Annotated in this window: 49 protein-coding genes and 1 tRNA gene (1 of these 50 running past the window's edge); 14 read left to right on the forward strand and 36 right to left on the reverse strand. The window is 72.8% G+C overall.

Going from position 1 to position 56,863, the window contains the following annotated elements:
• The 3 genes from ACFWUZ_RS05575 to pth all read left to right on the forward strand — a co-directional run.
• Positions 1–86, forward strand: the 3' end of a protein-coding gene (locus ACFWUZ_RS05575) for a ribose-phosphate diphosphokinase (protein ID WP_031138975.1). 892 nt of this gene lie to the left of the window's left edge; the window shows 86 of its 978 coding nt (coding positions 893–978); its start codon lies off the left edge, out of view; the stop codon is at positions 84–86.
• Positions 87–265: 179 nt separating this feature from the next.
• The gene (locus tag ACFWUZ_RS05580) at positions 266–850 is read left to right on the forward strand and encodes a 50S ribosomal protein L25/general stress protein Ctc (protein WP_384367521.1); all 585 of its coding nucleotides are present in this window, start codon (positions 266–268) and stop codon (positions 848–850) included.
• Between the two features lie 91 nt (positions 851–941).
• The gene (pth, locus tag ACFWUZ_RS05585) at positions 942–1,532 is read left to right on the forward strand and encodes an aminoacyl-tRNA hydrolase (RefSeq protein ID WP_384367524.1); all 591 of its coding nucleotides are present in this window, start codon (positions 942–944) and stop codon (positions 1,530–1,532) included.
• 74 nt (positions 1,533–1,606) lie between these two features.
• Here pth and ppc read toward each other — a convergent pair whose 3' ends face one another.
• Entirely contained in the window at positions 1,607–4,378 is a 2,772-nt protein-coding gene (ppc, locus tag ACFWUZ_RS05590; protein ID WP_384367527.1) for a phosphoenolpyruvate carboxylase, read from the reverse strand.
• A gap of 396 nt (positions 4,379–4,774) precedes the next feature.
• On the opposite strand from ppc, the gene ACFWUZ_RS05595 reads away from it, so the two are divergent.
• On the forward strand, positions 4,775–5,770 hold the full coding sequence (locus ACFWUZ_RS05595; RefSeq protein ID WP_384367530.1) for an acyl-CoA desaturase: 996 nt from the start codon (positions 4,775–4,777) through the stop codon (positions 5,768–5,770).
• On the forward strand, positions 5,767–6,441 hold the full coding sequence (locus ACFWUZ_RS05600; protein WP_384367533.1) for a TetR family transcriptional regulator: 675 nt from the start codon (positions 5,767–5,769) through the stop codon (positions 6,439–6,441). The genes ACFWUZ_RS05595 and ACFWUZ_RS05600 overlap by 4 nt, the downstream gene beginning before the upstream one ends.
• A 96-nt stretch (positions 6,442–6,537) precedes the next feature.
• Here the strand turns inward: ACFWUZ_RS05600 and ACFWUZ_RS05605 are convergent, their stop codons facing one another.
• Positions 6,538–6,915 (reverse strand): VOC family protein, encoded by a 378-nt coding sequence (locus tag ACFWUZ_RS05605; RefSeq protein ID WP_384367536.1) that lies wholly within the window; start codon positions 6,913–6,915, stop codon positions 6,538–6,540.
• Between the two features lie 2 nt (positions 6,916–6,917).
• Positions 6,918–7,784, reverse strand: a complete 867-nt coding sequence (locus tag ACFWUZ_RS05610) for a trans-aconitate 2-methyltransferase (protein WP_384367539.1) — start codon at positions 7,782–7,784, stop codon at positions 6,918–6,920.
• A gap of 160 nt (positions 7,785–7,944) precedes the next feature.
• On the opposite strand from ACFWUZ_RS05610, the gene ACFWUZ_RS05615 reads away from it, so the two are divergent.
• Positions 7,945–8,442 carry a MarR family winged helix-turn-helix transcriptional regulator gene (locus ACFWUZ_RS05615; RefSeq protein ID WP_384367542.1) on the forward strand — a complete coding sequence of 166 codons (498 nt, stop codon included), beginning with the start codon at positions 7,945–7,947 and terminating at the stop codon, positions 8,440–8,442.
• Here the strand turns inward: ACFWUZ_RS05615 and ACFWUZ_RS05620 are convergent.
• The 13 genes from ACFWUZ_RS05620 to rsmI form a co-directional block, all read right to left on the reverse strand.
• Positions 8,401–9,165, reverse strand: coding sequence for a LuxR C-terminal-related transcriptional regulator (locus ACFWUZ_RS05620; protein WP_384367545.1), 765 nt, complete (start codon positions 9,163–9,165; stop codon positions 8,401–8,403). The genes ACFWUZ_RS05615 and ACFWUZ_RS05620 overlap by 42 nt on opposite strands.
• Before the next feature lie 478 nt (positions 9,166–9,643).
• Positions 9,644–10,633 carry a UDP-glucose 4-epimerase GalE gene (galE, locus tag ACFWUZ_RS05625; protein ID WP_384367548.1) on the reverse strand — a complete coding sequence of 330 codons (990 nt, stop codon included), beginning with the start codon at positions 10,631–10,633 and terminating at the stop codon, positions 9,644–9,646.
• 100 nt (positions 10,634–10,733) lie between these two features.
• Positions 10,734–11,426, reverse strand: coding sequence for a response regulator transcription factor (locus ACFWUZ_RS05630; protein ID WP_384367551.1), 693 nt, complete (start codon positions 11,424–11,426; stop codon positions 10,734–10,736).
• A gap of 143 nt (positions 11,427–11,569) precedes the next feature.
• On the reverse strand, positions 11,570–13,210 hold the full coding sequence (locus ACFWUZ_RS05635; protein WP_384367553.1) for a PQQ-binding-like beta-propeller repeat protein: 1,641 nt from the start codon (positions 13,208–13,210) through the stop codon (positions 11,570–11,572).
• Positions 13,211–13,406: 196 nt separating this feature from the next.
• Entirely contained in the window at positions 13,407–15,059 is a 1,653-nt protein-coding gene (locus ACFWUZ_RS05640; RefSeq protein ID WP_384367556.1) for a PQQ-binding-like beta-propeller repeat protein, read from the reverse strand.
• A gap of 155 nt (positions 15,060–15,214) precedes the next feature.
• Complete coding sequence (locus ACFWUZ_RS05645; protein WP_384367559.1) at positions 15,215–17,017, reverse strand: ABC-F family ATP-binding cassette domain-containing protein; 1,803 nt, start codon at positions 17,015–17,017, stop codon at positions 15,215–15,217.
• Between the two features lie 28 nt (positions 17,018–17,045).
• A complete protein-coding gene (locus tag ACFWUZ_RS05650) occupies positions 17,046–18,386 on the reverse strand; it encodes an acyltransferase (RefSeq protein WP_384367561.1) in 1,341 nt (446 codons plus the stop codon).
• Between the two features lie 224 nt (positions 18,387–18,610).
• Positions 18,611–19,507 (reverse strand): 4-(cytidine 5'-diphospho)-2-C-methyl-D-erythritol kinase, encoded by an 897-nt coding sequence (locus ACFWUZ_RS05655; RefSeq protein WP_384367564.1) that lies wholly within the window; start codon positions 19,505–19,507, stop codon positions 18,611–18,613.
• Positions 19,504–20,415, reverse strand: coding sequence for a 16S rRNA (adenine(1518)-N(6)/adenine(1519)-N(6))-dimethyltransferase RsmA (rsmA, locus tag ACFWUZ_RS05660; protein WP_384367566.1), 912 nt, complete (start codon positions 20,413–20,415; stop codon positions 19,504–19,506). Before rsmA ends, ACFWUZ_RS05655 begins: the two co-directional genes overlap by 4 nt.
• A 57-nt stretch (positions 20,416–20,472) precedes the next feature.
• Positions 20,473–22,041 (reverse strand): ubiquitin-like domain-containing protein, encoded by a 1,569-nt coding sequence (locus ACFWUZ_RS05665; RefSeq protein ID WP_384367569.1) that lies wholly within the window; start codon positions 22,039–22,041, stop codon positions 20,473–20,475.
• A 111-nt stretch (positions 22,042–22,152) separates the two neighbouring features.
• Positions 22,153–23,070 (reverse strand): TatD family hydrolase, encoded by a 918-nt coding sequence (locus ACFWUZ_RS05670; protein WP_384367572.1) that lies wholly within the window; start codon positions 23,068–23,070, stop codon positions 22,153–22,155.
• A 10-nt stretch (positions 23,071–23,080) separates the two neighbouring features.
• Complete coding sequence (locus ACFWUZ_RS05675; protein WP_384367575.1) at positions 23,081–23,572, reverse strand: hypothetical protein; 492 nt, start codon at positions 23,570–23,572, stop codon at positions 23,081–23,083.
• A 158-nt stretch (positions 23,573–23,730) separates the two neighbouring features.
• Positions 23,731–24,639, reverse strand: a complete 909-nt coding sequence (rsmI, locus tag ACFWUZ_RS05680) for a 16S rRNA (cytidine(1402)-2'-O)-methyltransferase (protein ID WP_384367578.1) — start codon at positions 24,637–24,639, stop codon at positions 23,731–23,733.
• 154 nt (positions 24,640–24,793) lie between these two features.
• On the opposite strand from rsmI, the gene ACFWUZ_RS05685 reads away from it, so the two are divergent.
• Both ACFWUZ_RS05685 and ACFWUZ_RS05690 read left to right on the forward strand, forming a co-directional pair.
• Positions 24,794–26,572 carry a dolichyl-phosphate-mannose--protein mannosyltransferase gene (locus ACFWUZ_RS05685; protein WP_384367581.1) on the forward strand — a complete coding sequence of 593 codons (1,779 nt, stop codon included), beginning with the start codon at positions 24,794–24,796 and terminating at the stop codon, positions 26,570–26,572.
• Between the two features lie 199 nt (positions 26,573–26,771).
• Positions 26,772–28,415 carry a penicillin-binding transpeptidase domain-containing protein gene (locus ACFWUZ_RS05690; RefSeq protein ID WP_384367584.1) on the forward strand — a complete coding sequence of 548 codons (1,644 nt, stop codon included), beginning with the start codon at positions 26,772–26,774 and terminating at the stop codon, positions 28,413–28,415.
• 296 nt (positions 28,416–28,711) lie between these two features.
• Here ACFWUZ_RS05690 and ACFWUZ_RS05695 read toward each other — a convergent pair whose 3' ends face one another.
• The 4 genes from ACFWUZ_RS05695 to ACFWUZ_RS05710 are packed head-to-tail and all read right to left on the reverse strand — an operon-like array spanning position 28,712 to position 32,522.
• On the reverse strand, positions 28,712–29,896 hold the full coding sequence (locus tag ACFWUZ_RS05695; RefSeq protein WP_384368071.1) for a serine hydrolase domain-containing protein: 1,185 nt from the start codon (positions 29,894–29,896) through the stop codon (positions 28,712–28,714).
• A 22-nt stretch (positions 29,897–29,918) separates the two neighbouring features.
• Complete coding sequence (locus ACFWUZ_RS05700) at positions 29,919–30,707, reverse strand: energy-coupling factor ABC transporter ATP-binding protein (RefSeq protein ID WP_384367587.1); 789 nt, start codon at positions 30,705–30,707, stop codon at positions 29,919–29,921.
• A complete protein-coding gene (cbiQ, locus tag ACFWUZ_RS05705; RefSeq protein ID WP_384367590.1) occupies positions 30,695–31,456 on the reverse strand; it encodes a cobalt ECF transporter T component CbiQ in 762 nt (253 codons plus the stop codon). Before cbiQ ends, ACFWUZ_RS05700 begins: the two co-directional genes overlap by 13 nt.
• 1 nt (position 31,457) lies before the next feature.
• Positions 31,458–32,522 carry an energy-coupling factor ABC transporter permease gene (locus ACFWUZ_RS05710; RefSeq protein WP_384367593.1) on the reverse strand — a complete coding sequence of 355 codons (1,065 nt, stop codon included), beginning with the start codon at positions 32,520–32,522 and terminating at the stop codon, positions 31,458–31,460.
• Positions 32,523–32,689: 167 nt separating this feature from the next.
• On the opposite strand from ACFWUZ_RS05710, the gene ACFWUZ_RS05715 reads away from it, so the two are divergent.
• The gene (locus ACFWUZ_RS05715; RefSeq protein ID WP_384367596.1) at positions 32,690–33,121 is read left to right on the forward strand and encodes an SsgA family sporulation/cell division regulator; all 432 of its coding nucleotides are present in this window, start codon (positions 32,690–32,692) and stop codon (positions 33,119–33,121) included.
• 75 nt (positions 33,122–33,196) lie between these two features.
• Here the strand turns inward: ACFWUZ_RS05715 and ACFWUZ_RS05720 are convergent, their stop codons facing one another.
• Positions 33,197–35,413 carry an MMPL family transporter gene (locus ACFWUZ_RS05720; RefSeq protein ID WP_384367599.1) on the reverse strand — a complete coding sequence of 739 codons (2,217 nt, stop codon included), beginning with the start codon at positions 35,411–35,413 and terminating at the stop codon, positions 33,197–33,199.
• Between the two features lie 117 nt (positions 35,414–35,530).
• Complete coding sequence (locus ACFWUZ_RS05725; RefSeq protein ID WP_384367602.1) at positions 35,531–36,121, reverse strand: TetR/AcrR family transcriptional regulator; 591 nt, start codon at positions 36,119–36,121, stop codon at positions 35,531–35,533.
• 152 nt (positions 36,122–36,273) lie between these two features.
• Between ACFWUZ_RS05725 and ACFWUZ_RS05730 the strand changes: the two genes are divergently transcribed.
• Positions 36,274–39,558 (forward strand): S41 family peptidase, encoded by a 3,285-nt coding sequence (locus tag ACFWUZ_RS05730; protein ID WP_384367605.1) that lies wholly within the window; start codon positions 36,274–36,276, stop codon positions 39,556–39,558.
• 112 nt (positions 39,559–39,670) lie between these two features.
• Here ACFWUZ_RS05730 and ACFWUZ_RS05735 read toward each other — a convergent pair whose 3' ends face one another.
• The 4 genes from ACFWUZ_RS05735 to ACFWUZ_RS05750 all read right to left on the reverse strand — a co-directional run bounded on the left by ACFWUZ_RS05735 (position 39,671) and on the right by ACFWUZ_RS05750 (position 43,358).
• Positions 39,671–39,844, reverse strand: coding sequence for a hypothetical protein (locus tag ACFWUZ_RS05735; protein WP_384367608.1), 174 nt, complete (start codon positions 39,842–39,844; stop codon positions 39,671–39,673).
• 75 nt (positions 39,845–39,919) lie between these two features.
• Positions 39,920–40,804 carry an SDR family oxidoreductase gene (locus ACFWUZ_RS05740; RefSeq protein WP_384367611.1) on the reverse strand — a complete coding sequence of 295 codons (885 nt, stop codon included), beginning with the start codon at positions 40,802–40,804 and terminating at the stop codon, positions 39,920–39,922.
• Complete coding sequence (locus tag ACFWUZ_RS05745) at positions 40,801–41,727, reverse strand: alpha/beta fold hydrolase (RefSeq protein ID WP_384367614.1); 927 nt, start codon at positions 41,725–41,727, stop codon at positions 40,801–40,803. Before ACFWUZ_RS05745 ends, ACFWUZ_RS05740 begins: the two co-directional genes overlap by 4 nt.
• Positions 41,724–43,358: a flavin-containing monooxygenase gene (locus ACFWUZ_RS05750; protein ID WP_384367617.1), complete on the reverse strand. Its 1,635-nt coding sequence runs from the start codon at positions 43,356–43,358 to the stop codon at positions 41,724–41,726. The genes ACFWUZ_RS05745 and ACFWUZ_RS05750 overlap by 4 nt, the downstream gene beginning before the upstream one ends.
• Before the next feature lie 159 nt (positions 43,359–43,517).
• On the opposite strand from ACFWUZ_RS05750, the gene ACFWUZ_RS05755 reads away from it, so the two are divergent.
• Positions 43,518–44,207, forward strand: a complete 690-nt coding sequence (locus ACFWUZ_RS05755; protein ID WP_384367620.1) for a MerR family transcriptional regulator — start codon at positions 43,518–43,520, stop codon at positions 44,205–44,207.
• On the opposite strand, the gene ACFWUZ_RS05760 is transcribed toward ACFWUZ_RS05755, so the two are convergent.
• Positions 44,189–44,998: an exodeoxyribonuclease III gene (locus tag ACFWUZ_RS05760; RefSeq protein WP_384367623.1), complete on the reverse strand. Its 810-nt coding sequence runs from the start codon at positions 44,996–44,998 to the stop codon at positions 44,189–44,191. The two genes, ACFWUZ_RS05755 and ACFWUZ_RS05760, sit on opposite strands and share 19 nt — an antisense overlap.
• Positions 44,999–45,036: 38 nt before the next feature.
• Between ACFWUZ_RS05760 and ACFWUZ_RS05765 the strand changes: the two genes are divergently transcribed.
• Complete coding sequence (locus ACFWUZ_RS05765; RefSeq protein ID WP_384367626.1) at positions 45,037–45,537, forward strand: GNAT family N-acetyltransferase; 501 nt, start codon at positions 45,037–45,039, stop codon at positions 45,535–45,537.
• Positions 45,538–45,595: 58 nt separating this feature from the next.
• Here ACFWUZ_RS05765 and ACFWUZ_RS05770 read toward each other — a convergent pair whose 3' ends face one another.
• Positions 45,596–46,939, reverse strand: a complete 1,344-nt coding sequence (locus tag ACFWUZ_RS05770; protein ID WP_384367629.1) for a CoA transferase — start codon at positions 46,937–46,939, stop codon at positions 45,596–45,598.
• A gap of 162 nt (positions 46,940–47,101) precedes the next feature.
• Here ACFWUZ_RS05770 and ACFWUZ_RS05775 point away from each other — a divergent pair, with 162 nt between their 5' ends.
• Positions 47,102–47,593, forward strand: coding sequence for a hypothetical protein (locus ACFWUZ_RS05775; protein ID WP_384367632.1), 492 nt, complete (start codon positions 47,102–47,104; stop codon positions 47,591–47,593).
• Between the two features lie 184 nt (positions 47,594–47,777).
• Here ACFWUZ_RS05775 and ACFWUZ_RS05780 read toward each other — a convergent pair.
• The 7 genes from ACFWUZ_RS05780 to galU all read right to left on the reverse strand — a co-directional run bounded on the left by ACFWUZ_RS05780 (position 47,778) and on the right by galU (position 53,175).
• Positions 47,778–47,851 (reverse strand) — tRNA-Ala (locus ACFWUZ_RS05780).
• A gap of 78 nt (positions 47,852–47,929) precedes the next feature.
• Positions 47,930–48,967: a hypothetical protein gene (locus ACFWUZ_RS05785; RefSeq protein WP_384367634.1), complete on the reverse strand. Its 1,038-nt coding sequence runs from the start codon at positions 48,965–48,967 to the stop codon at positions 47,930–47,932.
• Between the two features lie 157 nt (positions 48,968–49,124).
• Positions 49,125–49,754 carry a GNAT family N-acetyltransferase gene (locus ACFWUZ_RS05790; protein ID WP_384368073.1) on the reverse strand — a complete coding sequence of 210 codons (630 nt, stop codon included), beginning with the start codon at positions 49,752–49,754 and terminating at the stop codon, positions 49,125–49,127.
• Positions 49,751–50,356 carry a molybdenum cofactor biosynthesis protein B gene (locus ACFWUZ_RS05795; RefSeq protein WP_384367637.1) on the reverse strand — a complete coding sequence of 202 codons (606 nt, stop codon included), beginning with the start codon at positions 50,354–50,356 and terminating at the stop codon, positions 49,751–49,753. Before ACFWUZ_RS05795 ends, ACFWUZ_RS05790 begins: the two co-directional genes overlap by 4 nt.
• Positions 50,353–50,832 carry a cyclic pyranopterin monophosphate synthase MoaC gene (moaC, locus tag ACFWUZ_RS05800; RefSeq protein ID WP_073919241.1) on the reverse strand — a complete coding sequence of 160 codons (480 nt, stop codon included), beginning with the start codon at positions 50,830–50,832 and terminating at the stop codon, positions 50,353–50,355. The genes ACFWUZ_RS05795 and moaC overlap by 4 nt, the downstream gene beginning before the upstream one ends.
• A gap of 74 nt (positions 50,833–50,906) precedes the next feature.
• Positions 50,907–52,268, reverse strand: a complete 1,362-nt coding sequence (glp, locus tag ACFWUZ_RS05805; RefSeq protein WP_384367640.1) for a gephyrin-like molybdotransferase Glp — start codon at positions 52,266–52,268, stop codon at positions 50,907–50,909.
• A 4-nt stretch (positions 52,269–52,272) separates the two neighbouring features.
• Positions 52,273–53,175 (reverse strand): UTP--glucose-1-phosphate uridylyltransferase GalU, encoded by a 903-nt coding sequence (gene galU, locus ACFWUZ_RS05810; protein WP_384367642.1) that lies wholly within the window; start codon positions 53,173–53,175, stop codon positions 52,273–52,275.
• 95 nt (positions 53,176–53,270) lie between these two features.
• Between galU and ACFWUZ_RS05815 the strand changes: the two genes are divergently transcribed.
• Positions 53,271–53,885 carry a 5-formyltetrahydrofolate cyclo-ligase gene (locus ACFWUZ_RS05815; RefSeq protein ID WP_384367645.1) on the forward strand — a complete coding sequence of 205 codons (615 nt, stop codon included), beginning with the start codon at positions 53,271–53,273 and terminating at the stop codon, positions 53,883–53,885.
• On the opposite strand, the gene ACFWUZ_RS05820 is transcribed toward ACFWUZ_RS05815, so the two are convergent.
• Positions 53,880–56,720, reverse strand: coding sequence for a penicillin acylase family protein (locus ACFWUZ_RS05820; protein ID WP_384367648.1), 2,841 nt, complete (start codon positions 56,718–56,720; stop codon positions 53,880–53,882). The two genes, ACFWUZ_RS05815 and ACFWUZ_RS05820, sit on opposite strands and share 6 nt — an antisense overlap.
• Between the last annotated feature and the right edge of the window lie 143 nt (positions 56,721–56,863).

Below are 56,863 nucleotides of genomic sequence, written 5' to 3' on the forward strand. Positions count from 1 at the left end.
TGTCGATCGCTCCGATGATCGCGCGTGCGGTCCGTGAGGTCTTCGAGGACGGTTCGGTCACGAGCCTGTTCGAGGAGCAGCAGTAACCGCTCCGCGGTAGATCCTTTTGGTGCGGCCTCCCCTGCCGGGTACACTCGCTGAGTTGCTCGGCGAGGGAGGCCGTACCTGTTCCGGTACGGACGCTCCGTTATCGACGCGCTCTTCGTAGCAGGCCGTTCCGGCCGGGTGACTTCCGTCTTCTTCCGTCACCCCACGAGGAGTGAGCATGTCCGAGGTCAAGCTTTCCGCCAAGATCCGTGACACCTTCGGCAAGGGCTCTGCCCGTCAGGCCCGTCGTGACGCCCTGACCCCCGCCGTCATCTACGGCCACGGCACCGACCCGAAGCACGTCAACGTCGACGCCCACGCCCTTCAGCTGGCGCTGCGCACCCCGAACGTCCTGCTCTCCCTGGACCTCGGCGACGCCGGCACCGAGCTGGTCATCCCGAAGGCCGTGCAGAAGCACCCGCTGAAGCGCTCGATCTCCCACGTCGACTTCCTGATCGTCAAGAAGGGCGAGAAGGTCACCGTCGACGTCGCGATCGTCACCGAGGGCGAGCTGGCCGCCGGCGGCAACATGCTGGAGACCCTCCAGAACACCATCTCCGTCGAGGCCGAGGCCACCCACATCCCGACCGAGGTCACCGTCTCCATCGCGGGCCTCCACGCCGGCGACACCATCCACGCCAAGGACCTGGTCCTCCCCAAGGGCACCACCCTGGCCGTCGACGGCGACATCGCCGTCCTGCAGGTCGTCGCCCCGCAGGCCGAGGAGCCGGCTGCCGACGCCGCCGAGGGCACCGAGGCCTGAGCCTCGCCCCCACCCCTCAGCAGTTGCTGACCGACCGCCGTCCGGCTCCACTGGAGCGGGACGGCGGTCGTCTTCGTATAAGGAGTTCTTGATGTCGGACGACGCGGCACCCTGGCTGATCGTCGGCCTCGGCAACCCGGGACCGGAGTACGCGGGCAACCGCCACAACATCGGCTTCATGGTGGCCGACCTGCTCGCGGACCGCATCCGCGGGAAGTTCAAGGCCCACAAGGCGCGCGCCCAGGTGGTCGAGGGCCGCATGGGGCCGCCGGGGCCGGCGAGCCGCCGCGTGGTGCTGGCCAAGCCGATGACGTACATGAACCTGTCGGGCGGGCCGGTGACGGCGCTGCGCGACTTCTACAAGGTGCCGCTGGAGCGGGTCGTGGCGATCCACGACGAGCTGGACATCGACTACCCGACGCTGCGGCTGAAGCTGGGCGGCGGGGACAACGGGCACAACGGCCTGAAGTCCATGACGAAGTCGCTGGGTGCCGACTACCACCGGGTGCGCTGCGGCATCGGCCGTCCGCCCGGGCGGATGCAGGTGGCGGACTTCGTGCTGAAGGACTTCTCCTCCACGGAGCGCAAGGAACTGGACTGGTTCGTGGACCGGGCGGCGGACGCGGTCGAATGCCTGCTCCAGGAGGGCCTGGAGCGCGCGCAGTCGGCGTACAACTCGTGAGGCTGCCGGACTGAACGGGGAAGCCCCCGCACCTGTGGATGCGGGGGCTTCCCCGTGGGTGGGGCGGGCTGGGCTCAGCCGGTGTTGCGCAGGCCCGCGGCCACGCCGTTGACCGTGAGCAGCAGGGCCCGGGCGAGCAGCGGGTCGGGCTCCTCGCCCCGGGCCGCCGCCGCGCGCTGGCGCGCGAGGAGGGAGACCTGGAGGTAGGAGATCGGGTCCAGGTAGGCGTCGCGGACGGCGAAGGTCTGCTGGAGCACCGGGTGGGAGTCCAACAGCCGGTCGCCGCCGGTGATCCGCAGTACCTCGCGGACGGTGAGCTCGTGCTCGGCCTCGATGCGCGCGAAGACGTGCTTGAGGTGTTCGGGCACGAGGGTGTCGACGTAGTGACGGGCGATCCGCAGGTCGGTCTTGGCCAGGGTCATCTCGACGTTGGACAGGAAGTTGCGGAAGAAGTGCCAGCGGGCGCCCATTTCGGTGAGGACGTCTTCCTGGCCGGCTTCGCGCAGGGCCTTGAGGCCGGAGCCGACTCCGTACCAGCCGGGGACGATCTGGCGGGACTGGGTCCAGCCGAAGACCCACGGGATGGCGCGCAGTCCGTCGAGCCCGGCGCCGGAGTCGGGGCGGCGTGAGGGGCGCGAGCCGAGGTGGAGGTCGGCGAGCTGGTCGACGGGGGTGGCGGCGAAGAAGTAGGCGGGCAGGTCCGGGTCCTCGACGAGCGCGCGGTAGGCCCCGTGTGCGGCGTCGGAGACGGTGTCCATGGCCGCGTCCCAGCGGGCCAGGGCGTCGTCGGACTGGCGGGGTGCGGTGTGCAGGGCGGAGGCCTGCAGGGTGGCGGCGACGGTGAGTTCGAGGTTTTCGCGGGCGAGGGAGGGGACGAGGTACTTGTCGGAGATGACCTCGCCCTGTTCGGTGACCTTGATCTCGCCTTCGAGGGTGCCCCAGGGCTGGGCGAGGATCGCGTCGTGGGAGGGGCCGCCGCCGCGGCCGACGGTGCCGCCGCGGCCGTGGAAGAGGCGCAGGCGGACGCCGTAGCGGTGGGCTACGTCGCGCAGGCGGCGCTGGGCGCGGTGGATCTCCCACTGGCTGGTGGTGATGCCGCCGAACTTGGAGGAGTCGGAGTAGCCGAGCATGACCTCCTGGACGTCGCCGCGCAGGGAGACGAGGCGTCGGTAGGAGGGGTCGGCGAGCATTTCGTCGAGGATGACGTCGGCGGCGCGGAGCTCGTCGGTGGTCTCCAGGAGCGGGACGATGCCGATCTTGGCCCAGCCGGCGTGGAGGTCGACGAGTCCGGCTTCGCGGGCGAGGACGGCGGCGGCGAAGACGTCGTCGGCGCCCTGGCACATCGAGATGATGTAGGACTCGATGACTTCGGGGCCGAACTTCTCGAAGGCGTCCTTGATGGCGGAGAAGACGCCGAGGGTCTTCTGGCCGGCGGCGTCGAGGGGGGCGGGGGTGGGGGCCAGGGGGCGGCGGGAGCGGAGTTCCTTGGCGAGGAGCTTGCCGCGGTAGTCGCGGGGCATGTCGGCGTAGCGCCAGGATTCCTCGCCGAGGCGGTCGAAGAGCTGGCCCAGCGCGTGGTGGTGGGCGTCGGCGTGTTCGCGTACGTCCATGGTGGCGAGCTGGAGGCCGAAGGCGGCCAGGGTGCGGATGGTGCGGTCCATGCGGCCGTCGGCGAAGAGGGCGCCGCGGTGCTCGCGCAGGGAGGTCTGGATGAGGGTGAGGTCCGTGAGGAGCTCGGCGGTGCCGAGGTAGTCGCGGCCTTCCTCGTGGGGGATGCCCTTGGCGAGGCGTTCGCGGGTGTTGAGGAGCTTCTGCCGGATGCAGGTGGCCTTGAGGCGGTAGGGCTCTTCGGCGTTCAGCCGCTTGTAGCGGGGGCTGATCTCGGGGAGGCGTTCGAGGTCGGCCTGGAGGGAGGCGAGGAGTTCCTCGGTGGCTCCGGTGTAGCGGATGGAGTTGGAGAGGAGGCCGCGCAGGAAGTCGATGAGTTCGAGGGCGTCGGTGATGCCGTGTTCGTGCTGGAGGATCAGGACGTCTCGGGTGACTTCGGGGGTGACGTTGGGGTTGCCGTCGCGGTCGCCGCCGATCCAGGTGCCGAAGGTGAGCGGGCGGGTGCCGGCGGGCAGTTCGACGCCGACGCGCTGGAGTTCGGCGGCGAGGTCCTCGAGGACGTCGCCGACGGCTCCTGCGTGGAGTTCGTCGAGGTAGTAGATGGCGTTCCGGGCCTCGTCGGCGGGTTCGGGGCGCACGACGCGCAGCTCGTCGGTCTGCCAGACGAGGTCGATGTTCTCGGCGAGGCGCAGGTCGTGGCGGCGGCGGTCGCCGGCGCCGGTGACGGGTTCCTCGAGGAGGGCCGCGATGCGGCGCAGCTTGTTGAGGACGCTGCGGCGGGCCGCTTCGGTGGGGTGTGCGGTGAAGACGGGGCGGACGTTGAGGTTCCGGACCGTTTCGCGCAGGTGGTCGGGGTCGGCGTCCTTGAGCATGTCCGCGGTGCGGGCGAGGAGCCCGCCCTCGGCGGCGCGGTGCGCGCGCAGTTCCTTGCCCCGGTGCACCTGTTCGGTGACGTTGGCGAGGTGGAAGTAGGTGGAGAAGGCGCGTACGAGCTTGGCGGCCGTCTCCAGGTCGGTGTCGCCGAGGAGGGCGGCGGCGGCTTCGCCGTCGGTGCGGGTGAGGGCGCGGACGCGTTCGACGAGGTCGAGGAGGTCCTGGCCCTCCTGGCGTACCAGGGTTTCGCCGAGGAGGTCACCGAGGCGGCGGATGTCCGCACGCAGTTCTGCGTTGGCGGTGGCGGCCGTGGTGACGGGGGCGGCCTGCTGGGCGGCCCGGGGGGCCTGGTCAGCACTGCTCACAGGTGCGGCTCCTTGCAGTGTTCGAGCGCTACTGGGCGGTGGGCACCCGATCGCGCGCAGCGCTGCTGCTCCTGATGCGCAGCTCGGGCTGCCCGTGCGGACCGCGCTGTCCGACGAGAACAGGATAGGTGTCCGCGCCGTGTGCCTGGGAAAATGTGTCAGTACGTGGTCGCGAACGGCTCGCGGCGCACCCGGGGAGGTGTCGTGGGAGCGGTAGGGCGGTCGTGTGACGGCGTCGGTCCTGCGCCTGCTCCGGGCGTGCTCCTGTTGCCACGGTCCTTCCTTTTGCCATACTTACGATGGCGTAGGTTACGGGTCCGTAGGGTCTGTGACCCTGGCTTTCCCGGTTTCTTCCGGGGAGGCGCCCCCTCCGACTCCTCACCCCCAGGGGACCCCATGACCACCAGTCCCGATCTGATCGAGGACGCCTCGGCGCCCTCCACGCGTTCCGAAGATTCAGCGTCTGCGCCGTCGGCGACCCTCGGCGGCGAGAACAAGCGGTCCATCGAGCAGATCGCCCTCCTGCTGTTCATCACCGTCCCGTTCCTGGCCCTGCTGGCGGCGGTGCCGCTGGCGTGGGGCTGGGGGGTGAGCTGGCTGGACCTCGGCCTGATGGTCTTCATGTACTTCCTGGCCTGCCACGGCATCACCATCGGTTTCCACCGTTACTTCACGCACGGTTCCTTCAAGGCGAAGCGGCCGTTGCGGATCGCGCTGGCCGTCATGGGTTCGATGGCGGTGGAGGGTCCCCTGGTGCGCTGGGTGGCGGACCACCGCAAGCACCACAAGTTCTCCGATCACGAAGGTGACCCGCATTCGCCGTGGCGGTTCGGCGAGACGCTGCCGGCGCTGCTGAAGGGCCTGTGGTGGGCGCACGTCGGCTGGCTCTTCGACGAGGAGCAGACCGATCAGCAGAAGTACGCGCCGGACCTGATCAAGGATCCGGCGATCCGGCGGATCTCGCGGGACTTCATCTTCTGGACGATGCTGTCGCTGGCGATCCCGCCGCTGGTGGGCGGTCTGGTGACGATGTCCTGGTGGGGTGCGTTCACGGCGTTCTTCTGGGGTTCCCTGGTGCGGGTGGCCCTGTTGCACCACGTGACGTGGTCGATCAACTCGATCTGCCACGCGGTGGGCAAGCGTCCGTTCAAGTCCCGGGACCGGTCGGGCAACGTGTGGTGGCTGGCGGTGCTGTCGTGCGGCGAGTCGTGGCACAACCTGCACCACGCCGACCCGACGTCCGCCCGGCACGGTGTGCTGCGCGGCCAGGTCGACTCCAGTGCCCGTCTGATCCGCTGGTTCGAGCAGCTGGGCTGGGCCACGGACGTCCGCTGGCCGTCGGCGGCCCGCATCGACGCCCGCCGCAAGGAAAACGCGTCGAACGCGGCATGATGGGGGGCGTGGCGATCGACGGCGGTAATTCCAGCAGCGACAAGCCCAGGCGCGGCCGCCGGGTACGGATGACGGGCGCGGAGCGGCGTCAGCAGCTGCTGGACATCGGTCGCACCCTGTTCGCGGAGAAGGGCTTCGAAGGCACGTCGGTGGAGGAGATCGCGGCGAAGGCCGGGGTGTCCAAGCCGGTGGTGTACGAGCACTTCGGGGGCAAGGAGGGCCTGTACGCGGTCGTGGTGGACCGGGAGATGCGTCAGCTGCTCGACGGGGTGACGGGTGCGCTGACGGCCGGGCATCCGCGGGAGCTGCTGGAGCAGGCGGCCTTCGCGCTGCTGGACTACATCGAGTCCTATACGGACGGTTTCCGGATCCTCGTACGGGATTCCCCTGTGGCCCAGTCCACGGGCACCTTCGCCTCGCTGATCAGCGATATCGCCACGCAGGTGGAGGACATCCTGGGGCTGGAGTTCAAGGCCCGGGGCTTCGACCCGAAGCTGGCGCCGCTGTACGCGCAGGCGCTGGTGGGGATGGTGGCGCTGACCGGGCAGTGGTGGCTGGACGTGCGCCGGCCGAAGAAGGCGGAGGTCGCCGCGCACCTGGTGAACCTGGCGTGGCACGGGCTGGACGGGCTGGAGTCGAAGCCGCAGCTGGTGGGCCGCCGCAAGAACTGACGCGGGTGCGTGCTGCACCTGCGACGGCGCCCCGCCACCGGAGGACCGGTGGCGGGGCGCCGTCGCAGGTGCGGGGTACGGACGGGCGGGTGTGCGTCAGGCGGCGGGTGCGGGGCCGTCCGGTTCCAGGAACTCCAGCCGGTTGCCGACGGGGTCCTCGGAGTAGAAGCGCCGGCGGCCGGGGAGGTTGTCGTCCCAGACGACCTCGGCGCCGCGTTCCTCCAGTCTGCGGGCGTACTCCTCGATGCCGGTCACCCGCAGGCCCGGGTGCGCCTTGCGGGCCGGACGGAAGTCCTCCTCCACGCCGAGGTGCAGCTGTACGCCTCCGGCGGCGAACCAGCAGCCTCCGCGTGCGGCGAGGACGGGCGGTTTGGAGATCTCGGTCATGCCGAGGACCCGGGTGTAGTAGGCGCGCAGCCGGTCCTCCGCGCCGGGCGGTGCGGCCAGTTGGACGTGGTCGAGTGCGGTGAGCACGGTCAGGCCTCCCTGCGGGCGACGGCGAAGATGCGGCGGAAGGGGAAGACGGTGCCGCGCGGCCCGGACGGGTAGGCCGAGCGCAGCCGGTCGCGGTATTCGGTGAGGAAGGCGTCCACGGCGTCCCGGTCGTCGCCCAGGGCGGTCAGGACGGGCCGCAGGGCGGTTCCCTTGACCCAGTCGAGGACCGGGTCGGGGCCTTGCAGGAGCTGGTGGTAGGTGGTCTCCCACACTTCGACGGCGCAGCCGAGTTCGGTGAGCCGGGCGAGGTATTCGGCAGGTTCCAGCAGGTGGATGTAGCGGGCGCCGTGGCCGGCGAGGCGGGACCGCCAGCGCGGGGCGTCGCAGAGGTCCGCGAGCAGGGCGTGGCTGGGGGCGGTGAAATTGCCGGGGATCTGGAAGGCGAAGGTGCCGCCGGGGCGCAGGCCGTTGATCCAGGCGGGGAAGGAGCCGGGGTGGCTCGGGACCCACTGGAGGGCGGCGTTGGACACGATCAGGTCGTAGGGCTCCTCGGGGAGCCAGTCGGCGAGGTCGCCGAGGCGGAACTCCAGGCTGCCGCCGCCGCTGGTGGGGCCCGCGTACTCCTCGGTGGCGCGGTGGAGCATCTCGGGGGAGAGGTCGAAGCCGGTGATGCGGGCGTCGGGCCAGCGTCCGGCGAGGAGGGCCGTGACGTTGCCGGGGCCGCAGCCGAGGTCGGCGACGCGGGCGGGCCGCGCGGGAAGCTCGGGTATGCGGGTCAGGAGGTCGAGAAAGGGGCGTGTGCGGTGGCCTGCGTGCCGGAGGTACTGCTGGGGGTCCCAGGTGGGTGCGGTGGAGTCGGAAAGGACATCGGCCGTGGGGATCCTGGCCTGGGCGGTATCGGAATGCATGTTCGAGCCTCCCTGCTGGCGGGGCGGTCGTAAGCGGAAGCCGTTTCAGCCCCCTCCATGCCCCATGTTCGTTTATTTATATCTCGACATCAAGATACTTCACAGCGAGATACTTGGCATGAAGAGACTTCATGTCGACAGACCCCTTACACTGATCCGCATGGAGGACGAGGTCGACCGACTGGTCGCGGCATGGCGGCGGGAACGCCCTGACCTCGACGTGGAACCGCTCGAAGTGCTCAGCCGCGTCAGCAGGCTCGCGCGCCACCTCGACCGGGCCCGCAGACTGGCGTTCTCCGAGCACGGCCTGGAGCCCTGGGAGTTCGACGTCCTGACCTCCCTGCGGCGCGCCGGCGCCCCGTACCAGCTCTCCCCCGGCCAGCTGCTGACCCAGACCCTCGTCACCTCCGGGACCATGACCAACCGCATCGACCGGCTGGCCAAGAAGGGCCTCGTCGAACGGCTGCCGGACCCCAGCGACCGGCGAGGGGTCCTGGTCCGGCTCAGCCCCGAGGGCCGTGACCGGGCCGACCAGGCCCTCGCCGGACTGCTCGCCCAGGAACGGGCGATCCTGGCCCAGCTCTCGCAGGCGCAGCGCGGCGACCTCGCCGGGCTGCTACGCCAGTTGACCGCTCCGTTCGACAACATCCCCGGCTAGGTCGGCCGGTCGCACGCCGGCCCGCCGGGCCAGCGCCACCGCGGCCAGCGTGGAGTGCACACCGAGCTTGCCCAGCACGTTCTGCATGTGCGTGCGGACCGTGTGCGGGGACAGGAACAGCCGCGCCGCCACGTCCTTGCGGCCCAGCCCCGCCACCATGCAGCGCAGCACCTCGTGTTCGCGCGGGGTGAGCGACTCCACCAGCCGTTCGCTGTCCGTACGGTGCTTGCGGGCCGCGGTCAGTTCGCGCAGCACCCCCGTGAGCAGCGCGGGCGGCAGGTGGGTCTCCTCGCGCAGGACGCCGCGGACGACGGCCAGCAGCCGTGAGAGCGAGCAGTCCTTCGCCACCCAGCCGGAGGCCCCGGCCTGGAGAGCGTGCGCGGCCCGGCGGGGGTCGTCGCGCTCGGCGAGGACCACCGTACGCACCCCCGGGTGGGCCACCCGCACCCCCGCGACCAGCGCGATCCCGTCGGAGGAGGGCGTTGGCCCGGACCCCGGCTCCCGCTGCGCGGGCACGGCCCCGGCCACGACGCCGAGATCGGCGTCGACCAGCAGGACGTCGAAGCGGCGGCCCTCGGCCACCGCGCGTTCGAGGCAGCGCAGGGCGGCGGGACCGCTGCCGGCCGCGGACACGTCCACGTCCGGCTCGGCCGCGAGCGCGGCTGCGAGCGATTCGGCGAAGATGCGGTGATCGTCGACGACGAGAACCCGGATACGAACCACAAAACCCCCAAGGGTCGGGGAACGGACGACGGCGGGTACGGAGCCCGGGCCGGGTGATCCGCAGCTGCCACGGCCGCCGCCGTGACACCTCTGCACTACCCCGGACCGGACGCCGTACCCGACTTGTCTCGACCCCTGAATCAACACCGGCCCCCACCGGTGTCACGCATCAGCGTAGGGCCGGCGGCGACGGGTAGTTGGCCGAATAGCAGAAGTTTTCCCGGGGATTTTCCGGCGCGGCCGTTCTGAAAGGCCTTTGTGGTGGCTTGAATTCGACTGCACCGAAGGTCCGGATGGCGGCTTCCCGCCCGGGGTGTGCCACGGGCAGTTGCACGGGGGTCCGTTCACCCGGCGTGCGCACGCCGGGCGCCCGCGCAGAGCGCCCTCGCGCAGCGCGCGGCCCTGACGCACGCGCCCCCCGCGCCGGCCGGCGCGGGGGGCGGGTGGAGCGGCGGTGGCCCAGGCGGGCCCGGGGGGCTCAGGAGGTGTGCGTACGGGCGAAGTTCCAGGCGTCCGTGATGATGCCGGTGAGGCCCGATCGGGTGGGGGTCCAGCCGAGGCGCTCGTGGGCCGCACGGGCCGAGGCGACCAGCACCGCCGGGTCGCCGGCCCGGCGGGCGGCGACCACTTCGGGGATCTCCTTGCCGGTGACCTTGCGGACGGTCTCGATGACCTCGCGGACCGAGAAGCCGCTGCCGTTGCCCAGGTTGCAGATCAGGTGCTCCCCGGGCGCGGCCACCCGCAGCGCGTCGAGGTGGGCCTCCGCCAGGTCCGCGACGTGGATGTAGTCGCGCACGCAGGTGCCGTCCGGGGTCGGGTAGTCCTCGCCGAAGACCGAGATGGCCTCCCGCTTGCCCTGGGCGACCTGGAGGACCAGCGGGATCAGGTGGGTCTCGGGCTCGTGGCGCTCACCGAACTCCTTGTAGGAGCCGGCGACGTTGAAGTAGCGCAGCGAGACCGCGGCCAGGCCGTGCGCCGCGCACATCCCGGCGATCATGTGGTCCACGGCCAGCTTCGAGGCGCCGTACGGGTTGGTCGGGGCGGTCACCGAGGCCTCGGTGAGCAGGCCCTCGGTGGGCTCCCCGTAGGTGGCCGCGGTGGAGGAGAAGACCAGCTTGGCGACCCCGGCCTCCCGCATGGCGGTCAGCAGGGCGAGGGTGCCGCCGACGTTGTTCTCCCAGTACTTGGCCGGGTTCGCGACGGACTCGCCGACCTGGGAGGAGGCCGCGAAGTGGAGCACCGCGTCGTAGGAGCTGTCCAGGTGACGGGCCGCGTCCTGGATCCGGCCCTCGATGAACGCGGCGCCCTCCGGGACACCGGCCCGGAAGCCCGTGCTCAGGTCGTCCAGGACGGTGACCTGGTGGCCCGCCTCCAGGAGGTGGGCGGCCACCACGCTGCCGACGTAACCGGCGCCGCCGGTGACCAGGCACTTGAGAACCGGCGTGTCATGAATCGGCGTGTTGCTCACTCGCCTACTGCCTCTCACGGGGGTACGCACGCGGGAGGTTCCACATGCCGCTCCTTGGCTTACCCGATTCCGCGCCCATGGGGAAATCGGGAGCCTCCCGTCAGGGCGCCGGGGGCGCGGCGGGCGGCTCCGGCGCCGCGCGGTCCAGCAGGCCGGTGCGGGCGGCCAGGGCGGCCGCCTCGAGCCGGGAGCCGACGCCCAGCTTCATCAGCACCCGCTGCACGTGGGTGCGGGCCGTGCTGGGCGCGATCTCCATGCCCGCGGCGATGAGCCGGGTGTCCTCGCCCTCGGCGACACGGACCAGCACCTCCACCTCGCGCGGGGTGAGCAGCCGCAGCAGCCGGCTGCCCTCGTCGTCGGGCTGGGCCGCCGGGTTCAGCAGCTCCGCGAAGGCGCCCTGGAGCAGCTGCGGGGCGATCGCCACCTCGGCCGCCCTGGCCTTGGACAGGGCCCGCTCCACGCCTTCGATGCGCTCGTCGTGGCGCACGTACCCCGAGGCCCCCGCGGCGAAGGCGGCGGCGATCCCGCGCGGGCTCGGCACCGGGCCGAGGACGACGACGGCGATCTGCGGGCGCTCCCGCCTGATCCGCGTGACGGGTTCGAAGACCCCGGGCTCCGCCGGGGAGGCGGTGCCGAACAGGCAGACCTCGGGGGCGCGGCTGATGACCAGCTCGGCGGCGCCGGAGGCCGGGGCGGCCGCGGCGAGCACCCGGTGACCCCGCAGTTTCAGGGCCGAGGCGAGCGCCTCGGCCAGCAGCCGGTGCTCGTCGACCACCACGACCCGTACGCCCATCGAGGCTCCCCACCCCCCACCCTTCTGCCCCGGCAAGCTACACGCTTGTTCGACGGTGCGCGGGGGATACCGCGCAGAAGCCCCCGGAAGGATTGACCTTCCGGGGGCTCCTGACGGGCGCTGCTGACGGGCTCCGGGCCGGGTCAGCTCGCCGTGAACGAGACGAACAGGTACTCCGGGTCGTCCGTGCCCGACGAGTGGGGCTTGCGCGCGTACCAGCGGGCGATGAACAGCTTGCCGTTGTGGTAGCGGTACTCGGCGGCGGTGGGGGTGGTGCGGGTCTCGGCGCGCTGGCTGGCCTTGTCCCCCGGGTTCTCCATGAGGAGGGTCTCCTTCATGGTGGTGCCGTCGATGCTGACGACCTGGCCGCCCCGGTCGTACGGGGGGATCTTGTACGCGATGATGTTCGACCCGTCCATGCGCAGCGGCATGATCTGGTACCGCTCACCCGCGTCGGCGCGGTCGTTGGTCTGCTTGCCGGTCTCCAGGTCGAAGGAGAGCAGCTCGTTGGTGCGGGCGCCGCTGCTGTCCTGGCCCTGGTGCTCGTAGGAGGGCACGTAGACCTTGCCGTTGCCGACCACCATGTTCGTGCACTGCTCGACCTCGGTGGCCGGGCACTCGGGGTTGAAGTTGCCCGAGGCGAGGGAGATGCGCGACTTGAGCTGGCCCGCGTCGTCGACGACGAAGAGGTCGCTGACGCCGGTGGCGTTCTTGGCGGTCTTGCCGACGTCGGCGGCGACGATCAGCGGCTTGGTGGAGATGATGCCGGCCCACTCGATGCCCGGGGAGAGCTTGTACGAGGACTTGGGCGCGCCGGTGACGGGGTCGAGGGCCTGCGCCTGGAGGGTCTGGTTGGGGCTGCGGCCGCACTTGCGGAGCACGGCGAGGGCCTCGCCGCCCGCGTAGCCGAGGTCGTAGCAGCCCTCGTTGTCGACCTTGGGCTGCCACAGCGGCTTGCCGTCGGCCAGGTTCCAGGCGGCGCCGCCGGACAGGCCGCCCGCGGCGACGGTCTGGCCGCTGAGGGTGACCTCGGCGAAGGTGACGTTCTTGTCGCCGCCGGTCGAGGACTTGGCGGCGGCGGACCACAGGAGCTTGCCGGACTCCAGGTCGATGACGCCGACCTTGGTGCACGGCTGGTACTTCTTCTCCGGCGTCGGCAGGGCCTCCTCGAAGAGGATGGCCGTCTTGTTCTCGCTGACGTGCTTGGTCGCGGCGCAGACCTGGGCGGTGAGCGGGATCTCCCACTTCTTGCTGCCGTCGGCGAGGTTGTAGCCGACGACCTTGGCCACGTCGGACTTGACGTAGGTGGAGTCGGTGAGCCAGGAGCCCTTGACCGTGACCTGCTCCTCCGGTGCCGGGAGGGGGACGTTCACCAGGGTCTTCGACTTGGGGTTGGAGGGCACCTTCTCGGTACCGCCCGCGCCGGCCTTCTGCTTGTCGCCGCCCGGGGAGCCGCTGGGGCCGCCGTCCGCGGTGGTCTGCGAGCCGCCGGAGCCGTCGTCGGAGACGTACCAGAAGCCGCCGCCGACGATGAGGACGATGGCCAGCAGGGCCGCGCCGACGATCATCAGCTGGGTACGGACCTCGCCGCGGCCCGTCGCGCCGCCGGCCGGGGCCTGGGGCGCGTGCATGGGCGTGGTGGGCGGGCCGAACGGCGCCGGGGTCCCGGGCTGCTGCGGGTAGCCGTAGCCGGGCCCGGTCTGCGGGTAGCCGTACGCCGGCTGCGCCGGGGCGCCGGGGGCCTGCGGGGGCTGGTGCGGGGCCGCGGGCGGCTGCTGCGGCACCGTGGGGGGCTGCTGCGGGGCCGGCGGAGGGGTCGGCGGCTGCTGCGGCGGCGGGGGCGTGGGCGCGCCGAAACCGCCTGCGGGCGGCTGGCCGGGGGGCGGGGGGGCGCCGAATCCGCCGGGCGGCGGCTGGTGGGGGGGCGGCGGGGTGCTCATCTGTTGCTGTTGCCTCTCGTGGGCGGCTCGGTGGACGCGTTCACTTGCCGAAGACCATCAGGAGCTTCTCGTCCTTGCCCTTCGCGAGGAGGCGGGAGACGGAGAGGAAGAACCGGCCGTCCACGTAGTCCATCTTCGGGGAGTGGAAGGAGCTCTCCACCGGGGCCGCGGCACCCGACGGGTGGCGCAGCACCGGGGTGGGCGTGCCTCCGGCGGCGGGGACGGTCACGACCTCGCCGCCCTGGTCGTACTCCGCCTCGCGGTAGGCGGTCAGCTGTCCGCCCTCGGCCTTGAGCGGGACCAGGGTGCGCTTGTCCCCGGCGGGGATGCGCCACTTGACCTTGCCGGTGCCGAGGTCGAAGGCGACGATCTCGTTGCCGGTGCCGGCTGCCGGGGCGGTGGGCAGGTAGAGGGTGTTGGAGTCGACCAGGCCCGAGCGGCACTGGAGGGAACGGCTGAAGGCGCTTCCGCAGCCGGTGGCGAAGCTGCCTTCGCCGGTGACCGTGGTGCGCTGCTTCCCGTCGGGCCCCAGGACCACGATGGAGCGTTCCTTCTTGGCCTCGTTGCCGATGTCGAGGACGAGGGGGTCCACCGAGTAGACGCTGGTGACCTTGAAGTCCTTGGGGAGCCGGAAGGTCCAGGCCGACTTGCCGGTGGCCGGGTCGGCGTCCTGGACCTCGACGGTGCGGTCGGCGTCCTGGCAGGTGGCGATGCCGATCATCTTGCCGTTGCCGCCGATGTAGCTGCCGGCCTGGCAGCCCTCGTTCGGGGTGGCGAAGAGCTTGTCGCCGGTGCTGACCTTGAAGGCACTGGCGCGGGTGACGCGGTTGACGGAGACGGTGTCCCCGGTGAGGGAGAGGGTGGAGCCGGCGAAGAGGTCGAACATGCCCTCCTTGGGCACCTCCTTCGACCAGCCCTCCTTGCCCGCCTTGAGGTCGACCATCCGGATCTGGTTGCAGTTCGCGGAGTCGGACTCGCCGTCCTTGTACAGGACGACGGTCTTGCCGTCGGCGGTCATCTGGTCGGTGACGGCGCAGATCTCGGCAGGGAAGGTGAGCGTCCACTTCTCCTTGCCGTCTGTGGCGCCGTAGCCGGTCACGGACTTCCAGACGCTCTTGACGACGGTGTCGCCGACGACCCACTGGCCTTCCGCCTCGACGCCCGCGCCAGGTCCGTCGATCTTGCTGGTCTTGAGCCAGAGGACCTTGTCCTCGCCCTGCTTGCGGCCGGAGTTGAGGTCGGCCTCCTCGCCTCCGTCGCCGCTGCCGTCGCCCTTGTCCACGGAGGGCGAGGCGGAGGGCTTCTCGTCGGCGGGCGGGGAGGACTGCGCGACGGGCTGCTTCGGGTCCTTGTCGTCGCCGCGGAAGAAGCCCACGTAGGCGACGGTGCCGACGACGAGGGCGGCGGCGACCGAGGCGGCGATCAGGACCGTCGTCTTCTTCTTCGGCGGCGTGCCGGGGGCGCCCGGGTGCATGCCCGGCACGGTCGGGGGCATGCCCGGCGGGCCGGGGGGCGGGGGCGGGAAGCCGTAGCCGGCGGGCTGGGCCGGCGGCTGCTGACCGTACGGGGACGGCTGGGCGTACGGGTTGTCGCCCTGCGCCGGGTATCCGTAGCCGGGCTGCGGCGGGCCGGGCAGGTGGCCGTAACCGGAAGGCGACGGCGGCTGGTTCGGCGGCTGGGGCGGCTCGGTCATCAGCGCACACTTTCGGCTTCAGGAGGTCGTGGAGGATGACCTTTCTATCACTGACGGCCTGCTGACGCCGGGCCGGTCCGCCCCCTGTACCCAAGGGAGGACCGGCCCGTGATGCCTCCGTTATCCGCTCAGTTGGCCCGGGCGCACCCGGGAGCTCACGCCTCTTCGGCCAGTTCCAGCCAGCGCATTTCCAACTCGTCCCGCTCCGAGAGCAGTTCCCGCAGCTCCGCGTCGAGCTTGGCCACCTTGTCGTAGTCGGTGGAGTTCTCGGCGATCTGGGCGTGCAGCCGGCTCTCGCGGTCGGAGACCTTGTTGAGCTGCCGCTCGATCTTCTGGAGCTCCTTCTTCGCGGCGCGGGAGTCGCCGGAGGAGGTGGACTTCGCCGCGGGGGCGGCCGGGGCGGACGCCGGGGCGGCGGCCTCGATCATCCGCTGCCGGCGTTCCAGGTACTCGTCCAGGCCGCGCGGCAGCATCCGCAGGCTCGCGTCACCCAGGAGCGCCATCACCGTGTCGGTGGTGCGCTCGATGAAGAAGCGGTCGTGGGAGATCACGATCATCGAGCCGGGCCAGCCGTCGAGGAGGTCCTCCAGCTGGGTCAGGGTCTCGATGTCGAGGTCGTTGGTGGGCTCGTCGAGGAAGAGGACGTTGGGCTCGTCCATCAGCAGCCGCAGGATCTGCAGCCGCCGGCGCTCGCCGCCGGAGAGGTCGCCGACGGGCGTCCACTGCTTCTCCTTGGTGAAGCCGAACTGCTCGCACAGCTGGCCCGCCGTCATCTCGCGGCCCTTGCCGAGGTCGACGCGGTCGCGGACGCGCTGGACGGCCTCCAGGACCCGCAGGGAGGGGTCGAGCTCGCCGACCTCCTGGGAGAGGTAGGCCAGCCGGACCGTCTTGCCGACGGTGACCTTGCCCGCGGCGGGCTGGACGTCTCCCTGGGTGCGGGCGGCCTCGGCGAGGGCGCGCAGCAGGGAGGTCTTGCCCGCGCCGTTGACGCCGACGAGGCCGATGCGGTCGCCGGGGCCCAGGTGCCAGGTGAGGTGCTTGAGCAGTTCCTTCGGGCCGGCGTGGACGCTGACGTCCTCGAGGTCGAAGACGGTCTTGCCGAGGCGGGCGTTGGCGAAGCGCCGCAGCTCGGAGGTGTCGCGCGGCGGCGGGACGTCGGCGATCAGCTCGTTGGCGGCCTCGATGCGGTACCGCGGCTTGGAGGTGCGGGCGGGGGCGCCGCGGCGCAGCCAGGCCAGCTCCTTGCGCATCAGGTTCTGCCGCTTGGACTCCTCGGTGGCGGCGATCCGGTCGCGCTCGGCGCGGGCGAAGACGTAGTCGCTGTAGCCGCCTTCGTACTCGTGGACGTCGCCGCGCTGCACGTCCCACATGCGGGTGCAGACCTGGTCGAGGAACCAGCGGTCGTGGGTGACGCAGACGAGCGCGGAGCGGCGCTCCTGGAGGTGCTTGGCGAGCCAGGAGATGCCCTCGACGTCGAGGTGGTTGGTGGGCTCGTCGAGGACGAGGAGGTCCTGGTCGGCGATGAGCAGCTTGGCGAGGGCGATGCGGCGGCGCTCGCCGCCGGAGAGCGGTCCGATGACGGTGTCCAGGCCCTGGCCGAAGCCGGGCAGGTCGAGCCCGCCGAAGAGGCCGGTCAGCACGTCGCGGATCTTGGCGTTGCCGGCCCACTCGTGGTCGGCCATGTCCCGGATGATCTCGTGGCGGACGGTGGCCGCGGGGTCGAGGGAGTCGTGCTGGGTGAGGACGCCCATGCGCAGGCCTCCCGACTGGGTGACCCGGCCGGTGTCGGGGTCCTCCAGTTTGGCCAGCATGCGGATCAGGGTGGTCTTTCCGTCGCCGTTGCGGCCGACGACGCCGATCCGGTCTCCCTCGGACACGCCGAGGGAGATGCCGTCGAGCAGGGTACGTGTGCCGTACACCTTGCTGACTGCCTCGACATTGACCAGATTGACGGCCATCAGACGCGCTCCAGGGAAGGGGTGTGGATCAGCCCCTCAGCCTAACCCTCCGGGACGGGGCGGACCGTTCCACCAGGAGCCAGCCCCCCACGGCCATGCCGATGGCGGCGGGCGCGGTGACGGGGAGGGCGATCAGGGTGGCGCTGTGGCCCTCCAGCAGCCCGCCGAGGCCGGTCATGGAGAGACCGAGGACACCGAGCAGGCAGAGGGTGGTCCCGAGGGCGGCGCGGGCCCCGCTCCCCCGCCGGGCCCGGACGGGTGCGGCCGCCGGGGCGGACCCGGACGGGGCCTCGAAGCGGCGGAAGAGCGCGACGAAGAGGGCGGTCAGCGCGGTCGCGGCCAGGATGCGCACCGGTACCTGCGCCCACCAGGCGGCGCCGGCCGGGGCCGGCAGGGACAGACCGAGGGCGAGCTGGATCCCGTACACCCCGAGCATCGCGGAGAGGTGCCAGAGGAAGGCGGTCATGGCGATGCCGTTGGCGGCGACCACGCCGCGCCAGACGCGGGGCCGGTCCAGCCAGGCGGTGGCGGGCCGGGCCGCCAGCTGCACGGCTCCGACGAGCCACATGCCGTGGCAGAGCAGGGCGAAGGTGGGCGGGGCCATGTTGGAGACCCGTTCGCCGGGCATCCCGACCATGGACAGCGGGTACGGGCCGTACGCCACCAGCAGGACGGCCCCGGCCAGGCCGGCGGCGGCGAGTACGGCGGGCCTGCTGATGCGCCCGTCGGCCCGGAGGAAGCCGAGCTGGTGGACGGCGAGCCAGACGAAGGCGAAGTTCAGGAACTCCACGTACGGCACCCCGAGCGCGAAACGCAGGACGTCGACCAGCCCGGCCGCCCCGGCGAGCGCGGCGAAGGCGCCCCAGCCGAGGCGCTCGTGCAGCCGGAGCAGCGGCGGGGTGAACGCCACCATGGCCAGGTAGATCCCGATGAACCACAACGGCTGGGTGACCACCCGCAGCGCGGCCCCGGTCAGCCGCCCGTCGTCGCCGCCGGCGAGCTGGACGGCCAGCGCGAGCAGGCCCCAGACGAGGACGAAGACCAGGGTGGGCCGCAGGAGGCGGTGGAGGCGGGCGCGCAGGAAGTCGGCGTAGACCGGCCCGTCGGTGCGGCGGGCCAGGGACCGGTAGGACAGGGCGTGCGAGAACCCTCCGACGAAGAAGAAGACCGGCATGACCTGGAGGCCCCAGGTGAGCACCTGCAGCGGGGGCAGCAGGGCGAGCAGGTTCCCTATGCCGTCGCCGCTGACGGCGGCCATCAGCCAGTGGCCGCACACGACGGTCGCCAGGGAGGCGACGCGCAGCAGGTCGACGTACCGGTCACGGGTGGCCGGGGTGGCGGCGGCCATGGCGCGTGCGCTAGCTGTCATGGCTCCACGGTGGCCGCCCCCGGCCGTCCCCCGACAGGGCGCGGATACTCAAACCGCCCTAGGTACCGGCGCCCCGCCGGGGCCGATCCTGCCGAGGCGGGCCCGCCCGCCTCCTGGGGCTCCGCCCCGGACCCCGCGCCTCGAACGCCGGCGGGGCTGGATTCGCGCTGATACCCGTCTGCGCCGTCGGCCGGATCCGGCCCCGCCGGCGAGTGAGGCGCGGGTCAGGTCGGGAGGACGGTGGCTCCGGGGGCCGGGCTGGAGGTCACGCGGGTGGCCCGGCAGGTGCCGGAGGCTTCGAGGGCGGCCGCGACCTCGGCCGCGGTCTGCGGGTCACGGACCAGGAAGGCGGTCGTGGGACCCGAGCCGGAGACCAGCGCGGCCAGCGCGCCGGCCCCGTTGCCCACCGCCAGGGTGTCCGCCAGCGACGGGCGCAGCGACAGCGCGGCCGCCTGGAGGTCGTTGGACAGGGTGGCGGCCAGCGCGTCGGGATCGCCCGAGGCGAGGGCGGCGAGGAGCGCCGGGGAGGCCTCCGGTTCCGGGACGGTCGTCCCGGCGGTGAGCCGGTCGAACTCGCGGAACACCGCGGGCGTGGACAGCCCGCCGTCGGCCACGGCGAACACCCAGTGGAAGGTGCCCGCGTCCACCGGGGTGAGCAGCTCCCCCCGCCCGGTGCCCAGCGCGGCCCCGCCGACGAGGCTGAAGGGGACGTCGCTGCCCAGGACCGCGCAGATGCCGAGCAGTTCGGAGCGCGGGGTGTCCAGGCCCCACAGGGCGTCGCAGGCCAGCAGGGCGGCGGCGCCGTCCGCGCTGCCGCCGGCCATGCCGCCCGCGACGGGGATGTTCTTCGCGATGTGGAGGTGGACGTCCGGTTCGATGCCCGCCCGGGCCGCCAGCATCTCCGCGGCCCGGGCGGCGAGGTTGGTGCGGTCCAGGGGCACCTGGCCGGCGTCGGGGCCCGCGCAGGTGACGGTCAGCCCGTCCGCGGGGGTGGCCGTGACCTCGTCGAACAGGGACACGGCGAGGAAGACGTTGGCCAGGTCGTGGAAGCCGTCGGGGCGGGCCCCGCCCACCGCCAGCTGGACGTTGACCTTGGCGGGGACGCGTACGGTCACGCTCACAGCGCGGGCCTCTGCGCCTCGGGCTTGTTCTCGGCGATCGCCGCGAACTCCTCGACCGTCAGGGACTCGCCGCGCGCCTGCGGGGAGATCCCCGCGGCGACGAGGGCCGCCTCGGCGCCCGCCGGCGAGCCGGCCCAGCCGGACAGCGCGGCGCGCAGGGTCTTGCGGCGCTGGGCGAAGGCGGCGTCCACGACCGCGAAGACCTCCGCCTTCGAGGCGCTGGTCCTGATCGGCTCCGTGCGGCGGACGAGGGAGACCAGACCGGAGTCGACGTTGGGCGCGGGCCAGAAGACGTTGCGGCCGATGGAGCCGGCCCGTTTGACGTCGGCGTACCAGTTGGCCTTGACGGAGGGGACCCCGTAGACCTTGTTGCCCGGCTTGGCGGCGAGCCGGTCGGCGACCTCCGCCTGCACCATGACCAGGGTCCGCTCGATGCTCGGGAAGCGGTCGAGCATGGTCAGCAGGACGGGCACGGCCACGTTGTACGGGAGGTTCGCGACGAGTGCGGTCGGGGCCGGGCCGGGCAGTTCCGTGACCAGCATCGCGTCGGAGTGGACGAGCGCGAAGCGGTCCCGGCGGGCGGGCATCCGGGCCTCGATGGTGGCGGGCAGCGCGGCGGCCAGGATGTCGTCGATCTCGACGGCGATCACCCGGTCCGCGGCCTCCAGCAGTGCGAGCGTCAGCGAGCCCAGTCCCGGCCCGACCTCGACGACGACGTCGTCGGGGCGCACCTCGGCGGTGCGCACGATCCGGCGCACCGTGTTGGCGTCGATGACGAAGTTCTGGCCCTTCTGCTTCGTCGGGCGGACCCCGAGGGCTGCTGCCAGCTCGCGGATGTCGGACGCGCCGAGGAGGGCGTCGGGGGTGCTGGAGGAGGCGGTTTCGGGCTGCTGCTCTGCGGTGCTCACCGGTAAAGCGTCTCAGATCGCCCGGGGGATCCCGCGCCGGACCGGGGGTCCGCCGCGTCACCCCCGGGTGAGCCTGCGGCCGCAGTGCGGCCACGGGCTCGCACCCCGCTGCACGTAGAGCTTCTTCGCCCGGTACGTCTGCTCCGCACCGGAGGCGTCCTGCGGACGGCCGGTGCCGCCGAGCCCCTGCCAGGTGCGGACGTCGAACTGGTAGAGGCCGCCGTAGGTGCCGGAGGGGTCGGTGGCCGAGGGCCGGCCGCCGGACTCGCACCGGGCCAGCGCCGCCCAGTCGAGCCCGTCCGCACCGGCGACGGAGGTCGGCAGCGGCTTCGTGCCGACCTTGACCAGCTGGGTGACGGGTTCGCGGACGGTCTCCTCGGCTACGCGGCGGGGCTGCTGCCGGACTCCGTTGACGGTGCGCAGGCTGTAGGTGACCCGGCGCGCGCCGGGGCGGCCCGCCCGTTCTACGACCTCGGTCCCGGCGAAGAGGGCGGCGTCCCCGACCCGCTCGGTGGCGTACGGGATGCGCTCCTCGCGGACCTCCCGCGTGCCGGTGATGCGCAGGACGGTGACGGTCTGGCCGTCGCGCGGGAAGGAGCCGGCGGGCACGGAGGTGGTGTCCTCGCCCTGGAGGGTGATGCCCGCCTGGCCGAGGGCTTCGCCGACGGTGGCGGCGTTGGTGCGGATGGTGCGTTCCTGGCCGTCGGCCACGAAGGTGACGCTGCGCTCGGTGCGGACGCTGAGGGCCAGGCCCGAGCGGGGGACGGGCGCGGTGCGGGGGGTGGAGAGGTGGGCGCCCTCGGCGCGGATGCCGAACTGGCGCAGGGCTCCGTCGACGGTGCGGGCGGTGGTCCACACCTGGCGGCGCTGTCCGTCGACGGTGAGGCTCAGCGGGCGGCCGTAGCGGACGACGATCTCCTCGCCGTCCTCGATGGGCACACCGGGTGCGGGGGCGACGAGGTCGTGGGGTCCGATGCCGAGTCCCTCGGCGACGAGGAGTTCGTCCACGCCGTCCGCGAAGGTGTGCAGGGTTCTCTGTACGCCGTCCACGGTGAGCCGTACCGCCTTGTCGGCGGCGACGAAGGCGGTCGTGCCGCCCGCGAGGAAGGCCACGACCAGGGCCTGCGGCACGATTCTCCGCCAGGTGCCGCCGGCCGCCCCGGGGGTGCCGCGCGGGGTGGCCGCGGGCTGGACTCCCGCCCGGGCGGCGCGCCGCCCGCCCGGGGCACGGCGCCGCCCGGGTCCGGCGGGCGCGGGCGGGGTCGCGGACGGTGCGGCCTCGGGCGACGGGGCCCGGCGGCGCCGCCCGGTGCCCGCCGGGGCGGGCGCCTCGAGGACGGCGCCCTCCGCGGCCCGGCGCCGGTGGCCGCCCGGCGCGGTGGCGGGTGCCACGGCCTCGGCAGCGGGGCCGCGGCGGCGGCCCGGGCCGGCGACCGCGGGCCCGGTGGGGCCGGCGGCCTCCTGCGGGGCCGCGGCGGGGGCGGAGCGGGGGTCGGCGGCGCCGCGCCGCCTGCCGGTTCCCCGGGCCTGCGGGACGGGCGCCGCGGCCGCGCGGGCCGCGGGCCGGTCCTCGTACGGCCCGGGGACGGGCCCGCCACGGCGGTGACTGCCCTGCGTTTCGCTCACGACGCTCGCTCCACTGGTCCGGCACCCCTGGTCGGGGCACGGCACCTTAGCGGAGCGACGGTCACGCAAACAAAGGGGTCGACTACCCAGCGTGTCGGCGGATGGGCGGGTTCAGTAGCCGAAGGCGCGGGCGGTGTTGGCGGCCAGGGCCGTGGCCATCGCGTCCTCGTCGATGCCGCGGACCGCCGCCATCGCCCGTACGGTCAGCGGAATGAGGTACGGGGCGTTGGGCCGTCCGCGGTACGGCGCCGGGGTGAGGTAGGGCGCGTCCGTCTCGACGAGGACCAGCTCCAGGGGGGCCACGGCGAGCGCCTCGCGCAGCGGGGCCGCGTTCTTGAAGGTGACCGTCCCGGCGAAGGACATGTAGTAGCCGGCCGCGGCGCACTCGCGGGCCATCGCGGCGTCCCCGGAGTAGCAGTGGAAGACGGTCCGCTCGGGGGCGCCCTCCTCGCGCAGCACCCGCAGGACGTCCGCGTGGGCGTCGCGGTCGTGGATGACCAGCGCCTTGCCCCGGCGCTTGGCGATCTCGATGTGGGCGCGGAAGGAACGCTCCTGCGCGGCCGTTCCCTCGGGTCCGGTGCGGAAGAAGTCCAGCCCGGTCTCGCCGACCGCCTTGACGTGGTCCAGGGCGGCGAGGGCTTCGATCTCCGCGAGCGCGTCGTCGAGGGCGGTCTCGCCGCCGCCGGTCCGGGCGCCGTGGCGGGACCGCCCTCCCCCGGCCCCAGGGGGCTGGGAGGTGGCCCCTGGATCCCCGTGGACGATGCGGGGGGCCTCGTTCGGGTGAAGGGCCACGGCCGCGTGGACGTTCTCGTAGGCGGCGGCGGTCTCGGCCGCCCAGCGGGAGCCCTTCACGTCGCAGCCCACCTGGACGACGGTGGTCACGCCCACCGAGGCGGCCTTCGCCAGGCCCTCCTCCACGGTTGCGGACTGCATGTCCAGGTGGGTGTGCGAGTCCGCCACCGCCACCCGGAGGGGTTCGGGCAGGGGCGGCGGTGCGTCCTTGGGCTGCGCTTTCTCCACGCGTGTCATACGGCCGATCTTATGACCGGCGGAAGAGCCCCATCAGCCGGCCGATCAGGCCCCGGCGGTCCTCGTCCGGGTCGACGGCGACCGGGCCGGGGGCGTCGTGCCGGGGGGAGCCCTTGCGCGGCCCGGGTGGTCCGGGGACGTTCGCGCCGGCCGGTACGGGCCCGGCGATCCCCGGTGCGACCGGGTGGTGGTAGAGCTGGTCGAGCATGCCGAGCACCGAGGAGACCTGGCCCGCCCGCATGATCCGGACCACGTGGCCGCCGCAGTTGTGGCAGGTCGGGTTCGACAGGGGGGAGGGCACGCGCTCGCCCCCGGCCTTGTAGACGATGAACGGCAGGCCGCTGCCGTCGACGTGGTGCTCTATCGCGTAGGCCTGCTCCCAGCCGTATCCGCACCGCATGCAGGCGAAGGAGTACGCCTCGTGCACGGTCTGCACGCCGGGGGCGGAGTCCGGCACGCCGGGGGCGGAGACGGGTGCCGGGGTGTCTGCGATCTCACTCATGCCAGCTCCTCCTGTCCACTGGTGCCTTCCCGGTGGACGCCTCTTCGGGCGGGAGCGCATCAGGCCCTGTCCCGTGTTGGACGGCCCTTGGGCGACTCATGTCCGAAGCGCCCGGTGCGCGGTCCGAGCTTTGCCTTTCAGGTTAGCCCTTTACCGATTCACAGCACCTTTTGTGCCTCGTTCTTTGCCGCGACCACCGCGTCGAAGACCTCCCGCTTGGGTAGCCCCGCCTCGGCGGCGACCGCCGCGATGGCCTCCTTGCGGCGCTCCCCCGCCTCCTCGCGCACCCGTACCCGGCGCACCAGCTCCTCCGCGTCCACGTCGCCGGGGACCGGAGCGGGGGCTCCCTCCACGACGACGGTGATCTCCCCGCGCACGCCCTCGGCCGCCCAGGCCGCCAGCTCGCCGAGACCGCCGCGCTTGACCTCCTCGTAGGTCTTCGTCAGCTCGCGGCACACGGCGGCCCGCCGGTCCGCCCCGAAGACCTCGGCCATCGCGGCCAGGGTGTCGTCGAGCCGGTGCGGGGCCTCGAAGTACACGAGGGTGCGCCGCTCGTCCGCGACCTCGCGCAGCTTGCCCAGACGCTCCCCGGCCTTGCGCGGCAGGAAGCCCTCGAAGCAGAAGCGGTCCACGGGCAGCCCGGACAGGGCGAGCGCGGTGAGGACGGCCGAGGGGCCGGGCACCGCGGTGACCTTGATGCCCTTCTCCACGGCCGCGGCGACCAGCCGGTAGCCGGGGTCGGACACGGAGGGCATGCCGGCGTCGGTCACCAGCAGGACGCGCGCGCCGCCGGCGAGGGCCTCGACCAGTTCCGGGGTGCGCGCCGACTCGTTGCCCTCGAAGTACGACAGGACCCGGCCGGTGGTGTGCACGCCGAGGCCCTGGGTCAGCCGGCGCAGCCGCCGGGTGTCCTCGGCGGCGACCACGTCGGCCCGTTCCAGCTCGGCCGCGAGCCGGGGCGGGGCGTCGGCGAGGTCGCCGATGGGGGTGCCGGCGAGGACGAGCACGCCCGCCTCCCCGGGGGCCGGGTGGACGGGTTCGGTACCGCGGGGCTGGTCAGTCGTCACCCGGCCATCCTCTCATTGGGGCCCGGCGCCTCCCCCGGACGGCTTCCGCGGGAGGCGCGCGGGGGGCCCCGGGCACGGTTCCGCGGCGCGCTCCTGCGATCCGACCTCCCCTAGGTGCTGGGGCTCCCACGGATCAGTTCCCTACGATGGCCCGGTGACCAGTACTGCGACGCCTCCGCCCAGCCCCGCGGGGGCCCCTCCCGCCCCGGCGAGCGGACCGAAGGGGCGCGCCGCAGAGCCGCCCGCCTGGCTGCGCCGCCTGCGCGGCTTCGGCTACGTGCCGTCCGCCGCGGCCGAGCCGCGTGCGGACGTCCGCACCCGCCTGGTGCCCCCGTACGCCGCGCCGTCCGCGCAGCTGTGGACGGCGCTCGGCGTGCCGGCCTCCGCCGTGCACACCTGGCAGCGGGTTCTCGCGTGGGCGGGACCGCTGCTGATCGCGGTGGTCGCCGGGGTGCTGCGCTTCGTGCACCTGGGCAGCCCGAAGGCGGTGATATTCGACGAGACGTACTACGCCAAGGACGCGTGGGCCACGATCCGGCAGGGCTACGAGGCGAGCTGGCCCAAGGACATCGACAAGTCGATCCTCGCCCGTCCCGACGGGGTCCCCCTGCCCGTGGACCCGGGCTACGTCGTGCATCCGCCCGTGGGCAAGTGGGTGATCGGCCTCGGCGAGTGGATGTTCGGCTTCACCCCGTTCGGCTGGCGGTTCATGACCGCCGTGCTCGGCACCCTGTCGGTGCTGATGCTGTGCCGGATCGGGCGCCGCCTGCTGCGCTCCACCTTCCTCGGCTGCCTGGCCGGCGCCCTGCTGGCGGTGGACGGCCTGCACCTGGTGATGAGCCGAACCGCCCTGCTCGACCTGGTGCTGATGTTCTTCGTGCTCGCCGCCTTCGGGGCGCTGCTCATCGACCGGGACCGGACCCGGGCCGGACTCGCGGCGGCGCTCCCGGTCGACGAGGAGGGCCGGGCCAGACCGGACCGGAGGATCGCCGAGACGCTGAACCTGGGCCCGCGGCCCTACCGGATCCTGGCCGGGGTCTGCCTGGGCCTGGCCGCGGGCACGAAGTGGAACGGCTTCGTCGTCCTGGCGTTCTTCGGCGTCCTCACCGTGCTCTGGGACGCCGCGGCCCGCCGTACCGCGGGCGCGGGCACCCCGTACGCTGCGATGCTGCGGCGGGACTCCGTACCCGCCTTCCTCTCCACGGTGCCGGTGGCGCTCGTGACGTACGTGGCCTCGTGGGGTGGCTGGATCCTGAGCCCCGACAACGGCAAGGGCGGGTACCTGCGCGACTGGGCGGCCAAGCACGACCAGGGCAGCTCGCTGTCGTTCCTGCCGGAGTGGCTGCGCAGCCTGTGGCACTACGAGACCGAGGTCTACCGGTTCCACGTCGGACTGACCTCGGGGCACACGTACGACTCCAACCCGTGGAGCTGGCTGGTCCTGGGCCGTCCCGTCTCGTACTTCTACGAGTCCCCCGAGCCCGGCACGGACGGCTGCCCGGCGACGGAGGCCGGCAAGTGCGCCCGCGAGGTCCTGGCCCTGGGGACCCCGCTGCTGTGGTGGGCGGGCTGCTTCGCGCTGCTGTACGTGCTGTGGCGGTGGTTCTTCCGCCGCGACTGGCGGGCGGGTGCGATCGCGTGCGCGCTCGCCGCGGGCCTGCTGCCCTGGTTCAACTACCAGGAGCGGACCATCTTCTACTTCTACGCGGTGGTCTTCGTCCCGTACCTGTGCCTGGCGGTGGCGATGATGATCGGCGCCCTGCTGGGCCCGGCGGGCTCGACCGAGCGCCGCCGGGCGCTGGGGGCGATCGGGGCCGGGGTCCTGGTGCTGCTGATCGTGTGGAACTTCATCTACTTCTGGCCCATCTACACCGGCCAGACCCTCCCGATGGACTCCTGGCGCGGCCGCATGTGGCTGGACACCTGGGTGTAGCAGCGGAAATGACGGGCCCGGCACCGGAAAGGTGCCGGGCCCGCCGTGCTGTCCGGGGCGGGGGCGGACGCCCGCAGCAGGCCCTTGACATGTTCCGGTCCGGTAACAAAGTCCTACTGGATCGTCAGCGCAGCGTAAGGTCTGCACCACGAGTTCTTTGAACATGTTCAGAGAACTGTGGTCCGGGGGAGGGACGGGAATGAACGGGGCAGCCAAGGGCGCCATCATCGGCGGGGTGTTCCTCGCGATGCTCGGCGGGGGCGGGTTCGGGGTGTACGCGCTGGTCGGCGACGCGGGCGGGGACGGCGAGGTCAGCAGCAGAGCCGGTGACGCCGCCTACCGCCCGGAGAAGGGCAGCGGCCCCGTCACCGCGAAGGAGACCGCCGAGACCGCCAAGGCCTTCCTGGCCGCATGGGCGGCCGGCGACGCCGGGGCGGCGGCCGACCTGACGAACAACGCCCAGGCCGCCCAGAGCGCCGTCGCCGACTACAAGGCCAAGGCGTACGTGTCCCGGGCCGTGATCACCCCCGGTACGCCCAAGGGCGACACCGTCCCCTTCAGCGTCGCCGCGGAGATCACGTACGAGGGCACGACCAAGCCCCTGGCCTACGAGTCCCAGCTGACCGTCGTACGCGGCGTGACCAGCGGCAAGGCGCTCGTCGACTGGCAGCCGTCGGTGATCCACCCACAGCTCCAGAAGGACGAGAAGCTGCGCGCGGGCGCCCCCGCGAGCCCGCCGGTCAAGGCGGTCGACCGCAACGGCGAGGAGCTGACGGCGGAGAAGTACCCCTCGCTTCGGCCCCTCCTCGATCAGCTGCGCGAGACGTACGGCAGCAAGACGGGCGGCAAGCCCGGCGCCGAGGTCTGGATCGAGCCGGCCGCCGCGGACATGCCCAAGCGGACCCTGCTGACCCTGGTGGAGGGGGAGCCCAGCGTCCTCAAGACGTACCTGGACGCGAAGGTGCAGGCGGCGGCCGAGAAGGCGGTCGCGAAGTTCCCGGAGTCCTCCGTGGTCGCCGTCAAGCCGAGCACCGGGCACATCCTGGCCGTCGCCAACCACCGCCAGGACGGGTACGACGCGGCGATGACCGGTAACCGGGCACCCGGGTCCACCATGAAGATCGTGACGGCGGCGATGCTGATGGACCGTGGCATGGTCGCGGCGGACAAGCCCGCGGAGTGTCCGAAGACGGTCTCCTGGGGCGGCCGCTCCTTCCACAACCTGAAGAACTTCGACCTGCCGACGGGCAGCACCTTCGCCACCGGCTTCGCGAAGTCCTGCAACACCGCCTTCATCAAGCAGATCAAGCCCGTCGACGACGACTCCGCCCTGTCGAAGGAGGCCACCGAGGTCTTCGGCATCGGCCTGGACTGGAAGACCGGCGTGAAGTCCACCGACGGCAAGGTCCCGGCCGCGACGGGCGCGGAGGCCGCCGCCGCGTACATCGGGCAGGGCCAGATCACCATGAACCCGCTGAACGTCGCCTCCATCACCGCGACCGCCCGCACCGGGGTCTTCCGCCAGCCGCTGCTGGTCTCCCCCGAGCTGGACGGCCGTAAGATCGCGACGGCTCAGCGCCGGATGAAGCCCGCGGTGCAGCAGCAGCTGGTCTCGATGATGCGGCTGACGGCCACCGAGGGCACCGCCCAGAAGGCGATGGCCCCGGTCGGCGGGGACAAGGGCGCGAAGACCGGCTCGGCGGAGGTCGACGGCGCGGGCAGCCCGGACAGCTGGTTCACGGGCTTCAGCGGCGACGTGGCCGCGGCGGCGATGGTCGAGGGCGGCGGCCACGGCGGCGACGCCGCAGGCCCGATCGTCGCCGCGCTCCTCACCGCCCCCTGACCACCCACCCAGCCTCCAGGCCCGAAGCACAGCAGCTCCGGCCCCACCAGCGCTCGAAGCACAGCAGCTCCAACCCGCCGACGCCCGCAAGCACGAGGCTGCCAAAACCAGCCCCGCCGAACTCGGCCCGAAGCACAGCAGATCCAGCCCCGCCGGCGTTTGAGGCGCGGGGTCCGGGGCGGAGCCCCGGCAACGGCGCCGCGCGGGACGCCCCGGCCCGGACAGGGCCGCGGGGCCGGACACGCCCGGCCGGGACAGGCCCATGGCGGGGCCGAGCGCCAGCGGCAGCGGTCCCCTCAGCCGACGGCGAGCAGCGCCGACCGCAGCGCCCGGACCAGCGCCTGCGCCCGCGGATCGGCGGTGACCGACTTGGCGAGGGCGTTGGTGACGTACCCGAAGCCGATGCCCGCCTCCGGGTCCGCGAAGCCCAGGGAGCCGCCGCGGCCCGGATGGCCGAAGGAGGCCGGGGACAGCAGCGGGGAGGCCGGCCCGTGCAGCATGTAGCCGGGGCCGAAGCGGGTGTTCACCACCAGCACCCGGTCCGGGCCGGCCGACAGCTCCTTGCCCGCGAGGGCGGTGGTCGCCGGGGTGAAGATCCGTGCCCCGTCCTCCACCACGCCGACGGTCGCCGCGTAGAAGCGGGCGAGGGCGCGCGCGGTGCCGATGCCCGCCGAGGCCGGCAGCTCGGCCGCCCGGTAGGCGGGGTCGTTCTCGTCCGGCAGCGGATCGATGGCCGCGAAGGCACGGCGGGTGAGGGACCCGGGGTCGGCATAGGCTTCGGAAACGTTTCTCCTGGGCCGGGTCCTGAGCATGCCCGCGCTCTCGGGCGGGTCGACGGGCGCGACCCTGCCCACCCGGTGGGCCTCCGCTTCGGGCAGCCCGATCCAGAACTCCAGCCCCAGCGGTTCCGCCAGCTCCTCCGCCCAGATGCCCCCCACGGTGCGGCCGGTGGCCCGCAGTACCAGTTCGGAGAGCAGCCAGCTGTAGGTCTGCGCGTGGTAGCCGTGCTCGGTACCGGGCTGCCAGAAGGGCTGCTGCGCGGCGACCGCGCGCGCTCCGGAGACCCCGTCCGCGGCCTCGGCGGCGGTCAGCCCCCGGTCCAGCGCCGGCACTCCGGCGCGGTGCGCGAGCAGGTCACGGACGAGGGTCCGGTCCTTCCCGCCCGCTTTGAACTCCGGCCAGTACGAGCCGACGGGCGCGTCCAGGTCGAGCAGCCCGCGCTGGTGCAGCAGCAGCGGGACGGCCGCGGCCACGCCCTTGGTCGCGGAGCGGACGATCTGCGCGGTGTCCGCGGTCCAGGGGGTCCCGGGCCCGGTGCCGTCCGCGTCCCTGGTCCCGCCCCACAGGTCCACGACCTTGCGGCCGTCCCGGTAGACGGCGACGGCCGCACCCCGGTCCCCGAGCAGCTCGAAGTTGCGTACGAACGCGTCCCGGACGGGCTCGAAGCCCTCCGCCACCACACCCTGGATGTCCACGGTCAGGCCAACAACCCGCGGCCTGCGGTTATGCCACGGCCACGGAGCGGGGGTCGAAGCCGAAGGGGAGTTCCAGGCGGTGGGCGCGCATCAGTTCCTCGTCGCACAGGAGCGTCTGCGTGCGGTCGTCCGCGGCGATGACGCCCTCGCTGAGGATCACGGCGCGGGGGCACAGCTCCAGCGCGTACGGCAGGTCGTGGGTGACCATCAGTACGGTCACGTCGAGCGAGCGCAGGATGTCCGCGAGCTCGCGTCGCGAGGCCGGGTCCAGATTGGACGAGGGTTCGTCGAGGACGAGGATCTCCGGCCGCATGGCCAGGACGGTGGCCACCGCGACGCGGCGGCGCTGGCCGAAGGACAGGTGGTGCGGCGGCCGGTCGGCGAAGTCCGCCATGCCGACCTGGTCCAGGGCGTCCAGCACCCGCCGCTCCAGTTCCGGGCCGCGCATCCCGGCGGCCGCCGGCCCGAAGGCGACGTCCTCCCGCACGGTCGGCATGAACAGCTGGTCGTCGGGGTCCTGGAAGACGATGCCGACCCGGCGGCGGATCTCGGCGAGGTTCCGCTTCTCCACCGGCAGCCCGGCGACGGTCACGGAGCCGACCCCGCCGGTGAGGATGCCGTTGAGGTGCAGCACCAGGGTGGTCTTCCCGGCGCCGTTGGGACCGAGCAGGGCGACCCGCTCGCCGCGCCCGACGGTCAGGTCCACCCCGAAGAGGGCCTGGTGGCCGTCGGGGTAGGCGTAGGCGAGGCCCGAGACCTGCAGGGAGGGGGCGGTCGCGGGGGGCGTGGCCGCGGAGGGTTCCGTCACAGGGTCCATCCCATCAGACAGACGGCGAGCGCCGTCACCGGGAGTACGGCCGCGTACGCCCACTGGGTGCGCGTGGCCGCGATCTCGTCGATCACCGGCATCGAGCCGGCGTAGCCGCGGCTGACCATCGCGAGGTAGACGCGCTCGCCCCGCTCGTAGGAGCGGATGAACAGCGCGCCGGCCGTCTTGGCCAGGGCTCCCCACTGCCGGATCCCTCGGGCCTCGAACCCGCGCGAGCGGCGGGCGATGGACATCCGGCGCAGCTCGTCGGTGACCACGTCCCCGTAGCGGATCATGAAGGTGGCGATCTGGACGAGCAGGGGCGGGAGTTTCAGCCGCTCGAGGCCCAGCAGCAGGGCCCGCAGTTCGGTGGTGGAGGCCAGCAGGACGGACGCGGCGACGCCGAGGGTGCCCTTGGCCAGGACGTTCCAGGCGCCCCACAGGCCCGAGACGCTGAGGGAGAGCCCGAGGACGTCCACCCGCTCGCCCTCGGCCACGAAGGGCATGAGGACGGCGAAAGCCACGAAGGGGACCTCGATCAGCAGCCGCTTCAGCAGGAAGCCGGGCGGGATCCGGGCCACGGCCGCGGCCGCCGCGACGAGGACGGCGTAGAGCCCGAAGGCCCAGACCGCCTCGCGCGGGGTGGACACGACGACGAGGACGAAGGCGAAGACCGCGGCGAGCTTGCAGTGCGGCGGCAGGGTGTGGACCGGCGAATGTCCGTGCCGGTAGAGCGTGTGGGCATGGCCGGCACCCATGTCAGACCGCCGTGGAGGACGCCGTGGAAGCAGCGGTCGGCTCGTCGGTGCGGCGGCGGCGCACCACCCAGAAGACCCCGGAGCCGGCGGCGACGGTCGCGCCGACGCCGATGACGCCCGCGAGGCCGACGGAGAGGCGCTCGTTCTCGACGTCCTTGATGCCGTAGTCGGCGAGCGGGGAGCCGGCGGTGGCGTGCTCGTACTCGTCGGCCTTGGCGTCGATGCCCTGGTCGGCGGCGACCTTCTCCAGTCCGTCGGGGCTGCCCGAGGCGAAGGAGGAGACGACTCCGGCGAGGACGAGGGCGGTGACCAGGCCGGCGGCCCAGACCTTCTTGGTGGAACCGGCCGCGGCCCGCTCCGGGGCGGCGGCCGCCGGGGCGTCGACGAGCTCTCCGCCCACGCGCAGCTGCAGCGGCGCGGTCAGCCCGCGCGCACCGTGCACGAGGTCGGGGCGCACCGCGATCACGGCGCCCACGGTGGCCGCGGTGATGGCGGCCTCACCGAGGCCGATGAGCACGTGCACGCCGACCATGGCGGTGAGCACCTTGCCGACGGGCACGTCGGTGGTCCCCCCGACGGCGTAGAGGAGGGTGAAGGCGGCGGCGGAGGCCGGCACCGACAGCAGCGCTCCGGCGAAGGCGGCGACGGTGACCGAGCGGCGGGTGCCGGGGAGCACCTTGAGCAGGCCGCGGAAGAGCGCGTAGGCGACGACCACGGTGACGACGCCCATGACGGTGATGTTCACGCCGAGGGCGGTCAGGCCGCCGTCGGCGAAGAGGATGCCCTGCATGAGCAGGACCACGGACACGCACAGCACCCCGGTACAGGGGCCGACGAGTATCGCGGCCAGCGCCCCGCCGAGCAGGTGGCCGCTGGTGCCCGCGGCGACCGGGAAGTTCAGCATCTGGACGGCGAAGACGAAGGCGGCGACGAGGCCGGCGAGCGGTGCGGTGCGTTCGTCGAGCTCGCGGCGGGCGCCGCGGAGACTGACGGCCACCGCGGCGGCGGCTGCCACTCCGGCGGCCACCGACACGGGTGCGTTGATGAATCCGTCGGGTACATGCATGGAGTGGCTCCGCTTCTCACAGTCTTTAACCGTTCAAGAATAGTGCCCAGTTGCAAACGGTTGGCAAGAGCGCCGAGGTCACAAATGGAGCCGCGCACTTTCGTCGGAATGTGCGAGGCTGGACAGACAAACGGACGCAAATGTTCCGATTTCGAGGAGTCGTGTCGATGTCAGCGACCGCCGAGAATCCCCCCGCTGCCCGGACCGCCACCGCGACCGCGACCGTCGCGCTCGTCGAGGAACGCGTCACAGCCCGCGTGATCAGCGACGATCCGCTCTACCGGGCCATCCCCGTCGCCCTGCGCTTCGTCCCCGACGAGCCGCTGGCCGTACGGATCGTCTTCCCCGCCGGCCTCTCCCCCGAGGGCACCGACAACGAGTGGGTCTTCCCCCGCGCCCTGCTGGAGGCGGGCCTGCTGGCCCCGACCGGAACCGGGGACGTACGCGTCTGGCCCTGCGGCCGCGTGCAGGCGGTCGTCGAGTTCCACTCCCCCGACGGGGTCGCCGTGATCCAGTTCGACATCTCCGCCCTGCGCCGCTTCCTGCGCCGTACGTACTCCCCCGGTCTCCGGCCGGGAGGTGCCCCCGCCACCCGGTAGGAGCAACGGCCCCGGCCCCGTACCGCCTGAGGTTCAGGCGGTACGGGGCCGGGGCGTTCGGCCGTGCGGAGCCGGTCAGGCGTTGACCAGCTCGCGGTCCTTGTCCGGGTCCTCGGGGGAGCCGGACGCCTCCGAGAGGTGGCGCCGCAGGCTCTCGCCCTCGACGTCCACGTTCGGCAGCAGCCGCTCCAGCCAGCCCGGGAGCCACCAGGCCTTGTGGCCGAGCAGCGCGAGCACCGCCGGGACGATGGCCATCCGGACCACGAAGGCGTCGAAGAAGACGGCGACGGCCAGACCGAAGCCGATCATCTTGACCATCTGGTCACTGGCGCCCATGAAGCCGGCGAACACCGCGATCATGATGACGGCGGCGGCCACGACCACCCGGGCGCTGTACTGGAAGCCGGTCACGACCGCCTGGCCCGGGCGTTCGCCGTGCACGTACGCCTCCCGCATCCGGGTGACGAGGAAGACCTCGTAGTCCATGGCGAGACCGAAGACCACGCCGACCATGAAGATCGGCATCATCGACATGATCGGGCCGGTCTGCTCCACGCCGAAGACCGAGCCGAGCCAGCCCCACTGGAAGACCGCGACGACCGCGCCGAGGGCGGCGACGACCGAGAGCAGGAAGCCGAGGGCCGCCTTGAGCGGAACCAGGATCGAGCGGAACACCAGCATCAGCAGCAGGAAGGCGAGGCCGACCACGAGCGCCAGGTAGGGCAGCAGCGCGTCGTTCATCTTCTGCGAGAAGTCGATGTTCATCGCGGTGGCGCCGGTGACCAGGACCTCGTCCCCGCTGCCGTCGCGGATCGTGTGGACCAAGTCCTCGGTCTGCGTGGAGGACGGGCGGTCCTTCGGGATGACGGTGATCACCGCGGCGTCGCCGTCCGCGTTGGGGGCCGGCGGGGTGACCGCGGCCACGCCCTCCAGGCCCTTGATCCGTTCGGCGGTCTCGTCGGCGAGCTGCTTGCCCCCGTCCACGACCACCATCAGCGGGCCGTTGAAGCCCGGGCCGAAGCCCTCGGACAGCAGGTCGTACGCCTGGCGCTGAGTGGTGGAGACCGGCTGGGCGCCGTCGTCCGGAAGGCCCATCTCCAGCTTGCTCGCCGGGATCGCGATGACGCCGAGGCCGATGACACCGGCCAGCAGGACCATGACCGGGCGGCGCAGGACGAAGCGGGCCCAGCGGGTGCCGCCGTTGGCCTTCTTCTCGATGCCGGCCCCCGCGGAGGTGGTGCTTGCGCCCTTGCCGAACAGCTTGCTCTTCTCGCCGGCCGGCAGGACCTTCCTGCCCGCGAAGCCGAGGAGGGCCGGGACCAGCGTGAGGGCGACCAGGACCGCGATGACCACCGTTCCGGCGGCCGCGACACCCATCTTGGTCAGCATCGGGATGTTGACGACGGCCAGGCCCACCAGGGCGATGACCACGGTCAGACCGGCGAAGACCACGGCGGAGCCGGCGGTTCCGGCGGCCCGGCCCGCGGCCTCGTCGCGCTCACGGCCCTCGGCGAGCTCCGCGCGGTAGCGGGAGACGATGAAGAGGGCGTAGTCGATGCCGACCGCGAGGCCGATCATCGTGGCGAGGGTCGCGGTGGTGTTGCCGAGGTCCAGCACGCTGGCGAGCGCGGTGATGGAGGAGACGCCGATGCCCACGCCGATGACCGCCGTCAGCAGCGGCAGACCGGCCGCGATCAGCGAGCCGAAGGTGATGACGAGGACGATCGCGGCGACCAGGATGCCGATGATCTCCCCGGAGCCGGTCTCGGGGGCCGCCATCAGCGCGTCGCCGCCGATCTCGACGGTCAGGCCCTGCGCCTCGGCCTCCCTGCCGGAGTCCTTCAGCGCCTCACGGGTCGCGTCGGTCAGCTCCATGCCGCTGACCTTGTACTTGGTGCTGATGTAGGCGGTCGAGGCGTCCTGGCTGACGGCCTGCGTCTGGTACGGGTCGGCGACCGAGGAGATCTGGTCCCGGCCCGGGCCGGACTTCAGGTCCTCGACGATCTTCTCGACCTGGCTCCTGGGGTCCGGGTCGGTCACCTTAGCCCCCGCGGGAGCCTTGATGACGATGCGGGCGGTGGCGCCGTCGGCGGCCATCCCCGGGAACTTCCGGTCCAGCAGGTCGAAGGCCTTCTGGGCCTCCGTGCCGGGTATGGAGAACGATCCGGAGGTGGGGGCGGACGCCGAGGCCGCGCCGAAGCCGGCGAGGAACAGCAGCGCCACCCAGACGAGGGCGACGAGGCGTCGGCGCCGGAAGGCGCCTCTGCCGAGGCGGTAGAGGAAGGTGGCCACGTCGTGGTTCTCCCGTTCGGGTCGTGGGATGGATCCGGTGCGGATCAGGGCATGGAGAGCCGGCCCGACGACGAGAGCGGCGTGTCAGGAGCAGCAGATGGGGAGGTACGGGTCGGATCAGACGCCGAGGGCGGGGAAGACCACGGCTTCGATGAAGTCACCGAGGAAAGTCCGGTCCACCGGACGGTCCTCGATCAGCGGGAGCGCGATGAACGCCCCGATGAGCATGTGCGGTACGAACTCCAGGGCCGGACAGCCCGGGACGATCTCGCCCCGGTCCACCGCACGCTGGAGCATCACCTGCAAGCCGGTGATCTCCGGGTCGACCAGCAGGTCCCGCAGCGCCTTGTGCAGCTCCGGGCTCTCGTGGACCGCATGGGCCAGACCCCGCATCAGCGCGGTGTCCTTGGCCATCTGCGCGTCGTCGGAGTGCTCGACCATGCGCGCGAAGTCTCCGCGCAGGCTGCCCGTGTCGATCTCCCGCAGCGAGACGGGCTGCGTACATCGCAGGGCTTTGGCGACCAGCTCCGGCTTGCTCCCCCACTGGCGGTAGAGGGTGGCCTTGCTGGACTTCGTACGGGCGGCGACCGCGTCCATGGTCAGCGCCTCGTAGCCGACGTCACGCAGGAGGTCGAGGACCGCCTCGTGCAGTTCGGCCTGCCGTTCGGGGGTGATCCGGCTGCGCCGAGCCGCCATCGCTTCGGTCATCGCCGCGTCTCCCGTCCGAACGAAACTGTTCCGTACGGTGGAAACCATACCCCCGCCCCCAACGAAACGAAACCGTTCCGTTTCGCTCAGGGGCGTGTCATGGATCACCTGTACGAGTTGCCAGGCCCCCTCCGCGCGGAAAGCATTGGGGGGTGAGTCACGACGTCGCGTACCTCCGTTTCCCGCACCTGCACGGCGACCTGCTGTGTTTCGCCACCGAGGACGATCTCTGGGTCGCACCGCTGGTCCCCGACGGACAGACTCCAGGCCGGGCCTGGCGGATCACCGTCGACCGGACCCGGGTCAGCCACCCCCGCTTCTCCCCCGACGGCCGGCACATCGCCTTCACCACCTGGCGCAGCCTCGACCCCGAGATCCACCTGGCCCCCGTCGACGGGGGCCCTGCCCGGCAGCTGAGCCACTGGGGCGCCACCGACACCCGCGTCTGCGGCTGGACCCCGCCCGACGAGGAGGGCCGCAGCGACATCCTGGCCGTCTCCTCGCACGGCCAGCCCTTCTCCTACTTCGCCTGGGCCTACAGCCTCCCCACCGACGGCGGACCGGGCGGCCGCCTGCCCTGGGGACCGGTCTCCGACATCCAGGTGCACGCCGGGGACGACGGTGAGCGGCGCACCCTGCTGCTCACCGGCAAGCCCCCGCACGAACCCGCCGCATGGAAGCGCTACCGCGGCGGCGCCACCGGCCGGCTCTGGCTGCACGGGCAGCGGCTGCTGGAGGACATCGAGGGCCACCTCGACTCCCCGATGTTCGCGGACGGCCGGATCGCCTTCCTCTCCGACCACGAGGGCATCGGCAACCTCTACTCCTGCCTGCCCGACGGCACCGACCTGCGCCGCCACACCGACCACGACGAGTTCTACGCCCGGCACGCCTCCACCGACGGCTCCCGGATCGTCTACCAGTGCGCCGGGGACATCTGGCTCGTGGACTCCCTGGCCCCCGACGCCGCTCCGCGCAAGCTCCAGGTCCGGCTGGGCGGACCGCGCGCGGGCCGGCGTGCGTACCAGGTGCCGGCCGCCAGCCACGTCGACTCCCTGTCCGTCGACACCACCGGGCGGGCCAGCGCCGTCGTGGTGCGCGGCAGCCTGTACTGGCTGACCCACCGCGACGGGCCGGCCCGGACCATCGCCGACACCCCGGGCGTCCGGGTGCGGCTGCCCGAGATGCTCGGCAGCGGCGGACAGGTCGCCTACGTCACCGACGCCGAGGGCGAGGACGCGATCGAGATCGCGTACCTCCCGCGCGCCTCCGGGGAACGCGAGCCGCGCCGGCTGGCCTCGGGCGAACTGGGACGCGTACAGGAGCTGCTGTCCGACCCGGACGGGGAACGCCTCGCCATCGCCTCCCACGACGGGCGCCTGCTGCTCATCGACGCCACCGAGGAGTCCGACGGCGAGGCCACCGAGCTGATCCGCTCGATCAACGGGCCCGTCACCGACCTGGCGTTCTCCCCCGACGGCTGCTGGCTGACCTGGTCGCACCCGGGCATCGGGCGCTCGCTGCGGCAGATCAAGATGGCCCGGATCGCCGGTCCCGGCGCCCGCACGGTCATCGACGTCACCAACGGCCGCTTCGAGGACGAGAGCCCGGTCTTCACCCGTGACGGGCGCTACCTCGCCTTCCTGTCCTGGCGCGGGTTCGACCCGGTCTACGACGTGCACACCGGCGACCTGTCCTTCCCGCTGGGCTGCCGCCCCTACCTGGTGCCGCTCTCCTCGGCGACCCCCTCGCCGTTCGCGTTCTCCCCCGACGGGCGCCCGGCGGCCGGCGGTCTCGACCCGGCGGAGGGGGATTCCGAATCGGGCGGCGACGGCGCGGTGATCGTGGAAGTGGAGGGGCTGGAGAGCCGCGTGACGCCGTTCCCGGTGTCGGCGTCGAAGTACTCGGCCCTGTACCCGGTGAGCGGCGGCGGGCTGGTCTGGCTGCGCTGGCCGATCTCCGGCGCGCTCGGCGAGACCTTCGCCAACCCGGCCGACACCAGCGGCAAGCCGACGCTGGAGCACTTCGACATGACCAAGGCCCGCAAGACCGAACTGGCCTCCGGGCTCGACTGGTTCGCGGTCAGCGGCGACGGCACCCGGCTCGTGGTCAACGACGACGGCGACCTGCGGGCGGTCCCCGCCACCGAGTCGGGCGACAGCGACTCGACGGTCTACCTGGACCTGCGGCGCATCCTGCACGAGGTGGACCCGGCGGCCGAGTGGCGCCAGGCCTTCGAGGAGGCCGGGCGGATCATCCGCGCCTACTTCTGGGAGCCGGACATGTGCGGCATCGACTGGGACGGGGTGCTGCGCCAGTACCGCCCCCTGGTCGAACGGGTGGCCTCGCCCGACGAGTTCGCCGACCTGCTCCGCGAGGTCCTGGGCGAACTGGGCACCTCGCACGCCTACGTCTCCCCCGCCCGCCGCAACGAAGGCCCCCCGCACTACCAGCGGGCCATCGGACTGCTCGGCGCCAACCTGGTGCCGCGGGACGGGGCCTGGGCCGTCAGCCGGATCCTGCCCGGCGAGTCCTCGGACTCCAAGGCCCGCTCCCCGCTGGCGGGCACCGGCATCCGCGAGGGCGCGGTGCTCACCCATGTGGACGGGCGGCCCGTGGACCCCGTCAGCGGCCCCTACCCGCTGCTCGCGGCGGCCGGGGGCACCACCGTGGAGCTCACCTTCCGGCCCGCGGAGGGCGAGGGCGGGGCCCGGCGGGTCGCGGTCGTGCCGCTGATCGACGAACGGCCGCTGCGGTACCAGGACTGGGTGTCCAAACGGCGCGAGGTGGTCCGGGAGATCAGCGGCGGCCGGTGCGGCTACCTCCACATCCCCGACATGGGAGGCTCGGGCTGGGCGCAGTTCAACCGCGACCTGCGGATGGAGATGTCCCGCCCCGCGCTCATCGTGGACGTACGCGGCAACGCGGGCGGGCACATCAGCGAGCTGGTGGTGGAGAAGCTGACCCGCTCGATCCTCGGCTGGGACCTCACGCGCAACGCCCAGCCGGTGTCGTACGCCTCCAACGCGCCCCGGGGACCGATCGTGGCCCTGGCCGACGAGGCGACCTCCTCCGACGGCGACATGATCACCGCGGCCTTCAAACTGCTCGGGCTGGGCCCGGTGGTCGGACAGCGCACCTGGGGCGGGGTGGTCGGCATGACCGGCCGGCACACCCTCGGTGACGGGACGGTGATCACGGTGCCGATGAACGCCGCGTGGTTCCCGGAGTACGGGTGGTCGGTGGAGAACCACGGCGTGGAACCGGACCTCGCGATCCTGCGCACCCCGCTCGACTGGGCCGAGGGGCGGCACGCCCAGCTGGACGACGCCGTGCACCTGGCCCTGGAACTGCTGGAGCAGGACCCGGCGCTGCGGCCGCCCGGTTACACGGACGTGCCGGACCGCCGCCGCCCGAAGCTGCCGCCCAGGCCGTAGCGGGGCGCCGGGCCCCGGCGGGCTCGGCGCACGCCGGAAGGGCCCGGTCCGCAGGAACGCTGCGGACCGGGCCCCTCCGGGAAGCCCGGCTGCGGTGCGGGCGCCGCCCCGGTCAGTCCTCGAAGCCGTTGTCGAAGGAGTCGCGGGCCCGGTCGGCCCGCGTCTTCGTCTGCTGCTCGGCCTGCGAGGAACGTTCGGAGGCCTCGTCCTGGGCGCCCTGCGCCTTGGCCCTGGCCTGCTCGGCGAGCTGCTTCGCCTTGTCCTGGAACTGGTCCTTGAGACCCATGCTGTTCCCTCCTGGGAGAGTGTCGGGGCGTGGCCCCGACCAGCCTGGCACGCAGCGACATTCCTCGCATGTCGGCTAGACGTGCCGGGTCCGCTCCTGCTCGTCGGCGGCCCCGCCCGCTCCCACAAGTCCCGTGGACACGCTGCCCAGTCGGGGCTCGAACCGCTTCATCTCGCGCTGTCCGACCACCCCGATGATCCCCGGCAGGTATCCGCGTACGCCCTGCATCCCGCGCAGCCACCACTGCGCGTACACGTGGGCCGAGCGCCGCTCGATGCCCGCCACGATCCGGTCGACGGCCGGACCGAGCGGGTACGTGCGGTTCGAGGGCCACGGCAGCCGTTGGCGCAGCTCCCGCATGACCTCGTCGCGGTCGGCGCCGCGCACCATGTCGGTGTCGGTCCAGGACAGGTAGCCGACGCCGACCCCGACCCCCTTGTACCCGACCTCGGCGCGCAGGCAGTGGGCGAAGGCCTCCACCCCCGACTTGGAGGCGCAGTAGGCGGTCATCATCGGCGCCGGGGTGATCGCGGCGAGGGAGGCGATCTGGAGGAAGTAGCCGCGGCTCTCCGTCAGGACGGGGAGGAAGGCGCGTGCGGTGACGGCCCCGCCGATCAGATTGACCTCGATCACCCGCCGCCAGGCCTCGGGGTCGGAGTCGGCGAAGGGCCCGCCGGAGGCCACGCCCGCGTTGGCGACGACGATGTCGACCTTGCCGAAGCGCTGCTTGACCTCCTGGGCGACCCGGGCCATCGCCTCGTGGTCGGTGACGTCGGCGTGCCAGTGGCCGCTGTCGGTGTGCAGCCGTTCGGAGACCTCCTTGAGGGCCTCCGGCTCCAGTCCGACGAGCGCCACCTTCGCGCCGCGGGCGGAGAGTTTGCGGGCGAGCAGTTCGCCGACTCCGCGGGCGGCGCCGGTGACGACGGCGACCTGGCCTTCCAGACTCCTGCGCGCACTCACGGCGTCTTCTCCTTCTCTTCGGCGGGGAGGTACAGCGCGGTCAGCTCGCGCAACGCGTTCGTGACGGCCTCGGGGGCTTCGACGGGTGTCATGTGGCCGGCCCCGGTCAGCTCGGTGAGCCCCACGCAGTTCGGCAGGGCGGCGGCGATCGCGCGGGCGTGCGCCACGGGGGTGAGCCGGTCGGCCTTGCCGCCGATGACCGCGGTCGGCACGGTGAGCCGGGCCAGCTCGGCGTCGAGGTCCAGCCCGGCCAGCACCCGGGACCAGGCGTGGCGGACCCCGGTGGGGCAGGCGTGCACGATGCGGGCGCAGGCCTCGACCTTCTCGGGCGCCGAGCCGGGGGCCATGGTGGCGTACTGGAGCACCTTCCGCGTGATCGGCGTGACCGGCCCGAGCGGGGCACGGGAGCCCAGGATCGCCCCGGTGACGCGGGTCCGCAGGCGCCCTGCGCGGAGCGGCAGGACGAGCGACTCCTCGACGAGCCGGGCGCTGCCGGTACTGCACAGCAGCACGGCCGCGGCGTGCTCGGCGAACTCCGGCCGCGCGGCGGCGGCCATGATCGTCATCCCGCCCATGGAGTGCCCGGCGAGCACGGCCCGTTCCCCCGGGGCGAGGGCCGCCCCGAGGACGGCGACCAGGTCGTCGGCGAGGACGGTGGTGCTGTGCGTGGTGGAGGCGGGACTGCGTCCGTGGCCGCGCTGGTCGTAGGCGATGACCCGGTGGTCCTTCGCCAGGTCCCGTATCTGTGCGGCCCAGAACGCGGTGGAGCAGGTCCAGCCGTGCGCGAGCACCACGGCCGGGGCTCCTTCCTCCCCGTGCACCTCGGCGTGCAGCCGGGCCCCGTCGGCGGAGACCGCGACGAGCTCCCGCCGCGCGGCGGGCGGGGCGTACCGCCCGATGGCGACGTGCGTCAGCCGGCTCATGCGCCACCCTCCGCCCGTGCGGCGGGCCGCCCGTCCCGGACCCCGCCGGAGGCCGGTCCGGCCACGCCGGGGTCCGGGGCACCGGCGGGGGCCTGTCCCGCCGTGGCGGGAGCCCCCACCGCGGCCGGGACCCGCTCGCGGTCGCGGACCCGCAGGACCTCGTACTCCGCCAGGTCGACGGTCCGCGTCTCCCGGCGGAACTCCCCGGTCGTACCCGGCCACACCGTCGTGTTGCGCCCCTGCGCGTCCAGGTACCAGCTGGTGCAGCCGCCGGTGTTCCACACCGTCCGCTCCATCCGGGCCTGCACCTGCCGGTTCCACTGGTTCACGGCGGACGGGCGGGCGGCGAGCGCGGCCCGCCCGCCCAGCACGCCCAGCTGGCGCAGGTAGTCGGCCATGTAGTTGAGCTGCGACTCGATCATGAGGATCATCGAGCTGTTGCCGAGGCCGGTGTTCGGCCCGATGATCGTCATCCAGTTCGGGAAGCCCGCCGCGGTGGCCCCGCGCAGCGACCGCATCCCGTCCTTCCACTCGTCCGCGAGGGTCTTGCCCTCCGCGCCCACCACCCGGTCGGCGATCGGCATGTCCGTGACGTGGAAACCGGTGCCGAAGATGATCGCGTCGACCTCGGTCCCGGTGCCGTCGGCGGCGACCAGCACCGAGCCCCGGATCTCCTTGAGCCCGGAGGCGACGAGGTCCACGTCGGGCCGGGCGAGCGCCGGGTAGTACTCGCTGGAGAGCAGGATCCGCTTGCAGCCGATCCGGTAGGAGGGCGTCAGCTTGGCGCGCAGCTCCGGGTCCTTGATCGAGCGCGCCATGTTGGCCTTGGCCAGCGATTCGATCAGTCCGAGCTGGTTCGGCCGCTTGGTGAAGGCGCTGACCTGGAGTTCCCGGATCCCCCACAGCAGCCCCCGCCGCGCCGCCCGGGTGAAGGGCAGCTGCCGGTGGAGCCAGCGCTCCACGGCGGAGATCGCCCGGTCGGTGCGCGGCATCACCCACGGCGGGGTCCGCTGGAAGAGCGTGAGGCGCTCCACCTGGGGGGCGATGGCGGGCACGATCTGGATGGCGGAGGCACCCGTGCCGATCATGGCGACGCGCTTGCCGGACAGGTCGTAGTCGTGGTCCCAGCGCGCGGAGTGGAAGACCTTGCCGGGGAATCCGGCGAGTCCGGGGACCTCGGGCATCTTCGGGTCGGACAGCGGTCCGGTGGCCGAGACGACCACGTCGGCCGTCAGCTCACCGGAGGAGGTCTCGATCTCCCACCGCAGCTCCTCGCTGTCCCAGCGCATCATCCGCACGTCGGAGTCGAGCCGGATGTGGGGGCGCAGCCCGAAGGTGTCGGCCACGTGCTCCAGGTACGCCCGGATGTGCGGCTGCCCCGAGAAGGTCCGGGGCCAGTCCGGGTTGGGCGCGAAGGAGAAGGAGTACAGGTGCGACGGGACGTCGCAGGCGCACCCGGGATAGCTGTTGTCGCGCCAGGTCCCCCCGACCGAGCCGGCTCGCTCCAGGACGACGAAGTCGGTGATCCCCTCCCGCCGCAGCCGTACGGCGGCGCCGAGCCCGCCGAATCCCGACCCGATCACTGCCACTCGTACGTGCTCGCGCCGCTCGCGCTCGCCCCTGCCGCCCATGCCCGCCGCCTTCCGCTTCGTCCGCAGTACCAGCCACGCCACACACCCTCACAACGCTGCCAGCAATCACTGGCACAATCGGGAGGGTAGAGCAGCCCCGTACTCATGGGTAGGGGGCACGCCCGGAAAGTTACTGCCGGTACGGCTTAGGCTGCGGCCGTGGCGAAGGAAGAGACGGAAGCGAAGACAGTGCGTGAGTACCGCACGGAGGAACTGGCCGAGGCGGCCGGGATCCCGGTGCGCACCCTGCGCTTCTACCGCGAGCGCAAACTGCTCCCGCCACCGCGCCGCGAGGGCCGGATCGCCTGGTACGACGACCACCACCTGGCCCGGCTGCGCACCATCACCGCCCTGCTGGAGCGCGGCCACACCCTGGGCGGCATCGCCGAGCTGACCGCCGCCTTCGAGAACGGCCGCGACGTCGGCCAGCTCGGCGAGCTGCTGGGCATCGGCTGGTCGGAGGAGACCCCGGTGCGCCTCACCCCGGAGGCGCTGGCCGACTACTTCGAGGGCGAGGTCACCCCGGAGAACCTGGCCGCCTCGCTCGACCTCGGCTACCTCGCCACCGACGGCGACGAGATCGTGCACGTGAGCCGGCGTCTGCTGGACGTCTCCTCGGCCCTGGTCCGCGAGGGCGTCCCGCTCTCGGCCGTGCTGGAGACGGGCCGCCGCGTCCGCGAGCACGCGGACGCGATGGCGGCCCTGTTCACCGAGCTGATCTCGGCCCACCTGCCGCAGGACGCCCTCCCGCGCCTGCGCCCGCTGGCCAAGAGCGTGGTCGAGGCCGAGCTGACGATGGCGATGGACCGCCTGCTCGCCTCCGGGTCCCGTCACACACCGAGCGCGTAGACGACCGTCACCGGCGCGTGGTCGGACCACCGCTCGGGGTGCGTCTCGGCCCGCTCGACGAACGCCTTGACGGCCTTCGCCGCCAGCCCGGGGGTCGCCACCTGGAGGTCGATGCGCCAGCCCGCGTCGTTGTCGAAGGCCCGCCCCCGGTAGGACCACCAGGAGTACGGCCCCTCCGTGTCGGGGTGCAGCGTCCGCACGACGTCGACGTACCCGGCGCCCGCCTCGTCGTAGACCTGCCCCAGCCACTCCCGCTCGTCGGGGAGGAAGCCCGCGTTCCTGCGGTTGGTCTTCCAGTTCTTGAGGTCGGCTTCCTCGTGGCAGATGTTCCAGTCGCCGCAGACCACGACCTCGCGGCCGTCCGCGGCGGCCCGCGCGCGCAGCTCCCGCAGGTAGGGCAGGAACTCCGCCATGAACCGGTACTTCTCGTCCTGCTTCTCGGTCCCGGCCTCCCCGGAGGGCAGGTAGAGGCTGGCGACCGTCACACCGGGGAGGTCCGCCTCGATGTACCGGCCGGCCGCGTCGAACTCGTCGCTGCCGAAGCCGATCCGCACCGCCTCCGGGGCCCTGCGCGTGTACAGCGCGACCCCGGCGCGGCCCTTCGCCGCGGCCGGCGCGAAGACGGTGTGCCACCCCCCGGGCTGCCGGACCTCCTCCGGAATCTGCCCTTCCTCGGCGCGCACCTCCTGGAGGCAGACCACATCGGCGTCGGATCCCTGAAGCCACGCCCCGAAGCCCTTCCTGGCTGCGGCGCGGATCCCATTCACATTCACGGAGGTCACAGTGAGCATCCGAGCACCATAACCGGAGGGTTCCGTACGATGTCCGGATGTCTCACGCGATCCAGCTCCTCCCCGTGCCGTACGACCACCCGGACGCGGTGAAACTCAACGACCAGGTCCAGCTCGAGTACGCGGTGCGCTACGGCGGTGAGGGCGATCTCACGTTCCTCGACCCGGCGATGTTCCTCCCGCCGCGGGGCCTCTACCTGCTCGCGTACGACGCCACGGGCGCGCCGGTGGCCAGCGGCGGCTGGCGCAGCCAGGACGCGAACGAGGAGGGTTACGCGGACGGGGACGCCGAGCTGAAGCGCATGTACGTCATACCGGAGGCGCGCGGCCTCGGCCTGGCCCGCCGGATCCTCGCGGAGCTGGAGCGGGACGCCCGCGCGGCGGGCCGGGTCCGCATCGTCCTGGAGACGGGCGACCAGCAGCCCGAGGCGATCGCGCTCTACGCCTCCGCGGGCTACACGGCCACCCCGAAGTTCGGCTACTACCGCTTCCACGACAGCAGCCGCTGCATGGCGAAGCCCCTGCACTCCCCCGCCTGACCCCGGCCCCGCACGGCCCGGCCCGGCGGCCTCCTGGGCTGCGCCCGCCGCACCCGGCCTACCGCGGGAGCCAGACGGCCCGGTCCGTGCCCCAGCGGGACGGGCCCGCCGCCCAGTCGCCGAAGGGGCTCGCGGCGTGGCGCAGCGCCCCGTACCCCGAGCCGGACTCCCGCAGCCACGGCTGCGGCGAGTACCCCCCGGCGGCCGCGTCCCCCGCCGCCGGCACCTCCCGCACCAGCCACGACGCCGTCCCCGCCAGCGAGAACCGCAGCGCGCACCCGCCCCCGTCCGCCAGGCCCCGCAGCACCCCGGCGGCCACCAGGTACCCGGTCCCGTGGTCGAGCGCCTGCGCCGGCAGCACCCCCGGGACCCCGTCCGCGCCCGCACACCGCGCGGAGATCCCGTAGCCCGCCTGCACCAGCGAGTCGAAGCCCCGCCGCCGCGCCCAGGGCCCCTGCGGGCCCCACGCGGACAGTTGCGCCACCACCAGGCCGGGCCTGCGCCGCAGCAGCTCCCGCGCCCCGAGCCCGTACCGCTCCAGCGCGCCGGGGCGGTAGCCCGTCACCACCACGTCGGCCTCGGCCAGCAGCCCCTCGAAGACCTCCCGGTCCGGGACGGCGCCGAGGTCCAGCAGCGCCGACCGCTTCCCGAAGCCGGTGTCCGCGTACGCGTCGTCCGCCTCCGCCGGCCCGGGCGCGTCGATCCGCAGCACGTCGGCCCCGAGCAGCCCGAGGGTCCGGGTGGCCACGGGTCCGGCGATGACCCGGGTCAGGTCCAGCACGCGCACCCCGGCCGCGGGACGCCCCCGGGGAGCCGGCCCGAGCACCCGGCCCCGCCCGCCGGGGTCCCGTACGACCTCCACCAGCGGCTGCGGCGCGCCGTACTCCCCGGCCACCGCGACGGCCAGCCCGCCCTCCCCGTACGCCCGCTCCTGCACCTCCAGGGCGGTCAGCCGGGCCACGGCCTCGCGCAGCCCCTCCGGGGTCGCCGAGCCGAGCCCCAGCGCGCGCACCAGCGCCGCCTCGTGGTGCGGATAGTTGGCGTGCGTCCGCACCCATCCGTCCCCGGCCCGCCAGAACCCGGACAGCGGCGCGAAGTTCACCGGAGCACGCCCCTCCACGCGCAGGTGGCGCTCGCTCACGAAGGCGGTCGCCACCGCTCCTTCGTCCACCGTCACCGGTGCGACGGCGTCCACGCCCCGGCCCGCCCGCACCTCCCCCAGCTCCGCCGCCGCCAGGGCGCACACGCCCACCGTCGCCCGCGCCAGTTCCCTTACGGGCAACGGCCCGTCCCCCAGCCCGGCCGCCCCGGCGTACCCCACCCGACCGGCCGCTCCCTGCGCCCCACCGAGCGCCGCCCACGCGTGCACCGTCGCCCGATCGCCCGCTCCGCTGATCACCATCCGCCCATTCTCGGCCCTCCCCCCACTGAACTAGGCTGCGTACGAAAGGGCGTTCGCTTCACGTTCGCCTTCGCATCCGCGCACGGAGGGAACCCCTCCCTCGGCCACCACGACCGGCTGCGGAAGACCGACCGCGCATCCCGGCCGACGGAAAGCAGTCCCGTGCACCACCGATCCCACCGCATCCGTCGCTGCGTCGCCGCCCTGGCGGTGCTCGCCGGCTCGCTCACCGCCTGTGGCTCGGGCGCCTTCGAGCGCTGCGTACCGCAGGCGTCGACGGCGAGCGCCGCCGAGCTCGCCGGCAGCTACGAAGGCTCCCTCGATGCCGAGGGCGTGCGCCTCACCCTCACGGCCGCTCCCGGCCAGAACCGGGGCGGCACCCTCACGGTGGAGAACTGGCCCACCGGGGGCTTCCACACCTCCGAACCGGGCAGAGCCTTCACCGGCTCCGGCACCTGGGAGATCGACACCGGCCGGGCCACGAAGGGCCGCTCCCTGCTCCGCCTGCACTTCGAGGAGCCGGAACTCCTCCTGCCGGGCGACGTCCTGGACACGCTCTCCATCGGCATCGATTCCGAGCGGACCTTCCTCTACGACGACTTCGACCCCGACGTCTGTCCGGACTTCCGCCTGAAGCTCCGGCAGGACGGCTGATCCCCGCCCCGGGCCGGCCACAGGTCCGGCTCCCGGTGGGCGCGCCTGCGGCCGGCTACGCCGCTCACCCGGAGGAGAACTCCCCACGGACCTCCGACCCCCGCAAACGCCGAGATCCCGCCCGGTCTTCCGACCGGACGGGATCTCGTGACGTCCACGAGAGCTACTCGCGAACTGTCGTCTGTGGACCTGTGGGGATTTGAACCCCAGACCCCCTCGATGCGAACGAGGTGCGCTACCAGACTGCGCCACAGGCCCTTGCGACGTGTGAAACATTAGCATCCCCGCGCGGGTGCTCCAAAACCGGTTTCGGGGAGCGTCCGCGCAGGTCATCGATCACTCGTTCGCGGCCCGCGGACGCTCGTCGCTCTCGTACTGGTCGAACAGCGGCGTACGGCCCCGGTCCCGGCCGCGGGGCCGCGGGGCGGTCGGGGGCTTCGCCTCCGGGGCGGGGGCCTGGGGCTGGGCGCGCAGGCGGGGTTCCGTGGGCTCGGCGGTGCTGGAGCGGGTCGCGCTCCAGGCGTCCGGGGCCGCCGGGCCGGTGGCCCGCGGGGCGACCGGAGCCGTCACGTACGTGGGCAGCGGGACCGGGACCGGCTCCCAGCTGTCACCCCGGGCGGGACCGCGTTCGCGCTCGCGCTGCTGGTCCACCCACTCGGCGTGATCGGTCTGCTCGACGAGCGCCCTGCGCCCCGCCTCCTGGGGGGAGACCGGCGGAGCAGGGTCCGGTTCGGTGCCGGCCCCGGCATCGTCCTCAACGTCGCGGCGGCGCGGGCGGCTCTCACGCAGCTGCCGGGCGGCCGCCTCGGCGCGCCGCCGGTCCATCGTGAACTCGTAGCGCCGCCGCTCCTGGACCCGCAGGTGCACGATGTACGAGCTCAGCAGCAGGGCCGGTACGGCCGGGGCCCACAGGTAGCCGAGCCCGCCGACCGCCGCGACGACCGCGCCGAGGGTGAACACGAGGAAGAGGAGCGCGGTGGTGCGCCGGCGCCGGGCGAGGACCTGGAGGCGCTGCTCGCGCCGGGCCCGCTCCGCCCGCTGCTCCCGGCCGGGGTCGGCCGGTCTCGGCTGCTCCGTCCTGGTCGGGGGTACGACAAAGGCCCGGGCGTCGGCGTCCGCGGAATCAACCGATTCCGTGACCGCGTCCGGGTCCGCGTGGGGCTGGGGATCCCCCTCCTCGGCACCGCGCTCACGCAGCCCCTTGGCGTAACGGCGCTCCATTCCCGCCCGGCCGGAAAGCAGCCGAATGGCGGTGGAGAAGCGTTCCGTCGGACGAGCCTCGTTCAGCTCGTCCTGCCTCCGGAGCCACATGGGCACCAAGTAGGCGGCCCAGGCCCCGACAATGACTGCGTAGATGAGGCCGCTGCTGCTCACACCTCACACCGTAGAGGGGCGCGGGCGAGGGGATCGGCCAATCGGGCCGGTGTGTCGCACGATCTCGCTGATATCACGGACTTTTTTTGTGATTCTTCGGATCAGGTTATGGGCGAATCGGCACGCCGGGGCAGAAATTCGAACTGGTATTCGCTTTTCATTTCGGCGGGATCTCGGGGTGCCGCGTCCGGTGCCAGCGGCGCAGCAGCCCTTCCGGCACCTCCTCCACCGTGATCGCGTACACGAGGTGGTCGCGCCAGGCCCCGTCGATGTGCAGGTAGCGCGGCCGCAGGCCCTCCTCGCGGAGCCCCAGCTTCTCCACCACCCGCCGGCTCGGCCCGTTCTCCGGCCGGATGCACACCTCGATCCGGTGCAGCCCCACCTTCCCGAAGCAGTGGTCCACGGCGAGGGCGACCGCCGTCGGCATCACGCCGCGGCCCGCGACGTCGCGGTCCACCCAGTAGCCGATGTGGCCCGCGCACATCGAGCCCCAGGTGATCCCGGCCACCGTCAGCTGGCCGACCAGCCGGCCCTCGTACTCGATGACGAACGGCAGCATCCGTCCCGCGTTCGCCTCCGCCCGCAGGTGGCGGACCATCTGGCGGTACGTCGGCCGCTGGATCACCGGCCCCCACGGCGCGGGCGGCGGGATCGTGGCCTCCCACGGCCGGAGCCAGTCGCGGTTGCGCCGGTTGACCTCGCGCCAGGCCCGCTGGTCCCTCAGCTTTATCGGCCGGAGCGTGACGGCGCCGTCCGTCAGGACCGCAGGCCAGGTAGGGCCGTTCAGCTCGCGCTCCCGGAGGGCGGCGGAGCTTCGCCGGGCCGGGGGTGGTCGCCGCCCCGGATCTGGTCCACGGCGTGCAGGAGCAGCCGGGAGAGCACCGCGAGGCCGTCGCGGACCCCGCCCGTGGAGCCCGGGAGGTTCACGATCAACGTGTGCCCGGCCACGCCCGCCAGGCCCCGCGACAGCGCCGCGGTCGGCACCTTCGCCAGGCCTTCGGCGCGGATGGCCTGCGGGATGCCCGGGATCTCGTAGTCGAGGACCTTCGCGGTGGCGTCCGGGGTGCGGTCGGTCGGCGAGATGCCGGTGCCGCCGGTGGTCAGGATGACGTCGTACCCGGCCGCCACGCCCTCGCGCAGCGCCTGCTCGACGGGATCGCCATCGGGCACGACCAGCGGGCCGTCCACGCCGAACCCGAGCGTCTCCAGGGCCTCGGCCAGCAGCGGGCCGCCCCTGTCCGCGTACACGCCCTGGGAGGCCCTGTTCGAGGCCGTGACCACCAGGGCCCGCGGTGCGGGAGCCGAACCGGCCCCCGGCGGCTCGGCCGCCCAGGCCTCGCCGGTTGCGGGGTGGTGGCTGTGGACCTCGCCGCCGCGCGGGGCGTTCACGAGCGGGCCCAGTCGCCGGACTTGCCGCCGGTCTTCTCCTCCACCCGGACGTCGGTGATCACGGCGCCCTTGTCGACGGCCTTCACCATGTCGATCACCGTGAGGCCGGCGACCGCGACCGCGGTCAGCGCCTCCATCTCGACGCCCGTGCGGTCGGTCGTCCTCACCGTGGCGAGGATCTCGACGGCGTCGTCGGCGACCGACAGGTCGACCTTCACCCCCGAGACCGCCAGCGGGTGGCACAGGGGGATGAGGTCGGGGGTCTTCTTGGCGCCCATGATCCCGGCGATCCGTGCGGTGGCGAGGGCGTCGCCCTTGGGAACGCCCTCGCCGCGCAGCAGCTCGATCACCCGGGGGGACACGAGTACCCGTCCGCTGGCCCGCGCCGTACGGGTGGTGACGTCCTTCTCGGACACGTCGACCATCCGGGCCGCGCCGGCCTCGTCGATGTGGGTCAGCCTGCTCTGCGTACTCATGATCTGCGCGCCGCTTCCGTCCGGGCCCCCTGGGGGCCTGTGTGGTGCAACACGCTACCCGCACCGGCGGGACTTCAGCCGAGCAGGATCACTTCCAGCTCGGCCCCCGGCTCCGCCGAGGTGACGTCCTCCGGGACCACGATGAGGGAGTCGGCGTGGGCGAGTGCGGCGATCAGGTGCGAGCCCGATCCGCCGACCGGGCTGACCGTGCCGCTCTCCGCGTCGTACGCGCCGCGGAGGAACTGGCGGCGGCCGGCCGGGGAACCGAGCGCCTGGTCGGCCTTCAGGACCGCCCGTACGCTCGGCCGGCTGACCTCGGACTCCGGCAGGCCCATGAGCACCCGGATCGCGGGGCGCACGAACAGTTCGAAGGAGACGTACGAGGAGACCGGGTTGCCGGGCAGCGCCAGCAGCGGGGTGTGGTCGGGGCCGACGGAGCCGAAGCCCTGCGGCTTGCCGGGCTGCATGGCCAGCTTGCGGAAGTCGATCCCGCCGCCGTCGATGTCCCCGCCGTCCGCGGCTCCGGCGGACACCGAGGCCAGCGCCTCCTTGACCACGTCGTACGCGCCGACGCTGACCCCGCCGGTGGTGACCAGCAGGTCGGCCCGGATCAGCTGGTCCTCGATGGTCGCGCGCAGGGTGTCGGCGTCGTCGGCGACGGCGCCCACCCGGTAGGCGATGGCCCCGGCGTCCCGCGCGGCCGCGGCCAGGGCGAAGCTGTTGGAGTCGTAGATCGTCCCCGCGGCCAGCGCCTCGCCGGGCTGGACCAGCTCGCTGCCGGTGGACAGGACGACCACGCGCGGGCGGGGCCGCACCCGGACGGTGCCGCGCCCGATGGCGGCCAGCAGGGCGATCTGCGGCGGCCCGAGGACCGTCCCGGCCGCCAGGGCCAGGTCGCCGGCCTGTACGTCGCTGCCGCGTGCGCGGACGTGGGCCCGCGCCTCGGCGGCGCGGTGCACCCGGACCTCGCCGGCCGCGCCCTCGGGGGCCGCGCTGGCCGGGCTCATCCCGGAGGCGGCGCCGCCTCCGGTCCCGCCGTCGGTCCACTCGACCGGTACGACCGCTTCCGCACCGGGCGGCAGCGGGGCGCCGGTCATGATGCGCGCGGCCTGGCCGGGTCCCACGGTGGGCAGCTCCCCGCTGCCCGCCGCGACGTCCCCGATGACCGTCAGCACCGCGGGGAACTCCTCGCTCGCGCCCTGGACGTCGGCCGTGCGGACGGCGTAGCCGTCCATGGAGCTGTTGTCGAAGGGCGGCAGGGCGACGGGCACCGTGACGTCCTCGACCAGGACACAGCCCTGGGCGTCCAGCAGCTGGAGCTCGATGGGCTCCAGGGGCCGGACGGCGGAGAGGACGTCCGCGAGGTGCTCGTCCACCGACCACAGGCGCTGCTCGCCCTGGTGCCGGCCGGTGTCCTGCGGTGCGGAACTGCTCAAGGTGCTACATCTCCTCCGTGACGTAACGGTGAAGCCAGGTGCGGAACTCCGGGCCCAGGTCCTCACGCTCGCACGCGAGGCGGACGATGGCCCGCAGGTAGTCCCCGCGGTCACCGGTGTCGTAGCGGCGGCCCCGGAAGACCACGCCGTGCACCGGGCCGCCGACGCTCTCGTCCGCGGCCAGCTTCTGCAGGGCGTCGGTGAGCTGGATCTCCCCACCGCGGCCCGGCTCGGTCTCCCGCAGTATGTCGAAGATCGCGGGGTTGAGGACATAGCGTCCGATGACCGCGTAGTTGCTGGGGGCGTCCACCGCGTCCGGCTTCTCGACGAGTCCGGTGATCCGGACCACGTCCTCCTCGTCGGTGGGCTCCACGGCGGCGCAGCCGTAGAGGTGCACGCTGGCCGGGTCCACCTCCATCAGGGCGATGACGGTGCCGCCGGTGCGGGCGTAGATGTCGGCCATCTGGCGCAGCAGCGGGTCGCGCGGGTCGATGAGGTCGTCGCCGAGCAGGACGGCGAAGGGCTCGCGGCCCACGTGCGGCTCGGCGCAGAGCACGGCGTGGCCGAGGCCCCGGGGGTCGCCCTGGCGGACGTAGTGCATGGTGGCCAGGTCGCTGGATTCCTGGACCTTCTTGAGCCGGTCGTCGTCGCCCTTGGCGATGAGGGCGGACTCCAGCTCGTAGTTCCGGTCGAAGTGGTCTTCCAGGGCACGCTTGTTACGCCCAGTGATCATGAGAACGTCGTCCAGGCCGGCCCCCACGGCCTCCTCGACCACGTACTGGATGGCCGGCTTGTCCACGACAGGAAGCATTTCCTTCGGGGTCGCCTTGGTCGCCGGGAGGAAGCGAGTGCCGAGGCCCGCGGCCGGAATCACGGCCTTCTTGATCACGGGGTGCAACATAGTCATGCCCCGAACGATAGTGGGTCCTGCCGAACGCCAGACGAGATCGCAGTAGGTAAGTCCACTTATGTGACGATTTCATAAGGATATTTGAGCCCGCTGTGACCGAGAACCCGCATCCCGCTTCCGCCAAGGCCCGGCTGCGCCGGGAACTCCTCGCCGCGCGCCGGGCCTTGTCCCCCGAAACCTGTCGCGCGGCCGCCGCCGCCCTCGCCGTCTCGGCCCTCGCCCTGCCCGAACTGGCCGGGGCGCGCACGGTCGCGGCGTACGTCTCGGTCGGCACCGAGCCCGGCACCCGCGAGCTCCTCGACGCCCTGCGGGCGGCCGGCACGCGCGTGCTGCTGCCCCTGCTGCTGCCCGACAACGACCTCGACTGGGCCCTGTACGAGGGGCCGCGCAGCCTCGCCGAGGCCGCGCACCCGGGGAAGATGCGGCTGTGGGAGCCGACCGGGTCCGCGCTCGGGCCGGACGCGGTCGCCGGGGCGGACGCCGTCCTGCTGCCGGGGCTCGCGGTGGACGGACGCGGCATGCGGCTGGGGCGGGGCGGGGGCTCGTACGACCGGGTGCTGGAGCGGCTGGAGCGGGCCGGGAAGGATCCCGCGCTCGTCGTGCTCCTCTACGACGACGAGGTGGTCGCGCGGGTCCCGGAGGAACCGCACGACCACCCCGTCAGAGCGGTGGCCACCCCGTCGGGGGTGCTCCGCTTCGATTCATGAACCGTCCGGCTCGAGGGTCAGGGTGTCGACCGTCGCCTTGTCGACGGCCTCCTTGCCGAAGGGCCACTCCAGCAGCTCGCCCTTGGCCCACATCGTCGTCTGGTCCGTGTAATTGCCGTTGTAGGCGTGACCCGAGGCGCCCGTCAGGTTGATCCAGCGGGACTTGTCCAGGTCGTTGAGGTTGACGACCATGCGCATCGACGGCACCCAGGTGACCCCGTACCCGCCGGAGGCGTTCCAGCCGGTCGCGTTGACGGTGGCCTCGCCGCCGCCCAGGTTCCAGGGGCCCCGGTTGAGGAGCCACTGCATGTAGCCGGGGCCCTCGGTGCCGATCGTCTGGTTCTTCAGCGTCAGCTGGTGCAGACGGCCCCAGCTCCAGGTGGACTGGTCCTTGCCGAGCTTGGCGGTCAGCTCCCAGCGGGCGTCCTCCATGGCCCGCGCGAACAGCTCGTCGCGGGTGGTGGCGGCCGGCTTGTTGCGGACGGCGGGCGACTGCCACCAGGGCGACTTCTCGTCCTTGACCAGGCGGCGGACCACCTCGAACCAGCGGTCGCCGCCGTCCGGCTGCGCCGAGTCGGCGTCGCGGGTGCCGCATTCGCGGACCACCTCGGCCAGCTCGTCGGCCGGACCGCTGCTGTCGGCGGGGACGTTCACGCAGCTGCCCTCGATCCGCAGCTCCTTGGGCATCTTGTCGCCGAAGCCCAGCTTGAGGATGTTGCGCCAGACCGCGTTGAAGTAGGCCGCCGCCGCCGAGTCGGGCTCCTGGGTGTAGTTCCAGCCCTCCAGGAGCTTCTGGGCGGAGCGCACGTCCGGGTCGGAGACCTGGATCCTGGCCAGCATCGGGGTCAGCAGCGCGGCGATCTCGCTGCTGTTGTCCATCTGCATGGTGCGCATGTCGTCGGTCGAGATCTTGCCGCTGTCCTTGATCTTCGCCTCGATGAGGTCGTTGATCCGCTGGCTGCGGGCGCCGTAGCCCCAGTCGGTGGTCAGCGTGTACGGGTACTTGCCCGCGCCGGTCCCGGACTCCACGACGGCCTGGTTGGCGGTGACGATGTAGCCGCGGGACGGGTTGCTGTCCCAGGGCAGTTCGTTCTGCGGGATGTACTCGGTCGCGCCGTCCTTCCCGGTCTTCCAGGCGTACTTGGAGTCCCAGCCGGGCGCCGGCATGCGGCCGTCACCGGCGCCGCGGACCGGGATGCGGCCCGGGGCCTGGTACCCGATGTTGCCGCCGTTGGGGCCCTTGGCGTCGGCGTAGATCAGGTTCTGCGAGGGGACCTCGAAGTCGGCGGCGGCCTTGCGGAACTCGGTGAAGTCCTTGGCCTTGTTGAGCTTGAAGATCGCGTCCATCGACTTGCCCGGCTCCAGGGCCGTCCAGCGCAGGGCGACGGCGTAGCCGCTGCCGCGGTCGGGCGCGGAGCTGGCGACGGGGGCCCGGGCGCCGACCGAGGCCAGCTCGTCGCTGCGGTCGGAGACGAGCGGGCCGTTGTTGGTCATGCGGACGGTCATCTTCTTGCTGTCGCCGCCCGCGACCTTGATGACCTCTTCACGGGTGGTGAAGGGGAGCACCTTGTTGTCGTAGACGTAGCCCTCGGGCTTGACCTGCTCCAGGTAGAGGTCGGTGACGTCGGCGCCGAGGTTGGTCATGCCCCAGGCGATGTCGGTGTTGTGGCCGATGATCACGCCGGGGGTCCCGGAGAAGGTGTAGCCGGCCACGTCGTACTGGCACTGGGCCGAGGCCGCGCGGCAGTGCAGGCCCATCTGGTACCAGACCGAGGGCAGCTGCGGGGACAGGTGCGGGTCGTTCGCGAGCAGCGGCTTGCCGGTGGTCGTGTACTTGCCCGAGATCACCCAGGAGTTCGATCCGATGCCGCTGCCGTTGGGGCCGAGGATCGCGGGGATCTCGTCCAGGGTCTCGGCGAGGGAGCTCAGCTGGGTGCGCAGCCCGACGGCCGCGCCCTGGGCGGTGGCGTTGCCGGCGAGGCCGGTGGGGGTGCCGTTCGCACCGGGCTGGGCGCCCGGGACCGTGCCGGAACCGGTGCCGGTGCCGGTGCCGGTGCCCGTGCCGCCGGCGCCCTGGGGGGCGTACTTGCCGCCCTCGACCTTGCCGCCCTCGACGATCGGCTTGTTCCGGTCGAAGGGGTACGGCGGGTACAGCTCGTCGATCTGGGCCTGCGTGAGCTTGTTCGACATCAGTGCACGGTCGATCTCGTCCTGCATGTTGCCGCGCAGGTCCCAGGCCATCGCCTTGAGCCAGGCCACCGAGTCCACCGGCGACCACTCCTCGGGCCGGTAGCTGTCGCTGAGCTCGAGGGCGGCGTGCTCGACGGAGAGGTCCTTGCCGGACTTCCCCTTCAGGTACGCGTTGACCCCGTCGGCGTAGGCCTGGAGGTTCTTCTTCGTCTCGTCCGAGAGCTTCTTGTCGTACTCGGTCTGGGCGACCTGGCGCCAGCCCAGCGTGCGCAGGAAGGCGTCGGTCTCGACCTGGCCGGAGCCGAACATCTCCGAGAGCCGGCCGGAGGTCATGTGACGGCGTACGTCCATCTCCCAGAACCGGTCCTGGGCGTGCACGAAGCCCTGGGCGCGGAAGAGGTCCGCGTCGGAGTCGGCGTAGAGCTGGGGGATGCCGTGGGCATCGCGTTTGACGTCGACGGTCCCGGTCAGGCCCGGCACCTTGAGGGAGCCGGTCGTCTGGGGGAACGAGGCGCGCACGCCGTCCACGCCCCAGTACGCCCCGTAGCCGAGGCCCGCGAAGAGCGCCAGGACCAGAACGAGCACGATCAGACGGGCGCGTCGTCCCTTCTTCTTGACGGGAGGAGCGGATTCGTTGGCGGGCATCGCTGTCCTTAGAGGGGCAGGGTGGTCCTGGCAGTGCTGGGAGCAACCATAGGCGCAGGACCCGAGTCGTTGATCCGCCAGGGGTGGAGCTGACGAGGACAGGGCCGAACAGGCGTTTCACAATGTGACTACCGCGTCAAGAA

The organism is Streptomyces sp. NPDC058646, assembly GCF_042716875.1.
Classification (GTDB): domain Bacteria; phylum Actinomycetota; class Actinomycetes; order Streptomycetales; family Streptomycetaceae; genus Streptomyces.

Bases quoted from the DNA above. Each gene is read 5' to 3' on its own strand.
- ACFWUZ_RS05650 (WP_384367561.1), bottom strand. From the start codon at position 18,386: ATGACAGCTAGCGCACGCGCCATGGCCGCCGCCACCCCGGCCACCCGT.
- ACFWUZ_RS05580 (WP_384367521.1), top strand. From the start codon at position 266: ATGTCCGAGGTCAAGCTTTCCGCCAAGATCCGTGACACCTTCGGCAAG.
- ACFWUZ_RS05725 (WP_384367602.1), bottom strand. From the start codon at position 36,121: ATGACCGAAGCGATGGCGGCTCGGCGCAGCCGGATCACCCCCGAACGG.
- ACFWUZ_RS05645 (WP_384367559.1), bottom strand. From the start codon at position 17,017: ATGGCCGTCAATCTGGTCAATGTCGAGGCAGTCAGCAAGGTGTACGGC.
- pth (WP_384367524.1), top strand. From the start codon at position 942: ATGTCGGACGACGCGGCACCCTGGCTGATCGTCGGCCTCGGCAACCCG.
- ACFWUZ_RS05735 (WP_384367608.1), bottom strand. From the start codon at position 39,844: ATGGGTCTCAAGGACCAGTTCCAGGACAAGGCGAAGCAGCTCGCCGAG.
- ACFWUZ_RS05700 (WP_384367587.1), bottom strand. From the start codon at position 30,707: ATGGACCCTGTGACGGAACCCTCCGCGGCCACGCCCCCCGCGACCGCC.
- ACFWUZ_RS05745 (WP_384367614.1), bottom strand. From the start codon at position 41,727: ATGAGCCGGCTGACGCACGTCGCCATCGGGCGGTACGCCCCGCCCGCC.
- ACFWUZ_RS05640 (WP_384367556.1), bottom strand. From the start codon at position 15,059: ATGACCGAGCCGCCCCAGCCGCCGAACCAGCCGCCGTCGCCTTCCGGT.
- ACFWUZ_RS05615 (WP_384367542.1), top strand. From the start codon at position 7,945: ATGGAGGACGAGGTCGACCGACTGGTCGCGGCATGGCGGCGGGAACGC.
- ACFWUZ_RS05610 (WP_384367539.1), bottom strand. From the start codon at position 7,784: ATGCATTCCGATACCGCCCAGGCCAGGATCCCCACGGCCGATGTCCTT.
- moaC (WP_073919241.1), bottom strand. From the start codon at position 50,832: ATGAGTACGCAGAGCAGGCTGACCCACATCGACGAGGCCGGCGCGGCC.
- ACFWUZ_RS05600 (WP_384367533.1), top strand. From the start codon at position 5,767: ATGATGGGGGGCGTGGCGATCGACGGCGGTAATTCCAGCAGCGACAAG.
- ACFWUZ_RS05760 (WP_384367623.1), bottom strand. From the start codon at position 44,998: ATGCTCACTGTGACCTCCGTGAATGTGAATGGGATCCGCGCCGCAGCC.
- ACFWUZ_RS05630 (WP_384367551.1), bottom strand. From the start codon at position 11,426: ATGGGCGTACGGGTCGTGGTGGTCGACGAGCACCGGCTGCTGGCCGAG.
- ACFWUZ_RS05715 (WP_384367596.1), top strand. From the start codon at position 32,690: ATGTCAGCGACCGCCGAGAATCCCCCCGCTGCCCGGACCGCCACCGCG.
- ACFWUZ_RS05595 (WP_384367530.1), top strand. From the start codon at position 4,775: ATGACCACCAGTCCCGATCTGATCGAGGACGCCTCGGCGCCCTCCACG.
- ACFWUZ_RS05670 (WP_384367572.1), bottom strand. From the start codon at position 23,070: ATGACACGCGTGGAGAAAGCGCAGCCCAAGGACGCACCGCCGCCCCTG.
- ACFWUZ_RS05690 (WP_384367584.1), top strand. From the start codon at position 26,772: ATGAACGGGGCAGCCAAGGGCGCCATCATCGGCGGGGTGTTCCTCGCG.
- ACFWUZ_RS05765 (WP_384367626.1), top strand. From the start codon at position 45,037: ATGTCTCACGCGATCCAGCTCCTCCCCGTGCCGTACGACCACCCGGAC.
- ACFWUZ_RS05750 (WP_384367617.1), bottom strand. From the start codon at position 43,358: ATGGGCGGCAGGGGCGAGCGCGAGCGGCGCGAGCACGTACGAGTGGCA.
- ACFWUZ_RS05770 (WP_384367629.1), bottom strand. From the start codon at position 46,939: ATGGTGATCAGCGGAGCGGGCGATCGGGCGACGGTGCACGCGTGGGCG.
- cbiQ (WP_384367590.1), bottom strand. From the start codon at position 31,456: ATGGGTGCCGGCCATGCCCACACGCTCTACCGGCACGGACATTCGCCG.
- ACFWUZ_RS05820 (WP_384367648.1), bottom strand. From the start codon at position 56,720: ATGCCCGCCAACGAATCCGCTCCTCCCGTCAAGAAGAAGGGACGACGC.
- galU (WP_384367642.1), bottom strand. From the start codon at position 53,175: ATGACTATGTTGCACCCCGTGATCAAGAAGGCCGTGATTCCGGCCGCG.
- ACFWUZ_RS05675 (WP_384367575.1), bottom strand. From the start codon at position 23,572: ATGAGTGAGATCGCAGACACCCCGGCACCCGTCTCCGCCCCCGGCGTG.
- ACFWUZ_RS05710 (WP_384367593.1), bottom strand. From the start codon at position 32,522: ATGCATGTACCCGACGGATTCATCAACGCACCCGTGTCGGTGGCCGCC.